55 protein-coding genes (2 of these 55 only partly in view) are annotated in these 54,842 nt (G+C 73.3%); 27 read left to right on the top strand and 28 right to left on the bottom strand.

The features are described 5' to 3' along the window. Positions 1–2 carry a 2-nt sliver of a DUF202 domain-containing protein gene (locus ACH5AO_RS21830; RefSeq protein ID WP_398927302.1) on the top strand. Its footprint begins 328 nt before the window's first position, so only 2 of the gene's 330 nt are visible here; its start codon lies off the left edge, out of view; only part of the stop codon is in view: it crosses the left edge, with 2 bases visible at positions 1–2. 126 nt (positions 3–128) lie between these two features. Here ACH5AO_RS21830 and ACH5AO_RS21825 read toward each other — a convergent pair whose 3' ends face one another. Continuing rightward, positions 129–1,058 (bottom strand): NADP-dependent oxidoreductase, encoded by a 930-nt coding sequence (locus ACH5AO_RS21825; protein ID WP_398927066.1) that lies wholly within the window; start codon positions 1,056–1,058, stop codon positions 129–131. Positions 1,059–1,255: 197 nt separating this feature from the next. Between ACH5AO_RS21825 and ACH5AO_RS21820 the strand changes: the two genes are divergently transcribed. Together ACH5AO_RS21820 and ACH5AO_RS21815 are read left to right on the top strand one after the other, a co-directional pair. Further along, a complete protein-coding gene (locus tag ACH5AO_RS21820; RefSeq protein WP_398927064.1) occupies positions 1,256–2,317 on the top strand; it encodes a phosphotransferase family protein in 1,062 nt (353 codons plus the stop codon). Positions 2,318–2,323: 6 nt separating this feature from the next. Continuing rightward, complete coding sequence (locus ACH5AO_RS21815; RefSeq protein WP_398927061.1) at positions 2,324–3,538, top strand: acyl-CoA dehydrogenase family protein; 1,215 nt, start codon at positions 2,324–2,326, stop codon at positions 3,536–3,538. A gap of 64 nt (positions 3,539–3,602) precedes the next feature. Here ACH5AO_RS21815 and ACH5AO_RS21810 read toward each other — a convergent pair whose 3' ends face one another. The 3 genes from ACH5AO_RS21810 to ACH5AO_RS21800 are packed head-to-tail and all read right to left on the bottom strand — an operon-like array spanning position 3,603 to position 6,659. Next, positions 3,603–4,196 carry a TetR/AcrR family transcriptional regulator gene (locus ACH5AO_RS21810; protein ID WP_398927059.1) on the bottom strand — a complete coding sequence of 198 codons (594 nt, stop codon included), beginning with the start codon at positions 4,194–4,196 and terminating at the stop codon, positions 3,603–3,605. 25 nt (positions 4,197–4,221) lie between these two features. Continuing rightward, a complete protein-coding gene (locus ACH5AO_RS21805; protein ID WP_398927057.1) occupies positions 4,222–5,889 on the bottom strand; it encodes a class I adenylate-forming enzyme family protein in 1,668 nt (555 codons plus the stop codon). Continuing rightward, entirely contained in the window at positions 5,886–6,659 is a 774-nt protein-coding gene (locus ACH5AO_RS21800) for an SDR family oxidoreductase (protein WP_398927055.1), read from the bottom strand. Before ACH5AO_RS21800 ends, ACH5AO_RS21805 begins: the two co-directional genes overlap by 4 nt. Positions 6,660–6,827: 168 nt before the next feature. Here ACH5AO_RS21800 and ACH5AO_RS21795 point away from each other — a divergent pair, with 168 nt between their 5' ends. Next, positions 6,828–8,078, top strand: coding sequence for an exo-beta-N-acetylmuramidase NamZ domain-containing protein (locus ACH5AO_RS21795; protein WP_398927053.1), 1,251 nt, complete (start codon positions 6,828–6,830; stop codon positions 8,076–8,078). A 358-nt stretch (positions 8,079–8,436) separates the two neighbouring features. Beyond that, positions 8,437–9,039: a hypothetical protein gene (locus tag ACH5AO_RS21790; RefSeq protein WP_398927051.1), complete on the top strand. Its 603-nt coding sequence runs from the start codon at positions 8,437–8,439 to the stop codon at positions 9,037–9,039. A 277-nt stretch (positions 9,040–9,316) separates the two neighbouring features. Here ACH5AO_RS21790 and soxR read toward each other — a convergent pair whose 3' ends face one another. Then, positions 9,317–9,781, bottom strand: a complete 465-nt coding sequence (gene soxR / locus ACH5AO_RS21785; protein WP_398927049.1) for a redox-sensitive transcriptional activator SoxR — start codon at positions 9,779–9,781, stop codon at positions 9,317–9,319. Positions 9,782–9,909: 128 nt separating this feature from the next. Here soxR and ACH5AO_RS21780 point away from each other — a divergent pair, with 128 nt between their 5' ends. Then, positions 9,910–10,371, top strand: a complete 462-nt coding sequence (locus tag ACH5AO_RS21780; RefSeq protein WP_398927047.1) for a MaoC family dehydratase — start codon at positions 9,910–9,912, stop codon at positions 10,369–10,371. Here ACH5AO_RS21780 and ACH5AO_RS21775 read toward each other — a convergent pair. The 3 genes from ACH5AO_RS21775 to ACH5AO_RS21765 all read right to left on the bottom strand — a co-directional run bounded on the left by ACH5AO_RS21775 (position 10,362) and on the right by ACH5AO_RS21765 (position 12,577). Continuing rightward, a complete protein-coding gene (locus ACH5AO_RS21775) occupies positions 10,362–11,006 on the bottom strand; it encodes a TetR/AcrR family transcriptional regulator (protein ID WP_398927045.1) in 645 nt (214 codons plus the stop codon). The genes ACH5AO_RS21780 and ACH5AO_RS21775 overlap by 10 nt on opposite strands. A gap of 71 nt (positions 11,007–11,077) precedes the next feature. Beyond that, complete coding sequence (locus tag ACH5AO_RS21770) at positions 11,078–11,365, bottom strand: YiaA/YiaB family inner membrane protein (protein WP_217130360.1); 288 nt, start codon at positions 11,363–11,365, stop codon at positions 11,078–11,080. Between the two features lie 60 nt (positions 11,366–11,425). After that, on the bottom strand, positions 11,426–12,577 hold the full coding sequence (locus tag ACH5AO_RS21765) for an acyl-CoA dehydrogenase family protein (RefSeq protein WP_398927043.1): 1,152 nt from the start codon (positions 12,575–12,577) through the stop codon (positions 11,426–11,428). A gap of 104 nt (positions 12,578–12,681) precedes the next feature. On the opposite strand from ACH5AO_RS21765, the gene ACH5AO_RS21760 reads away from it, so the two are divergent. The 3 genes from ACH5AO_RS21760 to ACH5AO_RS21750 all read left to right on the top strand — a co-directional run bounded on the left by ACH5AO_RS21760 (position 12,682) and on the right by ACH5AO_RS21750 (position 15,374). Further along, the gene (locus ACH5AO_RS21760; protein ID WP_398927041.1) at positions 12,682–13,323 is read left to right on the top strand and encodes a TetR/AcrR family transcriptional regulator; all 642 of its coding nucleotides are present in this window, start codon (positions 12,682–12,684) and stop codon (positions 13,321–13,323) included. A 366-nt stretch (positions 13,324–13,689) separates the two neighbouring features. Next, positions 13,690–14,577, top strand: coding sequence for a septum formation family protein (locus tag ACH5AO_RS21755; RefSeq protein WP_398927039.1), 888 nt, complete (start codon positions 13,690–13,692; stop codon positions 14,575–14,577). A gap of 86 nt (positions 14,578–14,663) precedes the next feature. After that, entirely contained in the window at positions 14,664–15,374 is a 711-nt protein-coding gene (locus ACH5AO_RS21750) for an ArsR/SmtB family transcription factor (protein WP_398927037.1), read from the top strand. 368 nt (positions 15,375–15,742) lie between these two features. Here the strand turns inward: ACH5AO_RS21750 and ACH5AO_RS21745 are convergent, their stop codons facing one another. The 9 genes from ACH5AO_RS21745 to ACH5AO_RS21705 all read right to left on the bottom strand — a co-directional run bounded on the left by ACH5AO_RS21745 (position 15,743) and on the right by ACH5AO_RS21705 (position 26,606). Next, on the bottom strand, positions 15,743–16,828 hold the full coding sequence (locus ACH5AO_RS21745) for a Zn-dependent alcohol dehydrogenase (protein ID WP_398927035.1): 1,086 nt from the start codon (positions 16,826–16,828) through the stop codon (positions 15,743–15,745). A gap of 16 nt (positions 16,829–16,844) precedes the next feature. Further along, complete coding sequence (locus ACH5AO_RS21740; RefSeq protein ID WP_398927033.1) at positions 16,845–18,233, bottom strand: aldehyde dehydrogenase family protein; 1,389 nt, start codon at positions 18,231–18,233, stop codon at positions 16,845–16,847. A 107-nt stretch (positions 18,234–18,340) separates the two neighbouring features. Next, complete coding sequence (locus ACH5AO_RS21735) at positions 18,341–19,678, bottom strand: ABC transporter ATP-binding protein (RefSeq protein WP_398927031.1); 1,338 nt, start codon at positions 19,676–19,678, stop codon at positions 18,341–18,343. Positions 19,679–19,894: 216 nt separating this feature from the next. Then, complete coding sequence (locus ACH5AO_RS21730; RefSeq protein ID WP_398927029.1) at positions 19,895–20,092, bottom strand: hypothetical protein; 198 nt, start codon at positions 20,090–20,092, stop codon at positions 19,895–19,897. Between the two features lie 112 nt (positions 20,093–20,204). Continuing rightward, a complete protein-coding gene (locus tag ACH5AO_RS21725; protein ID WP_398927027.1) occupies positions 20,205–21,434 on the bottom strand; it encodes an MFS transporter in 1,230 nt (409 codons plus the stop codon). 37 nt (positions 21,435–21,471) lie between these two features. Next, a complete protein-coding gene (locus ACH5AO_RS21720) occupies positions 21,472–22,881 on the bottom strand; it encodes a CitMHS family transporter (RefSeq protein WP_398927025.1) in 1,410 nt (469 codons plus the stop codon). A gap of 133 nt (positions 22,882–23,014) precedes the next feature. Continuing rightward, the gene (locus ACH5AO_RS21715) at positions 23,015–25,279 is read right to left on the bottom strand and encodes a molybdopterin oxidoreductase family protein (RefSeq protein ID WP_398927023.1); all 2,265 of its coding nucleotides are present in this window, start codon (positions 25,277–25,279) and stop codon (positions 23,015–23,017) included. 92 nt (positions 25,280–25,371) lie between these two features. Beyond that, positions 25,372–25,989 (bottom strand): TetR family transcriptional regulator, encoded by a 618-nt coding sequence (locus tag ACH5AO_RS21710; RefSeq protein ID WP_398927300.1) that lies wholly within the window; start codon positions 25,987–25,989, stop codon positions 25,372–25,374. Next, positions 25,989–26,606 (bottom strand): hypothetical protein, encoded by a 618-nt coding sequence (locus tag ACH5AO_RS21705; protein WP_398927021.1) that lies wholly within the window; start codon positions 26,604–26,606, stop codon positions 25,989–25,991. The genes ACH5AO_RS21710 and ACH5AO_RS21705 overlap by 1 nt, the downstream gene beginning before the upstream one ends. 164 nt (positions 26,607–26,770) lie before the next feature. Here ACH5AO_RS21705 and hmgA point away from each other — a divergent pair, with 164 nt between their 5' ends. Genes hmgA through ACH5AO_RS21690 form a run of 3 tightly spaced genes read left to right on the top strand, consistent with a single transcriptional unit; the run spans position 26,771 to position 30,109 of the window. Continuing rightward, complete coding sequence (gene hmgA / locus ACH5AO_RS21700; RefSeq protein WP_398927019.1) at positions 26,771–28,123, top strand: homogentisate 1,2-dioxygenase; 1,353 nt, start codon at positions 26,771–26,773, stop codon at positions 28,121–28,123. 27 nt (positions 28,124–28,150) lie between these two features. Beyond that, positions 28,151–28,900 carry a GntR family transcriptional regulator gene (locus ACH5AO_RS21695; protein WP_398927017.1) on the top strand — a complete coding sequence of 250 codons (750 nt, stop codon included), beginning with the start codon at positions 28,151–28,153 and terminating at the stop codon, positions 28,898–28,900. Between the two features lie 24 nt (positions 28,901–28,924). Further along, complete coding sequence (locus tag ACH5AO_RS21690; protein WP_398927015.1) at positions 28,925–30,109, top strand: type ISP restriction/modification enzyme; 1,185 nt, start codon at positions 28,925–28,927, stop codon at positions 30,107–30,109. 57 nt (positions 30,110–30,166) lie between these two features. Here the strand turns inward: ACH5AO_RS21690 and ACH5AO_RS21685 are convergent, their stop codons facing one another. Next, entirely contained in the window at positions 30,167–30,880 is a 714-nt protein-coding gene (locus tag ACH5AO_RS21685; RefSeq protein ID WP_398927013.1) for a TetR/AcrR family transcriptional regulator, read from the bottom strand. 63 nt (positions 30,881–30,943) lie between these two features. Between ACH5AO_RS21685 and ACH5AO_RS21680 the strand changes: the two genes are divergently transcribed. Continuing rightward, positions 30,944–31,915 (top strand): ATP-binding cassette domain-containing protein, encoded by a 972-nt coding sequence (locus ACH5AO_RS21680; protein WP_398927011.1) that lies wholly within the window; start codon positions 30,944–30,946, stop codon positions 31,913–31,915. Further along, positions 31,912–32,694 (top strand): ABC transporter permease, encoded by a 783-nt coding sequence (locus ACH5AO_RS21675; protein WP_398927009.1) that lies wholly within the window; start codon positions 31,912–31,914, stop codon positions 32,692–32,694. Before ACH5AO_RS21680 ends, ACH5AO_RS21675 begins: the two co-directional genes overlap by 4 nt. Before the next feature lie 200 nt (positions 32,695–32,894). On the opposite strand, the gene ACH5AO_RS21670 is transcribed toward ACH5AO_RS21675, so the two are convergent. From ACH5AO_RS21670 to ACH5AO_RS21660, 3 genes are all read right to left on the bottom strand, one after another. After that, on the bottom strand, positions 32,895–33,170 hold the full coding sequence (locus ACH5AO_RS21670) for a hypothetical protein (protein WP_398927007.1): 276 nt from the start codon (positions 33,168–33,170) through the stop codon (positions 32,895–32,897). Between the two features lie 126 nt (positions 33,171–33,296). Then, complete coding sequence (locus ACH5AO_RS21665; RefSeq protein ID WP_398927005.1) at positions 33,297–34,115, bottom strand: anti-sigma factor domain-containing protein; 819 nt, start codon at positions 34,113–34,115, stop codon at positions 33,297–33,299. Further along, complete coding sequence (locus ACH5AO_RS21660) at positions 34,112–34,654, bottom strand: sigma-70 family RNA polymerase sigma factor (RefSeq protein WP_398927003.1); 543 nt, start codon at positions 34,652–34,654, stop codon at positions 34,112–34,114. The genes ACH5AO_RS21665 and ACH5AO_RS21660 overlap by 4 nt, the downstream gene beginning before the upstream one ends. A gap of 242 nt (positions 34,655–34,896) precedes the next feature. On the opposite strand from ACH5AO_RS21660, the gene ACH5AO_RS21655 reads away from it, so the two are divergent. The 4 genes from ACH5AO_RS21655 to ACH5AO_RS21640 all read left to right on the top strand — a co-directional run bounded on the left by ACH5AO_RS21655 (position 34,897) and on the right by ACH5AO_RS21640 (position 41,579). Beyond that, on the top strand, positions 34,897–36,429 hold the full coding sequence (locus ACH5AO_RS21655; RefSeq protein ID WP_398927001.1) for a DUF4331 domain-containing protein: 1,533 nt from the start codon (positions 34,897–34,899) through the stop codon (positions 36,427–36,429). Positions 36,430–36,501: 72 nt separating this feature from the next. Then, positions 36,502–38,433, top strand: coding sequence for a tetratricopeptide repeat protein (locus ACH5AO_RS21650; protein ID WP_398926999.1), 1,932 nt, complete (start codon positions 36,502–36,504; stop codon positions 38,431–38,433). Beyond that, the gene (locus ACH5AO_RS21645) at positions 38,430–39,902 is read left to right on the top strand and encodes a sulfite exporter TauE/SafE family protein (RefSeq protein ID WP_398926997.1); all 1,473 of its coding nucleotides are present in this window, start codon (positions 38,430–38,432) and stop codon (positions 39,900–39,902) included. Before ACH5AO_RS21650 ends, ACH5AO_RS21645 begins: the two co-directional genes overlap by 4 nt. 78 nt (positions 39,903–39,980) lie before the next feature. Next, complete coding sequence (locus ACH5AO_RS21640; protein ID WP_398927298.1) at positions 39,981–41,579, top strand: serine/threonine-protein kinase; 1,599 nt, start codon at positions 39,981–39,983, stop codon at positions 41,577–41,579. A 13-nt stretch (positions 41,580–41,592) separates the two neighbouring features. Here ACH5AO_RS21640 and ACH5AO_RS21635 read toward each other — a convergent pair whose 3' ends face one another. After that, a complete protein-coding gene (locus tag ACH5AO_RS21635) occupies positions 41,593–42,399 on the bottom strand; it encodes an SGNH/GDSL hydrolase family protein (RefSeq protein WP_398926995.1) in 807 nt (268 codons plus the stop codon). Positions 42,400–43,000: 601 nt separating this feature from the next. On the opposite strand from ACH5AO_RS21635, the gene ACH5AO_RS21630 reads away from it, so the two are divergent. From ACH5AO_RS21630 to ACH5AO_RS21615, 4 genes are all read left to right on the top strand, one after another. Continuing rightward, positions 43,001–43,822 carry a glycosyltransferase family 2 protein gene (locus ACH5AO_RS21630; protein WP_398926993.1) on the top strand — a complete coding sequence of 274 codons (822 nt, stop codon included), beginning with the start codon at positions 43,001–43,003 and terminating at the stop codon, positions 43,820–43,822. Beyond that, entirely contained in the window at positions 43,819–44,817 is a 999-nt protein-coding gene (locus ACH5AO_RS21625) for a glycosyltransferase family 2 protein (protein ID WP_398926990.1), read from the top strand. The genes ACH5AO_RS21630 and ACH5AO_RS21625 overlap by 4 nt, the downstream gene beginning before the upstream one ends. Then, positions 44,810–45,610 carry a polysaccharide deacetylase family protein gene (locus ACH5AO_RS21620; RefSeq protein ID WP_398926988.1) on the top strand — a complete coding sequence of 267 codons (801 nt, stop codon included), beginning with the start codon at positions 44,810–44,812 and terminating at the stop codon, positions 45,608–45,610. Before ACH5AO_RS21625 ends, ACH5AO_RS21620 begins: the two co-directional genes overlap by 8 nt. 71 nt (positions 45,611–45,681) lie before the next feature. Next, positions 45,682–46,776: a DUF5925 domain-containing protein gene (locus tag ACH5AO_RS21615; protein WP_398926986.1), complete on the top strand. Its 1,095-nt coding sequence runs from the start codon at positions 45,682–45,684 to the stop codon at positions 46,774–46,776. Between the two features lie 135 nt (positions 46,777–46,911). On the opposite strand, the gene ACH5AO_RS21610 is transcribed toward ACH5AO_RS21615, so the two are convergent. Further along, the gene (locus ACH5AO_RS21610) at positions 46,912–47,280 is read right to left on the bottom strand and encodes a GntR family transcriptional regulator (protein WP_398926984.1); all 369 of its coding nucleotides are present in this window, start codon (positions 47,278–47,280) and stop codon (positions 46,912–46,914) included. 71 nt (positions 47,281–47,351) lie between these two features. On the opposite strand from ACH5AO_RS21610, the gene ACH5AO_RS21605 reads away from it, so the two are divergent. Further along, positions 47,352–48,281 (top strand): GNAT family N-acetyltransferase, encoded by a 930-nt coding sequence (locus ACH5AO_RS21605; protein ID WP_398926982.1) that lies wholly within the window; start codon positions 47,352–47,354, stop codon positions 48,279–48,281. Further along, entirely contained in the window at positions 48,262–48,762 is a 501-nt protein-coding gene (locus ACH5AO_RS21600; RefSeq protein WP_398926980.1) for a DUF402 domain-containing protein, read from the top strand. Before ACH5AO_RS21605 ends, ACH5AO_RS21600 begins: the two co-directional genes overlap by 20 nt. Positions 48,763–48,772: 10 nt before the next feature. Here the strand turns inward: ACH5AO_RS21600 and ACH5AO_RS21595 are convergent, their stop codons facing one another. Then, positions 48,773–49,393 carry a class I SAM-dependent methyltransferase gene (locus ACH5AO_RS21595; RefSeq protein WP_398926978.1) on the bottom strand — a complete coding sequence of 207 codons (621 nt, stop codon included), beginning with the start codon at positions 49,391–49,393 and terminating at the stop codon, positions 48,773–48,775. Between the two features lie 138 nt (positions 49,394–49,531). Here ACH5AO_RS21595 and ACH5AO_RS21590 point away from each other — a divergent pair, with 138 nt between their 5' ends. Together ACH5AO_RS21590 and ACH5AO_RS21585 are read left to right on the top strand one after the other, a co-directional pair. Further along, on the top strand, positions 49,532–49,666 hold the full coding sequence (locus ACH5AO_RS21590; protein WP_398926976.1) for a hypothetical protein: 135 nt from the start codon (positions 49,532–49,534) through the stop codon (positions 49,664–49,666). Between the two features lie 231 nt (positions 49,667–49,897). Further along, positions 49,898–50,953, top strand: a complete 1,056-nt coding sequence (locus tag ACH5AO_RS21585; protein ID WP_398926974.1) for a lytic polysaccharide monooxygenase — start codon at positions 49,898–49,900, stop codon at positions 50,951–50,953. Positions 50,954–51,126: 173 nt separating this feature from the next. Here the strand turns inward: ACH5AO_RS21585 and ACH5AO_RS21580 are convergent, their stop codons facing one another. Continuing rightward, positions 51,127–51,573, bottom strand: coding sequence for a MarR family winged helix-turn-helix transcriptional regulator (locus tag ACH5AO_RS21580; RefSeq protein ID WP_398926972.1), 447 nt, complete (start codon positions 51,571–51,573; stop codon positions 51,127–51,129). A gap of 81 nt (positions 51,574–51,654) precedes the next feature. On the opposite strand from ACH5AO_RS21580, the gene ACH5AO_RS21575 reads away from it, so the two are divergent. Continuing rightward, positions 51,655–52,029, top strand: a complete 375-nt coding sequence (locus ACH5AO_RS21575; RefSeq protein WP_398926971.1) for a cupin domain-containing protein — start codon at positions 51,655–51,657, stop codon at positions 52,027–52,029. 52 nt (positions 52,030–52,081) lie between these two features. Here the strand turns inward: ACH5AO_RS21575 and ACH5AO_RS21570 are convergent, their stop codons facing one another. From ACH5AO_RS21570 to ACH5AO_RS21560, 3 genes are all read right to left on the bottom strand, one after another. Next, on the bottom strand, positions 52,082–53,128 hold the full coding sequence (locus tag ACH5AO_RS21570; RefSeq protein WP_398927296.1) for a S1 family peptidase: 1,047 nt from the start codon (positions 53,126–53,128) through the stop codon (positions 52,082–52,084). 511 nt (positions 53,129–53,639) lie between these two features. Further along, positions 53,640–54,545 carry a S1 family peptidase gene (locus tag ACH5AO_RS21565; protein ID WP_398926969.1) on the bottom strand — a complete coding sequence of 302 codons (906 nt, stop codon included), beginning with the start codon at positions 54,543–54,545 and terminating at the stop codon, positions 53,640–53,642. 296 nt (positions 54,546–54,841) lie between these two features. Next, position 54,842, bottom strand: partial view of a DUF5685 family protein gene (locus tag ACH5AO_RS21560; protein WP_398926967.1) — a 1-nt sliver only. Its footprint extends 1,157 nt past the window's final position; only 1 of the gene's 1,158 nt is visible here; its start codon lies beyond the right edge, outside the window — the gene reads right to left on this strand; the stop codon is cut by the window's right edge — 1 of its three bases falls inside, at position 54,842.

Here is a 54,842-nt window from a genome sequence, read left to right as displayed (position 1 = left end):
GAGGTGGGGGATCGGTGGTTTTTCGCCCCCGCCGCCCCTTCCCGTCCCGTCCCCGGGGGCTGTGCCCCCGGACCCCCCTTCGGCCCTGGACGGGCCTCGTCCTCAAACGCCGGACGGGCTGTTCGGTGCTATGCGCTCACCGTCACCACGATCTTGCCTCTGGTGCGGCCCTCCTGGTTCAGGCGGTGGGCGTCCGCCGCTCGTTCCAGGGGGAAGGTCTCCGAGACGTGGACGGTGACCGTGCCCTGGTCCGCCAGGTCGGAGAGGTGCTGGAGGTCCTGGGGGTCGGGGCGGACGAACCAGTAGCGGCCGCCGTAGCTCACCACCTCGGGGTCGGTGATCGAGGCCAGGCGGCCCTCGGGGGCCAGCAGGTTCGCGGAGGCCTTGAGGGCGTCGCCGCCCACCGAGTCGAACACCGCGTCCACGCCCTCGGGCGCCAGCCCCCGTACCCGTTCGGCCAGGCCCTCGCCGTAGGTCACCGGCTCCCCGTCCAGTCCGCGCACGAAGTCGTGGTTGCGCTCGCTCGCCGTACCGATGACCCGGGCGCCGAGGTGGGTGGCGAGCTGGACGGCGACGGAGCCGACGCCGCCGGCCGCGGCGTGCACCAGGAGGGTCTCGCCGCGCTTGACCTCCAGGACGCGGTGCAGCACCTGGTACGCGGTGAGCCCCGCGAGCGGGAGGCCGGCCGCCTCCTCGAAGGACAGCGTGCGCGGCTTGCGCGCGAGGGCACGCACCGGGGCGGCCACGTACTCGGCGAAGGTGCCGCGGGAGAGGACGTCCTCGCGCACGTAACCGATGACCTCGTCGCCGACGGCGAACTCCGGTACGGCGGGACCGGGCTGGACGACCACGCCCGAGACGTCCCAGCCGGGGATCACCGGGAAGACCGGCTGGAGGACCGGGTCGAGATGGCCCTCGCGGCACTTCCAGTCGACCGGGTTGACGGCCGCCGCCCGCACCCGCACCAGGACCGAGTCGGGTCCGACCCCGGGGTCGTCGGCCTCTCCGAGTTCCAGCACTTCGGGGCCGCCGTACCGGGAGTAGCTGATCGCCTTCATGGGTCCGACCCTCCGGGCTCCGCGCGCACGGCGCAAGCGGAACGGTCCGATATACGCCGTTCGCGTGGTGGCTGGGCGAGGCACGGGGGGCACGAGCGCCTATCGTGGCCCCGATCACGTTCGACCGCCGCTCTGGACGGCATACCGACCGGTCGGCATCATGAGGCGGGTACTGTTTCCTGCCCGTAGGAGCGACGATGAGCACCGACCACCCGCCCGGACTCGATCTCGACCGGCTGCGCGGCCTGCTCGAACGGGAGCGGCCCGGCCTGGTGAACGGCCCGCTCACCGGCCGGCTGATCGAGGGCGGCAGGTCGAACCTCACGTACACGGTCTCCGACGGCACCTCGAAGTGGGTCGTACGGCGTCCCCCGCTCGGCCACGTCCTGGCCACCGCGCACGACATGAAGCGCGAGCACCGGGTGATCAGCGCGCTGCACCCGACCGCCGTGCCGGTGCCGCGCACCGTACTGCTGTGCGAGGACGAGGAGGTGCTCGGGGCGCCGTTCTACGTCATGGACTTCGTCGAGGGCACCCCGTACCGGACGGCCGGCCAGCTCGCCCCGCTCGGCGCCGAACGCACCCGGGACGCGGTGCTGAACCTGGTCGACACGCTGGTCGAGCTGCACGCCGTCGATCCCGGCGAGGTGGGCCTGTCGGACTTCGGCCGCCCCGAGGGCTTCCTGGACCGGCAGCTGCGCCGCTGGGGCAAGCAGCTGGACGCCTCCCGCAACCGGGAGCTGGCCGGGATCGACGAGCTGCACGCGGCGCTCGGCCGTGAGCTGCCCGTCTCTCCCGCGCCGGCCGTGGTGCACGGCGACTACCGCCTCGACAACGTGCTGATCGGCCCGGCGAGTGAGCCGGAGGAGCGCGCCGAGCCCGAGAAGGGCGCCGACGAGATCAAGGCCGTCCTCGACTGGGAGATGTCCACGCTCGGCGATCCGCTGACGGACCTGGGGCTGCTGGTGATGTACAGCATGCCGCTGGGCATGCCGGACTCCCCCGTCTCCACGACCGCCGAGGCGCCCGGGCACCCCACGCCGGCCGAGCTGATCGAGCGGTACGCCGCACGGTCGGGGCGCGACGTCTCCGCGGTCTCCTGGTACACGGCGTTCGCCTGGTTCAAGCTCGCCGTGATCCTGGAGGGCATCCACTACCGCTACACCCTGGGCCGGACGGTCGGGCGCGGCTTCGACCGCATCGGCGATCTGGTCCCGGTCTTCATCCGGCACGGACTGACCACTCTTCAGGAAGGCTGACCGACCATGGACTTCGCGTTCGACGCGCGCACCGAGGAGCTGCGCGCCAGGCTGCTCGCCTTCATGGACGAGTACGTGTACCCGGCCGAGGCGGTCGCCCACGAGCAGCGGGCCGGGCTGGACTCGCCGTGGGAGAACGTCCCCGTGGTGGAGGAGCTGAAGGCCGAAGCCCGCCGGCAGGGGCTGTGGAACCTGTTCCTGCCCGACTCCGAGCACGGCGCCGGACTCACCAATCTCCAGTACGCGCCGCTCGCCGAGATCATGGGCCGCTCCCCGCAGATCGCGCCGACCGTCACCAACTGCGCGGCGCCCGACACCGGGAACATGGAGGTGCTGGCGCAGTTCGGTGACGAGGCGCAGCAGAAGCAGTGGCTCCGGCCGCTGCTGGCCGGCGAGATCCGCTCGGCGTTCGCGATGACCGAGCCGGACGTCGCCTCCTCCGACGCCACCAACATCACCACGCACATCGAGCGGGACGGCGACGAGTACGTCATCACGGGCCGCAAGTGGTACATCTCCGGGGCGATGCACCCGGACTGCGCGATCTTCATCGTGATGGGCAAGACCGACCCGGACGGGGCGGACATCCGCCGCCAGCAGTCCATGGTGCTCGTCCCGCGCGACACGCCGGGCGTGACCGTCAAGCGCGCCATGCGGGTGTTCGGTTACGAGGACCACTACCACGGCGGGCACGCCGAGGTGGTCTTCGACCACGCGCGCGTGCCGGTGTCGAACCTGATCGGTGAGGAGGGCGGCGGCTTCGCCATCGCGCAGGCCCGGCTCGGTCCCGGCCGGATCCACCACTGCATGCGGCTGATCGGCATGGCCGAGCGGGCCGTCGAGCTGATGTGCCGCCGCGCGGTGTCGCGGGACGCGTTCGGCAAGGCGCTGGCGCGGCAGGGCGTGGTGCAGAACTGGATCGCCGACGCGCGCGTGGCCGTCGAGCAGCTGCGGCTGCTGGTGCTGAAGACGGCCTGGATGATGGACACCGTCGGCAACCGGGGCGCCCACACGGAGATCCAGGCCATCAAGATCGCCACCCCGCGCACGGTGGTCGGCATCCTCGACCGGGCGATCCAGCTGTACGGGGCGGGCGGGGTCAGCCAGGACTTCCCGCTGGCCGAGCTGTACGCCGGGGCCCGCACGCTGATGATCGCCGACGGCCCGGACGAGGTGCACCAGCGGTCGCTGGCGCGCCGGGAGCTGAAGAAGTACCTGTAGTTCCGGGGAACGGCTCGTGGCCCGCCGGTACCGCCGGCGGGCCACGAGCCGTGGGGGGGTGTTCTCAGGGGCGCAGGGCCCTCAGCAGCAGGTCCGCCAGGTGGTCGGCGACCTCCTGGGGGCTGAGCGGGCCGTCGGGGCGGTACCAGGTGGACAGGTGGTGCACGGAGCCGAAGTGGTAGTCGACCACCAGGTCGGCCGGGGTCGCCGTGGAGAAGACGCCCTCGCGCTGGCCCTCCTCGATCAGCGCGCGGAAGCGTTCGTGGTAGCGGCGGCGCTCGGCGCGCACCTGCTTGTTCTTCTCCGGGCCGAGGTGGTGCATGGAGCGGAAGAAGATCGACGCGTCGTCGAGGTTCTCGATCGTGGTGACGACGACGTCCGCCGCCGCGCCGCGCAGCCGCTTCTCGACCGGCTCGTCGGCGTCCGCGAACCGGTCGAGGCGTTCCTGCTGGAGGCGCAGCACGCGCGCGTACACCTCGTGCAGCAGGTCGTCCTTGGAGCCGAAGTAGTGGTAGAGCGCCCCCTTGGTGACGCCTGCCGCCTCGACGATCTCCTGCACCGAGGTGCGGTCGTAGCCCCGCTCGGCGAAGAGCCGGGTGGCGGCGGCCAGGAGCCGCTGCGGCACAGGAGTCCCATCACCGTCCGTCGTCCTGGGCACTGCCGCCACCCGCCTTTCCGTGTCACTACTGGTCGTCGTGGGTCAGGGAACGCAGTTCCCTCCGGAGGATCTTCCCACTGGCCGTCTTCGGCAGGTCCGGCAGGATCTCCACCTGGCGCGGGTACTTGTAGGCGGCCAGTCTCTCCTCGCAGTACGCGGCGAGCGCGGCCGGGTCCGTCTCGACGCCGGGGCGCAGGCTGATGAAGGCCTTGACGGTCTCCCCGCGGTAGCCGTCGGGGACGCCGACGACGGCGGCCTCGCGCACCGCGGGGTGGGTGTAGAGGACGTCCTCGACCTCGCGCGGCCACACCTTGAAGCCGGACGCGTTGATCATGTCCTTCTTGCGGTCGACGACGTACAGCCAGCCCTCGGGGTCCATGAAGCCGATGTCGCCGGTGCGCAGCTCGCCGTCGGGGAAGGTCTCGGCGGTGGCGTCGGGCCGCTGCCAGTAGCCGGGCACGACCTGCGGTCCGCGTACGACGATCTCGCCCTGCTCGCCGAAGGGCAGCTCCTCGCCCCGGTCGTCGACGATCCGTACGACGGTGTCGGGGCCCGGTACGCCGACGGCGAGCGTGCCGGAGGCCTCGTCGACGGGCGCCTCCAGGTGCGGCGGGACGGAGGCGCAGGGGGCGGTGCACTCGGTGAGCCCGTAGCCGTTGCGGATGTACGGTCCGAAGCCGGCCCGGAACTTCTCCACCAGGGCGGGCGGCAGCGGGGCGCCGCCGGAGGAGATCACCCGGAAGGAGGAGAAGTGGTCACGGCTCACGTCGGGGTGGGCGGCCAGCGCCATGAAGGCGGTGGACGGGCCGACGGTGTAGTGCGGGCGGTGCTCGGCGAAGGCGTCGAGGACGACGCCGGCCTCGAAGCGGTAGGCCAGGACGAGGGTGCCCGCGCTGTCGAGGCAGGCGCCGAGCTGGCAGACCATCCCGGTGATGTGGAACAGGGGCGCGAGGGCGAAGTAGACGGGTGCCTCGGGCAGGCCGAGCCCGGTGCGCTGCCGTTCGGCGTTGTACATGATGTTGCGGTGGGTGTTGGTGGCGCCTTTGGGGGTGCCGCTGGTGCCGGAGGTGTAGCTGATCAGCGCGGTGTCGCCGGGGGCGGGGGCGCGGTCCTCCGGAGCCGGGTGTCCCTGGCGGGCGACGGTGGTGAGGTCGTCGGCGTCCGGGGGCTGCGGGAGCCGTTCGAAGGTGAGCACGCGCGTGTCGCCGCGGGTCTGGAAGTCCAGCTCGCAGCCGGTGAGCACGATCCGCACGGGCGAGTCGGCGGCCGTGTCGCGCAGGTACGACTCCCAGGCCCGGTCGGAGCAGATCAGCGCGGCCGCGCCGGCGTCCCGCAGGACGTGCGTCACCTCGCCGGACTTGTACATCGGGTTGACGGGCACGACGACCGCGCCCGCCTTCCAGGCGCCGAGCAGGGCGAGGACGAAGAGCGGGGAGTTCTGCAGCAGGATCGCCACCCGGTCGCCGCGCTCCAGTCCGCGCGCGGCGAGGTAGCCGGCGAGGGAGTCGCCGAGCTCGTCGGCCTCGCGGTAGGTGAGGCGGCCGTCGAAGTAGGCGAGGAAGGTGCGGTCGGGGGTCTCGGCGACCGCGCGGCGCAGGGCGTGCACCAGGGAGGCGGCGGGGTCGACGGGGGCGCGCTGGGTTTCGGTGAGGAGGGCCAGCCAGGGCTTGGCGGCGTAGCGGGAGGCGGTCACCGGGTGGCCTCCCACTGCTGCTGGAGGCGGTTCATGCCGGCCAGCCAGCGGTCCGGCTCGGCGGCGCGGGTGCGGTAGTACTCGGCGACCTCGGGGTGCGGCAGGATCAGGAAGCGGTCCTCCTCGATGCCCCGGAAGAGGGCGTCGGCCACGTCCTCCGGTTCGATCGCGGTCGGCTTGAGGACGAGGTCGCCCGCGCTGCCGCTGGCGTCGAGCATGTCGGTGCGCACGCCCTGCGGGCAGATCGCGTGGACCTTCACCCCGCGGTGGCGGTACGTCAGCGACAGCCACTCGGCGAAGGCGTAGGCGCCGTGCTTGGTGACGCTGTAGGGGGCGGTGCCGATCATGGTGAGGAGTCCGGCGGCGGAGACGGTGGAGACGAAGCGGCCGCTGCCGCGCTCCAGCCAGTCCGGGAGCAGCGCGTGCGCCGCGCGGACGTGCGCCATGACGTTGACGTCCCAGGAGAGCGCCCAGCCCTGCTCGTCGAGCGGTTCGCCGGGCTCCCCGCCGTCGCGGCCGACGCCCGCGTTGGCGCAGTACACGTCGACGGTGCCGCCGAGCGCGTCGCGGGCCTCGGCGACGGTCGAGGAGGCGTCGCCCGGGACGGCGAGACCCCCGATCTCCTCGGCGACGGCCTTCGCGCGGTCGGCGTCCAGGTCGTTGACGACGACCTTCGCCCCCTGAGCGGCGAAGCGGCGGGCGAGCGCCGCCCCGATGCCGCCCCCGGCTCCCGTGACGACCACCCTCGCACCCTGCACGGCTTGCACCATCGGTCTCCTTCGACGCGGCTCCCAGCGGCTACCGGCGTCAGACTAACCGGTCGGTATGCCCGGTGGAAGGGGTGTTCCGCGCGGGGCCGGTCCGGTTCGTTCCCCGGGACGGTCGGGCGCGCTAGCGTGCGTGCGCATGACACCCGCCACGATCACGGAGGTCACCGCATGAAGCTGTCCAGACGGAGCCTGCTGGCCACCACCACGGCCGTGGCCGCGGCCGGTGCCGCGCCGGCGGCCGCCGCTTCCGGGCCCGCGCACGGGGGTGGCCGGAGGCTGCGCACCGGGTTCGAACGGCTCGCCGCGGACGGCTACGGGCTGCTCGACGGGCGGCGCGTGGGCGTGGTCACCAACCCGACGGGCGTCACCCGGGACGCGCGGCACATCGTCGACGTCATGCACGCCGACGACCGGGTGGACCTGGCCGCCGTCTTCGGCCCCGAGCACGGCTTCCGGGGCACCGCCCAGGCAGGCGGCTCGGAGGGCCGCCACGACGACCCGGCGACCGGCCTGCCGGTCTACGACACGTACCTGAAGAGCGGACAGGCGCTCGCCGACGTCTTCACCGCGTCCGGCGTGGACACGGTCGTCTTCGACATCCAGGACGTGGGCGCGCGGTTCTACACGTACATCTGGACGCTGTTCGACTGCATGGAGGCCGCCGCGCTCGCGGGCAAGGGGTTCGTCGTCCTGGACCGGCCGAACCCGGTGACCGGGCGGGCCGCGCTGGGTCCGGTGCTGCACGAGGAGTTCGCGACGTTCGTCGGGCGGCAGCCGGTCTCGCAGGCGCACGGGATGACGGTGGCGGAGCTGGCGCTGCTGTTCAACGGGGAGTTCCTGACGGCGCCGGTGCCGCTGGAGACCGTGCGGATGTCGGGCTGGCGGCGGTCGGACTTCTACGACGCCTCCGGGCTGCCGTGGGTGCCGCCGAGCCCGAACATGCCGACGCCCGAGACGGCGCTGGTGTACGCGGGGACGTGCCTGTTCGAGGGGACGAACCTGTCGGAGGGGCGCGGGACCACCCGGCCGTTCGAGCTGCTGGGGGCGGAGGGGATCGACGGGCGCTGGGCGGAGGAGGCGAACGCGCTGGGGCTCGCGGGCGTGCGCTTCCGGGAGGCGTACTTCGCGCCGGCGTTCTCCAAGTTCCAGGGGAGGACCGTCGGGGGTGTCCAGGTGCACGTGCACGACCGGGAGGCGTTCGACCCGGTGCGGACGGGGATCGGGCTGCTGATCACCGCCAAGCGGTCGTGGAGCGGTTTCGCCTGGCGCCCGGACCACTGGATCGACAAGCTCACCGGCTCCGCGCGCGTGCGCACCATGATCGACGCGGGTGCGGACACGGACGAGGTGGTGGCCGGCTGGCAGGAGGAGCTGGCGGGGTTCCGGAGGATGCGGCGGGGGTACCTGCTGTACCGCTGAGAGCGGGCGGTACGGGACGGCGGCGGGCGGGCGGCCCGCCGCCGTTTCGCGTCGGGTGTGCATATCGGCGGGGTCTTCAGGAACCCGTGGAAGCCGCCGGGAGTTCTCAGGCTGACGAGGAGGGGTTCTTCCCCCGAGGGGAGGGCACGGAGCGGGTTACCGCCGGTATCCCCGTGTACGACCACAACTGAAGCAGGGATCACGGGAGTTGCCCCGTGAGTCCCCGCGGCCGGCTGATGGGGGCCATCGAAAAAAGGATGGAGCCGATTCGCGTGTCGATACGTCTATTCGGCGACGTCCGTTCGACGACGCCGAAGTGACCGGATTACAGGTGCAGGTGTGACGGAGGTGCAGGACGATGGCCGGTTTCCGAAGTCTGGCGAGACAGGTCCGAGATCCGCGGTGCGATCTCGCGCTGCGGCGCTATTCGCTGCGCAAGTGCCTTGAGCGGTTCGCTCCCTACGGGCACAGGGCGACCTGGGACCATCTGTGCTCGCGGGCCGGGTTCGATCCCGAGGACCGCTCCGTCGACCCGGCGCGGCTCGTGGCCGCGCTGGACGAGCTGGAGGAGGCCCGGGCGGTCTGGCTGGGCTACGAGGTGGAGTTCGCCGAGCGCCGCAGGAAGGAGAAGCACGACGGATTGCGCAGGCCGGGCAGCGTGGACGACTGGCACCGGCTGACCTGGGGCGGTTTCGGTGTGGCCTGGTGCGACGACCCGCGGGTGCACCCGCGCGAGCCGCTGGCCGAGGTGCTGCGGCGGCTGATAGCCGCGCTGGAGCGGGAGCCGGGCACGGCCTGCCCCGTGTGCCGGGGGGAACGGCTCGTGTGGCGCTTCGACCTGGACCACGAGCCGTCGACGGGCCCGGTCTGCACGGACTGCGGGATCCTGGTGCCGCGTCCCGTGCTCACCTCCGGAGCCCTGGCGGAGGCCCGTAGGGCGAGGCTGCTGGTGTCGGCCTGAGAGGCAGGGAGCGAACGGAGCGAGGGGGTGCGCAGGGGATGCCGCACCCCCTGACTTCGGGGACGCGGGTCGCGTGGTCCGCCGGCCGGCGCCCGCGGGGCACCTCCCCCGCTCCCGGCTTCTCCCCCGCCCTCGGCCGCGCGCGGGCGGGAGGTACCCCACGAGCGGGCCCCATCGCCACCCCCGGCCGCGCCCGAACGAGGCTTCCATCGCCCTGGAGCACCTCCCAGGCCCTCGAGGCACCGGAGGAGGCACGGCTGCCCGCGGAGGCGGGGGCTCACCGTCTGCTCTTCTCCGGCAGGAGACGGGACCCCGTCAGCCGGTCGCCGAAGACGTCGTCCGGGTTGGACAGAACGCAGCTGTCCAGCGAGAGGCAGCCGCAGCCGATGCAGTCCGTGAGGTGGTCGCGCAGGCGGTTGAGCTGCTTGATGCGTTCGTCCAGCTCGGAGCGCCACGCCTCGGAGAGGTGCGCCCAGTCGTCCCGGGTGGGCGTGCGTTCCTCGGGCAGTTCGGCGAGCGCCTCGCGGATCGTGGCGAGCGGGATGCCGACGCGCTGGGCGGCGCGGATGAAGGCGACCCGCCGCAGGGTGTCACGGCTGTAGCGGCGCTGGTTGCCCGCGGTGCGGCGGCTGCTGATCAGGCCCTTGGACTCGTAGAAGTGCAGGGCCGAGACGGCGGCGCCGCTGCGCGCGGAGAGCTGGCCGACCGTGAGCTCGTGGATCTTCTCGGGAAGCTGGGGCACTCCTCGAACCCTACCCACCCGTCCGGCGGGGCCGTCGTTGACAGGGACCGCCCGGCACACCATGCTAAGCAGTTGCTTAGCATGCGCGCACGGATGCGCTGCGACTTCCTGACGCGAGAGGCCGGGACATGGCAGAGCCGAGGATCTTCACGTCCGTCGACGACCTGAAGGCGGCGGTGGGCGAGCAGCTGGGACACACCGACTGGCTGGAGGTCGACCAGAAGCGGATCGACCTGTTCGCCGAGGCCACCGGGGACCACCAGTGGATCCACGTCGACCCGGAGAAGGCCGCGGCGGGGCCGTTCGGGACGACCATCGCGCACGGCTACCTGACGCTGTCGCTGCTGCCGCTGTTCGGCCCGCAGCTGATCTCCGTCGAGGGCGTGAAGATGGGCGTCAACTACGGCACCAACAAGGTGCGCTTCCCCGCCCCGGTCCCGGTCGGCTCGCGGGTGCGCGCGACCGCGACGATCACCGCCGTCGACGAGGTGCCGGGCGGTGTCCAGGTGGCCACGGCGTTCACCGTGGAGCGCGAGGGCCGCGACAAGCCGGTGTGCGTGGCCGAGTCGGTGGCCCGGTACTACCTCTGAGCGGGGCCGGTCCCCCCGGCCCCGACCATCCTGAGCACGAGGTCGGCGTAGAGCGCGCCGACCTCCTCGGGGGTGCGGGGACCGTCGACGTTGAACCAGCGGGCCACGTCGATGCAGAGGGAGAGCACGGCGAGCGTGGTGCCCTGGACGTCGATGACGTCGAACTCGCCGGAGCGCACGCCCTCCTCGATGATCCCGCGCACCTCGGCGTCGACCTGCCGGCGCAGCCCGAGGATCTCGGCGCGGGCCTCGGGACCGAGGGAGTCGAGTTCGTACTGCACGACTCTGGCGGTGGTGCGGCCCCCCGCGTGCCAGCGGACGAAGGAGCTGACCGCTTCGGCGAGCCGCTCGCCGGGGCCGCCCTCGGCGCGGGCCGCCGTGCGCAGGATCTCGACGGCCTTCTCGTGGCCGATCCTGCTGATGCGGTGGAGCAGCTCTTCCTTGGTCTTGTAGTGGATGTAGAGCGCGGCCGGGCTCATCCCGGCGCGGCTCGCGATGTCGCGGGTGGTCGTGGCGTGGTAGCCGCGTTCCGCGAACGCCTCCACGGCGGCGAGCAGCAACCGCCGGGCCGCGTCGGGCGTGACCTCACCCCACGGTTGCGCCTCGGCGCCGGCCGTCTCCTCCGCCGTACTCATCGCTCACCTCATTCACTGGCAGGAGTAACACCATACCGGCAAGGGTGAGCGCTCGCTTAGCGCGTCCGTCGTCACAGCTTCTGCAGCGGGTCGTGCTCGGCGAGCAGCTTCTCCAGGCGGGCCTGGTCGACCCGGTTGACGATCTGCCCGGCCTCCTGGCGGTCGCGGATGACCTTGGCCAGGGTGAAGGCGGAGGTGACGAGATACAGGACCGCGATACCCAGGAAGGCGCGGACCCAGGCGTCGGTGTCGAGGTTGAAGATGCCGACCGCGGTGGCTCCCATGGCCACTCCGAAGGACGCGACGGCCTGGCCGTAGAAGGCGGCCGTGCTCTGCTGCTTGACCGGTGTGTCGCTCATGGGGAAAAGGATCGGCGGATGTGGCCGCGGCCACATCCGCTCAGCTACTCAGGCATGTACTCAGAAGGCCGAGACCCCGGTCAGGGCGCGGCCGATGACCAGTTTCTGGATCTGGCTGGTGCCCTCGTAGAGGGTCATCACGCGGGCGTCGCGCAGGAGCTTTCCGGCCGGGTACTCGTCGATGTAGCCGTAGCCGCCGAAGACCTGCAGGGCGTTGTTGGCGGCGCGGACGGCCGCCTCCGAGGCGAAGAGCTTGGCCTTGGAGGACTCGACGGCGAAGGACCGGCCCCGGTCGATCAGGTCGGCCACCCGCCAGGTCAGCAGCCGGGCCGCGTCGACGTCCACGGCGATGTCGCTGATCAGCTCCTGGACGAGCTGGTGACGGGCGATGGGCTTGCCGAACTGCTCCCGCTCCCCCGCGTACCGCACGGCCGCGTCCAGGGCGGCCTGCGCTATGCCGACGCAGCCGGCCGCGACCGACATGCGGCCCTTGGCGAGGGCGGACATGGCGACCGAGAAGCCCTTGCCCTCCTCGCCCAGCATCGCGGAGGCGGGCACGCGCACGTCCTCGAGGACCAGTTCGGCGGTGGCCTGGCCGCGCAGGCCGAGCTTGCCGTGGACGGGGCGGCGGGTCAGGCCGGGGGTGTCGGTGGGGACGAGGAAGGCGGAGACGCCCTTGTGGCCGGGGGTGTCGGTGGAGCGGGCGAAGAGCAGGACGACGTCGGCCCAGGTGCCGTTGGTGATGAACATCTTGGTGCCGTTGACGACATAGTCGTCGCCGTCGCGGACCGCGCGGGTGGTGAGGTTGCCGGCGTCGGAGCCGGTGCCCGGCTCGGTGAGGCCGAAGCAGCCGACGTACTCCCCGGAGGTCAGGCCCGGCAGCCAGGCACGCTTCTGCTCCTCGCTCCCCCAGGCGGCGATCGTCTTGGCGACCAGACCGAGGGAGACGGAGACGATGCCGCGCACGGAGGAGTCGCCGCGGCCCAGTTCCTCGGTGACCAGGCAGTACGCGAGGTGGTCGCCGCCGCTGCCGCCGTACTCCTCGTCGATCGTCAGCCCCAGGAAGCCGACCTCGCCGAGCTTCTTCACGATGCCGCGGTCGACCTCCTCGGCGCGGTCCCAAGCGGTGGCGTGGGGCACGACCTCGCGCTCCACGAAGTCCCGGGCGAGCCGGCGGACGGCCTCCTGCTCCTCGCTGAGCTCCAGGTTCATACCGAGTCACCCCATGTGAGATCCGCTTGCCGCGCACGTCCGAAAGGCCGTGCGCATTTAAATTAGCACTGCTAGTTTCCTGTCGCGGTCCTACTATGTGCGCCATGGCCCGACCGCGCAAGCCCCTGCTCAGCACCGACCGGATCGTCGGCGCGGCCCGTGCGCTGGTGGACGCGGAGGGCCTCGCGGCCGTCTCCACGCGCCGGCTCGCCGCGGAACTGGGGGTGAGCGGACCCTCGCTCTACAACCACTTCCGCACCAAGGACGAGATCCTGGAGGCGGTGGCCGACTCGGTGAGCGCGCTGGTCGACCTGTCGATGTTCGAGGACGGCCGGGACTGGCGGACCGCGCTGCACGACTGGGCGGTCTCCTACCGGGCCGCGCTGCGCGACCACCCCAACATCGTCCCGGTCCTGGCCCGCGGTCCGGGCCGCCGCCCGGCGGCGCTGCGACTGGCCGACGCGGTCTACGGCGCGATGGTCGAGGCAGGCTGGCCGCCCGCGCAGGCCACCTCCATCGGCGCGCTGATGCGCTACTTCATCATGGGCTCCGCGCTCGGCTCCTTCGCGGGCGGCTTCGTGGACGACGCCGGCGCCTACGACCCCGCCGACTACCCGCACCTCGGGCAGGCCCATCTGCTCGCCGAGCAGCAGGAGAAGGTCGACGAGCGGGCCTTCGAGACGGGGCTCGCGGCACTGCTGGACGGGCTGACGCTGCAGTACGAGCGGGTGCGGGCCGACGCCTAGGAGGGCGTGCCCGGCCGGCCGGGCGACCGCCTCGCGTCCAGGTCCCGGCGCCATGGAGACGGGCGGGGCGGTCCGGCGGGCACGGAGCGGGAACCGCCGCGGGCGCGCTCCCGCCCGCCGGCGACGGGTGTCGCGGCCGACCGCCTGGTCATCACCGGCGGGCAGCCTGGTCGTCACCGGCGGGCGGCCTGGCCGTCACCGGCGGACGGCCCGGTCTTCATCGGCGGGCGGCCCCGTACAACCCTCACGGTCCGTCGCACGTCAGAGACATCACGACGAGGTGAGGGCCTCCGCGCAGCCGGACCACGGGAATGACATACGATGCGCGCGACTCTCATAAAGATCACATAAGAGGATGTACACGTCATGGCGATCCGCGCCCCTCACCGTTCCCTTCGCGGCATATCCGCCGTCGTCGCCCTGCTCGCGATCGGCGCGGTGGGCTGCTCGGAGGTCTCCGACGCCGTCGACAGCGCCAAGGACGGCGCGAAGAAGGTGGCTCGCCAGCGCTCGGTGTTCTCGCTGGACATCGGCGACTGCTACAACCCGAACGGCAAGGCCGAGGGGGAGGCGTACTCCGTCGAGATCGTGCCCTGCGACGAGGCGCACGAGGGTCAGGTCGTCGGTGAGTTCGCGATCGACGAGGGCACGGAGTACCCCGGCGACGACGAGATCTCGACGATCGCGGACGACCGCTGCCCGGTCGAGGCGCAGAAGTACGCCCCGGACACCTGGGCGCTCCCCAAGGGCGCCGCCCTCTTCTACTACACCCCGACCAAGGAAAGCTGGGCGACCGGCGACCGCGCGGTGAGCTGCACCTACACCGCGGAAGGGGGCAAGCTCAACGGCTCGCTGGACACCGCGAAGTCCCTCGAGCCCGAGCAGGTCACGTACCTCACGGGTTCGAACGCGGTCTACGAGGCCCTGTGGGCGAACCAGCCCGAGAAGGACACCGTCGAGGACGACCTGGCCGGCTACAAGGCGCAGGCCAAGGCCGTCGCGGCCGCCCTCGACACCCACGTCGAGGGCCTGGGCGACATCAAGGGCACCGAGGTCGGCAAGCTCCGCGCGGCCCTGACGAAGGCGGCCGGGAACTGGGAGAAGGCCGCGAACGCCGCCGACGCCGACGCGTTCTACCTCGCCTACGACCCGGCGTTCGACGGCATCGACCCGAACAAGTCGGTCGCCGCCCGCAAGGAACTGGGCCTGGCCACCACCGTCCCGGCCGACGAGGCCGAGGTCTGGGCGGGCTGACGCTCCGCGGACGCCGGCCGCCGCGCCCGGCGGGGGGTGCGGACGCTTCGGTGAGCGCCGAAGCGTCCGTGCCGCATGCTGGGGGCATGACCACCAAGGACCCCCGGGCGGCCGGTCTCGCGCGGCTCGCCGCGCTGGCCGCCGACGAGACGCGGGCCGCGTGTCTGCTGGCGCTGCTGGACGGGCGGGCCTGGACGGCGGGCGAGCTGGCCCGGCACGCCGGTGTCGCCGCGTCCACGCTGAGCGAGCACCTGGGCAAACTGGTCGCGGGCGGGCTGCTGGCCGAGGAACGGCAGGGGCGGCACCGGTACGTGCGGCTGGCCGACGCGCGGGCCGCGCAGCTGGTGGAGGACCTGGCCGCGCAGGTGGCTCCGGATGCCGCCGAACGCCCGCGCACGCTGCGGCAGGCGGGCGCCGGGTCGGCCATGGCCCGCGGGCGGACCTGCTACGACCATCTCGCCGGACGGCTCGGCATCGCCGTCACGGACGCCTTCACCGCGCGGGGGCTGCTGCTCCAGGACACCGGGTTCGCGCTCACGGACGCGGGGCTGCGCTGGTTCGGCACGGCGGGCATCGGCCTGGACCGCCGCGGACGGCGGCCACTGGCCCGCGCCTGCCTGGACTGGACGGAACGCCGCCCCCACCTCGCCGGGGTGGCGGGCGCGGCCCTGTGCCGGCACGCCCTGGAGACGGGGTGGTGCGTGCGCATCGGCTCCGGGCGGGCGGTGAAGGTGACGGAGGCGGGCGAACGCGCGCTGTCCGAGCTGCTGGGGATACCGGCGCGGGCCCTCCACTGACCGGCACCGGCAGGTCCCGCCGGAAGACCGCGGGCTTCCCGTCCCCGTGCCTCCCCCTGGCGCCGGGGCGTCGGCGGAGGGTTCCCGTGCCCCGCGGGCGTGCCGGCGTCCCGGTCGGTACGGCACGGCGGGGTACGGCGGCACGGCACGGCCAGCGGGACACCGGCACGGTCGAGGCCTCGGCTTCCAGGGGCGGTGCCGGTTCCGTACGCCGGACGGTCCGGGGCCGCGCGACGGGCGGCCCGGAGCCGTACGCCGGGCCGCCCGCAACCTCACGGCAAACGGCCCGGAGGCCGTGCGCCGGGCCGTGCCGCCGGTCCGGGAGAGTGACAGGTCCGCGGCACGGCCGGAAGCGCGGCGGGCGTGCTCTAGAAGACCACCAGGGCCCGTCCGCCCTTGCCGGCCTGCATGTTGTCGAAGGCGGCCGGGATGCCGTCCAGGGCGATGTGTTCGGTGACCAGGGCTGCGAGGTCGAGGCGGCCGGTCCGGATGTGCTCGGCGAGGACCGGCAGGTCGCGGGCCGGGTCGGAGTTGCCGTAGACGCAGCCGGAGAGGGTGCGGCCCCAGTGGAAGATCTCCAGGGCGTTGAAGGTGACCTGCTGGTCCTTGCCGCCGATGCCGACGACCGTGGTGCGTCCGCCGCGCCGGGTGGACTCCCAGGCCGTGCGGATGGTGACCGCACGGCCGACGCACTCCACCGCCACGTCCACGCCCTCCTTCCCGGTGAGGGCGCGGATCTGCCGGGGAGTGGTGTCGGAGGCGACGAGGTAGTCGGTGGCGCCCGCGGACCGCGCGAGCCCCTCCTTCTCCGGGGAGACGTCGACCGCGACGATCGTGGACGCGCCCGCGATCCGGGCCGCCTGGAGGGCGGCGAGGCCCACTCCCCCGACGCCGAACACCGCGACGGTCTCCCCCGGGCGCACCCGCGCGGAGTGGTGGACGGCGCCGTAGCCGGTGAGCACCGCGCAGCCCAGCAGGGCGGCGTCGGTGAGCGGGACCCCGTCCGGGGCGGGCAGCACGCAGGAGACGGGCACCACCGTCTCCTCGGCGAACGCGGCGACGTTCAGCCCCGGGTACAGGTCGGTGCCGTCGTCGGCGCGGCGGGCGTGCACCTCGGCGGCGCCGGCCAGGGCGTCCGCGCACAGCCAGACCTCGCCGCGCGCGCAGGCGGGGCAGGTGCCGCAGGAGGGCGCCCAGTTGAGGACCACGCCGTCACCGGGGGCGACCCGGGTGACGCCCTCGCCGACGGCGACGACCGTGCCGGCGCCCTCGTGGCCGAGGACGGCCGGGACGGGCAGGCGCATGGTGCCGTCGGACAGGGACAGGTCGGAGTGACAGACCCCGGCGGCGGCGAGCCGGACACGGACCCGGCCGGGGCCGGGTTCGGGCAGCTCGATCCCGGTGATCTCCAGCGGGGCACCGACGGCGGGCAGAACGGCGGCTCGTACGGCCATGGCGGATTCGACTCCCCTAGAACTGGAGGGACTTGGTCTGGAGGTACTCGGTCAGGCCGTGCGTGCCGAGTTCGCGGCCCACACCGGACTGCTTGTAACCGCCGAACGGGGCCAGCGGGTTGAAGCGGCCGCCGTTGATGTCGACCTGGCCGGTCTCCATGCGGCGGGCGAAGGCCACCGCCTCCGCCTCGTCACCGGCCCAGACCGCGCCGGCCAGGCCGTAGACGGTGCCGTTGGCGATGCGCAGGGCGTCGTCCTCGTCGTCGTAGCGCAGGATCGACAGGACGGGGCCGAAGATCTCCTCCTGGGCGATGGTCATCTCCGGGGTGACGTCGGCGAAGACCGTGGGGCTGACGTGGTAGCCCTTCTCGTGCGGGGAGTCGGGGCCGCCCGCGACCAGCCGGGCGCCCTCGGCGACACCCTTCTCGATGTACCCGCGTACGCGTTCCCGCTGCGCGGCGTTGACGAGCGGACCGATGCGGTCGCCGTACTTGGCGGCGGCAGCGGCGGCGAGTTCCACGGCCTCCTCGTACCGGTCGCGGTGGACCAGCATGCGGGTCCAGGCGCTGCACGTCTGGCCGGAGTTGGACATGACGTTGGCGACGCCGACGTTGACCGCGCGGGCCAGGTCGGCGCTGGGCAGGATGACGTTGGCGGACTTGCCGCCGAGTTCCAGGGCTACCTTCTTCACCATGCCCGAGGCGATCGCGCCGATGCGGCGGCCGACGGCGGTGGAGCCGGTGAAGGAGACCAGGTCGACGCCCGGGTGCTCGGCGAGGGCCTGCCCGGCCACCGGGCCGCGACCGGTGACGAGGTTGAACACGCCCGCCGGGATCCCGGCCTCGTGCACGGCCTCGGCGAACAGCCGGGCGACCAGCGGGGTGTCCTCGGCGGGCTTGACCACGATGGTGCAGCCGGCCGCGAGGGCGGGCGCGGTCTTGGCGACGATCTGGTGGAGCGGGTAGTTCCAGGGGGTGATCGCGCCGACCACGCCGACGGGCTCGTGGAGGACCGTCGAGTTGCCCGTCCTCTCCTCGAAGGGGTACGTCGCCGCCAGCTCGGCGTACGAGCCGGCCACGGCGATCGGCACACCCGCGTGGACCGCCTGCGAGAGCTTGAGGGGCGAGCCGAGTTCGGCGGTCACCGTCCGGGCGATCTCGTCCTGCCGAGCCACGAGCGCGTCCCGCAGCGCGGCCAGCCGGGCCGCGCGCCCGGCTGGCGGGGTGGCGGCCCAGGCGGGGAGGGCGGCGCGGGCGGCGCGCACGGCGGCGTCGACGTCCTCCGCGGTGCCCGCGGGGACGGTGGCGATCACCTGTTCGTCGGCCGGGTTCACCACCTCGATCACGTCCGGGCCGGCGGCGGGGCGCCAGGCGCCGTCGATGTACATGCCGTCGTGTGCCTTCATCGCGCTTCCTCCGGGGCGGGGCGTCGGTGTCCGACCGCTCAGTTCGTGCGAGGGTCCCAAACTAGCGATGTTAGTTTTACCGCGCCAGAGGTCTCCGTGTCCCCGTCTCATTCCTCCAGGTCGGGCAGCCGTGCCGGGTTCGGACAGATCCGCTCGCCCTGCTGGTCGAAGACGAAGAGGTGGGCGAGGTCGACCAGGAGCGGTACCTGCATGCCGTACCGGAGGCGGATGTCGGGGGTGGTGCGGACGATGAGGTCGCCGGGGACACGCGGCTCCGTGGACGTGGAATCGGAGGCCTGGTCCGGTGGGTCGAGCGTCGCCACCGGGCCGGCGCGCAGCGCCCCGGCCCGTTCCCGCAGCCGGTGCAGGACCGTGCCCTCACGGCGGCGGCGCCGGGCCGGGCGCTCGGGCCGCGGGCGCGGGGCCTCCAGGTCGGGGACGACGGCGGGGCGGGAGCCGGTGTCGAAGTGCACGAGGACCTCGTGGCCCTGGAACTCCAGGTGCTCCACCAGGCCGGTGAGCGCCACCTCGCCGGTCCGCGCGGCGGACGGCTTGGCGATCCGTACGGCCTCCGAGCGCAGGCCCACGATGACCTCGCGGCCCTGCTGCACCCGCAGCAACTGGTGGTCCAGGGAGAGCGGTTCGGGCAGCCGCAGGAACTGCTTGCCCAGGCTGATGGTCATCGCCCCGTCGAGCGGGGCGCGCACCAGACCGCGCAGCAGGTTGATGCGCGGGGTGCCGACGAACGCGGCGACGAAGACGTTGCTCGGCAGCGCGTACACGGTGCGCGGGGTGCCGACCTGCTGGAGGACGCCGCCGCGCAGCACGGCGACGCGGTCGCCGAGCGACATGGCCTCGGACTGGTCGTGGGTGACGTAGACGGTGGTGACGCCCAGCTCCCGGGTGAGCCGGTAGATCTCGGCGCGCAGCCGGTTGCGGAGCTTGGCGTCGAGGTTGGACAGCGGCTCGTCCATCAGGAAGGCGGAGGGGTGGCGGGCGATGGCCCGGCCCATGGCGACGCGCTGACGTTCCCCGCCGGAGAGCTGGGCGGGGAAGCGGTCGAGGAGGTCCTCGATGCCGAGCATGCGGGCGGTGGCGTCCACGCGCGGCGCCGGATCGGCGCCGGGGGACTCGATGCGCAGCGGGAAGCCGATGTTGTCGCGGCTGGTCATGCTCGGGTACAGGGCGAAGTTCTGGAACACCATCGCCATGTCCCGGTCGGAGGGCGGCAGTTCGTTGCCGTACTCGCCGTCGAGGAACAGCCGGCCCTCGTCGATCTCCTCCAGTCCGGCGATCATCCGGAGCACGGTGGACTTGCCGCAGCCGGAGGGGCCGAGCAGGACGAGGAACTCGCCGGGCGCGATGTCCAGCGACAGCCGGTCCACCACGCGGGCGTCTCGCGTGTATGCCTTGCTCACGTCGTGCAGGGAGATGGCGCGTGTCATGAAAGTGCCCCCGGGGGCGGATCAGGGCGCTGGCGCTCCGCGTTCGGAACGCCCCGCACGGGTCGCACGGGGCGTATGGGTCACGGAAGCTAACGGAAAGTAGCAGCCGGGGGAAGATGCCGGGCGGGATCGGGGCGCTCCGGTCCAGCAGGTGAGAAAGCGGACGTCCGGATTCAGCCGACGTCCTGGTCCCCTCGGGGTGGCCGGCGTTCCGCGTCAGTCGTCTCCGCCGCTCCCGTCGTCGCCGCTTCCCGAGCGGCCGCTCGAACGGCTCGACCGGAGCGGTTCGCCCGCCGCCAGGATCGCCCTCGCCACTCCGCGGACCCAGCGCGGACCGCCCCGGACCGCCCGGACGACGCAGACGCATCCTCCGACGACGAGTACGAGGACAACGGACAGGACGAGCAGAAACATGTGAACCCCCCTCTGTGTGTGCACGGCACATGTGCGCACGGGCCCGCCTCTCGGTGGGCGGCATGTGCGATCGCGCCATCCTGCCAGTGCGGACGCGCCCGCCGGGCACCGGCTAGCGAGCCGTACGGCGCCGGGGGCGGGCGCCGGTGACCTTCCGGGGGGACGGCGGGTCCTCCGCCGGCCGGGACGGGCTGCGCAGGGCGACGCCCGAAGCCAGGAACAGCAGGGCGCCGAGCATCACGAACGGTGCCGCCACGCCCGCGACCCCCGCGATCAGGCCCGCCGCCGCGGGGGCGGCGACCTGGCCCAGGCGGTTGCCGGTGAGGCGCAGGGCGAGGGCGGTGGAGCGGGCGTCGGCGGGGGCGGCCTGGACGACCGTCGTCATGGACAGCGGCTGCCCGACGCCCAGGCAGAAGCCGAGGACGGCCAGGACCAGGGCCAGCGCCCAGACCGGCAGCGGCAGCGCGAGGCCCGCGCACAGCAGTGCCGCCAGCAGGCAGGTCACCGTCAGCAGTACCGTGCGGCCGAGCAGGCGCAGCAGCGGGGTGAGGACCAGCCGGCAGGCGATGGTGGCCGCCGCGCGGAGGCTGAGCAGCAGGCCGATGACGGCCGGGTCGATGCCCCGGTGCTCGCCGACCACCGGGAGGTAGGCGGTGAGGATGTCGGTCGCGGACAGCACGGCCAGGCTGATGAGGATGCCCGCGGGGACGCCCCGGGCGCGCAGGATGCCCCCCACCGGCACCCGTGTGCCCTGTCCCGTACGGGGTTTCGGGGCCCCGGGCCGTTCTATGCGCCACAGCGAGGTGAGCGCGACGGCGCCGCCCGCGCCCGCCGCCAGCAGGGCGAGCGCGCTGGTCCGGGCCATGTCCGCGCCGATCAGCGCGCCCGCCGCGATGGGGCCGACCAGCTGGCCGAGCGAGGCGCCGATGGTGAAGTGGCCGAAGTTGCGGTCCTGTTCGTGCGGCGCGGACTGGCGGGCCACGAGGGACTGCGCGCCGATGACGAAGCAGAGGTGGCCGAGGCCCATCACCCCGCTCCACAGGGCCATCGTCCCCAGCGAGCCGGCGAGGCCGCTCAGCGCGCAGCCGCCGGAGATGAGCACCACGCCGGCCGGCAGCAGGGGCGCGCAGCGGCCGTGGTCGGTGCGCCGGCCGAGCGGTACGGCGGCGAACAGCGGCAGCAGCGCGTACACGCCCGCGATCACACCGACCGCCCGCTCGTCCGCGCCCAGCGCGAGCGCCCGGTAGGAGACGGCGGGCCGGGCCATCGACACCGCCCCCTGCGCGAAGCCGAAGGCGATGACGAGGCGGAGCAGCCAGCCGCGGTTCCCGCCGGGCGTCATGATCGGGTCCTTCCTGACGGTGGTCCGGGTGTCCGGCTCAGATGATGCCGAACAGGATTCCGGCCGCGAGGATCAGCAGGCAGATCAGGGCCGCCCACTTCACCACGAACCGGGTGTGGTCGCCGAACTCGACCTTGGCCATGCCGACCAGGACGTACACGGCGGGGACGAGCGGGCTGGACATGTGCAGCGGCTGGCCGACGAGGGAGGCGCGGGCCATCTCCAGCGGGGAGACGCCGTGCGCGGCGCCGGCTTCGGCGAGGACGGGCAGGACGCCGAAGTAGAAGCCGTCGTTGGACATGAAGTAGGTGAGGGGCAGGCTGAGCACACCGGTGACCAGGGCCATGTGCGGGCCCATGCCCTCGGGGATGACGTCCACCATCCACTCGGCCATGTGGTCGACCATGCCGGTGCCCTGGAGGACGCCGGTGAAGACGGCGGCGGCGAAGACCATGCCGGAGACGTTGAGGACGTTGTCGGCGTGGGCCGCGAGCCGGGCCTTCTGGTCGGGGATGTGCGGGAAGTTGACGGAGAGCGCGAGGGCGGCGCCGAGCAGGAACAGCACCGGGATCGGCAGCAGCTCCATGATCATGGAGGTGAGCAGGGCGACCGTGAGCAGCGCGTTGAACCAGTACAGCCTGGGGCGCAGGGTGGGGCGGTTCGGGTCGAGGCCCTGGAAGTCGTCGTCGTCCTCGTCGTCGGCGTCCGTACCGGCACCGGAGCCGCCGACCGGCCGGGCGTCCTTGCCGGAGCCGCCGGCGGAACCCGCGCCGACCAGCACGGTCTCCGTCTCCTCGGCGTTCTCCTTCACCAGCGCCTCGTCCAGCGTCAGCACGCCCAGCCGCCTGCGCTCGCGCAGACCGAGCACGTAGGCGAGGACGACGACGCCCAGCAGGCCGACCAGCAGGGCGGGGATCATCGGGACGAAGATGTCGCCGGCGTCGAGCTTGAGCGCGGTCGCCGCGCGGGCCGTGGGACCGCCCCAGGGAAGGGTGTTCATCACGCCGTTGGCCATGGCGGCGACGCCGGTCATCACGACCAGGCTCATCTTCAGGCGCTTGTACAGCGGATACATCGCCGAGACGGTGATCATGAAGGTGGTGGAGCCGTCGCCGTCCAGGGACACGATCGCGGCGAGCAGCGCGGTGCCGACGACGATCCGCATCGGGTCCGCCTTGCAGAAGCGGAGGATGCCGCGGACGATCGGGTCGAAGAGCCCGACGTCGATCATCACGCCGAAGTAGACGATCGCGAACATGAGCATCGCCGCGGTGGGCGCGAGGCTGGACACGCCGTCGATGACGTAGTCACCGAGGTGGGCGCCCTTGCCGACGAACACGCAGAACAGCGCGGGGATCAGCACGAGCGCCGCGATCGGCGACATCTTCTTCAGCATGATCAGGACCAGGAAGGTCGCGATCATGACGAAGCCGAGGATGGTCAGCATGAGTGGACACCTAACGTTCGCCCTTGAACTCCCACCAGGGCCGGCGGTGCGTCGACGTTAGGTTCCGTAAAGCGGCGTTAACAAGACGTTGACCTGCGAGCAATAAGCGCAAAACCCCAGGTCACAGCTTTGCTCAGGTCAGGGCATGGAACGTTTCGGTCACGGCGGCGTCCAGCGGGGCCACCTCGACGGGGATGCCGTTGAGGACGGCGTTGCCCGACAGCGGGTCGAGGAGGCTGCCGTCGAGGAGCTGGTTGACGTTGGCGCCGGGGTCGGTGGCGGCGTGCCGCGTGCGGGTGCCGGGCCGGTCGTGTCCCCAGCCGTGCGGCAGGCTCACCACCCCCTGGCGTACGGCGTCGGTGACCTCGGCGGGGGCGGTCACCTCTCCCCCGGCGCCCTTGATCCGCACCGGCTGTCCGTCCCGTACGCCGAGGCGTGCGGCGTCCTCGGGGTGGAGGTGCAGGGTGCAGCGGTTGGAGCCGCCGGTGAGGGCGGGCACGTTGTGCATCCAGCTGTTGTTGGAGCGCAGGTGGCGGCGGCCGACGAGGACGAGTCCGGCGGGGCGTTCGCCGAGGGCGGCGCGCAGCCGGGGGAGGTCGGCGGCGATCGGTTCCGGGAGCAGTTCCACCGTGCCGCTGCGGGTCTTCAGCGGCTGGGGCAGCCGCGGGCGCAGGGGGCCGAGGTCGATGCCGTGCGGGTGGGCGAGCAGCTTCTCCAGGGTGAGCCCGTCGGGGTCGGCGCCGAAGCCGTCGCCGTACGGGCCGAGGCGCAGCATCATGTCGAGGCGCCGTTCGGGGCCGTTCTCGCCGGTGAGCAGGGCGGCGAGCTCCTTCGGGTCGCGGCCGTGGACCGGGGAGTGCGGCTCCCGGACCGCCTTGGCGAGGGTCTGGTCGATCACCATGGCGTCGACGGCGCCGGGGTCGGCGCCGTGCGTGCCGGTCGCGGCGAGGATCAGCCGGGCCAGGATCTCGGTCTCGGCCATCCGGCCGGGCTCCAGGGGGACGGCGGGGCGGGTGTAGCGGACCTGGTTGCGCACGGCGAGGGTGTTGAAGGCGAAGTCGTGGTGCGGGCTCTGCGCGGGCGGGGGCGGGGGCAGGACGACATCGGCGTGGCGTGAGGTCTCGTTGAGGTACGGGTCGACGCTGACCATGAAGTCGAGCGAGCCGAGCGCCTTGTCGAGCCGGTCGCCGTCCGGGGCGGAGAGCACCGGGTTGGCGGCGACGGCGACGAGGGCGCGGACCGGCTCGCCGTCGTCGGTGAGGGTGTCGATCTCCTCGGCGAGGGCGGACAGCGGCAGTTCGCCCTTGGCCTCGGGGTGCCGGCTCACCCGGGAGTGCCAGCGTCCGAGGGCGAAGCCGCGGCCGGGTCCGGCGGGGCGCGGGGTCCTGTCGGTGGCGGCCTGCGGGAAGAGGGCGCCGCCGGGCCGGTCGAGGTTGCCGGTGAGGATGTTGAGGACGTCGACGAGCCAGCTGGCGAGGGTGCCGTGCGGGACGGTGCAGCTGCCGATGCGGGCGTAGACGGCGGCGGTGGGGGCGGCGGCGAGTTCCCGGGCGAGGGTGCGCAGGGTGGCGGCGTCGACGTCGCAGGCGGGGGCGACGGCTTCGGGGGTGAAGTCACGCAGTGCCGCTTCGAGTTCGTCGAGTCCCGTCAGGTGGGGTGCCAGTTCCCCCGGGTCGGCCAGGCCCTCGTCGAACAGGGTGTGCGCCAGCGCCGCGAGCAGCAGCGCGTCGGTGCCGGGGCGGACGGCGAGGTGCCGGTCGGCGAGGCGGGCGGTGCGGGTGCGGCGCGGGTCGACGACGGTGAGGGTGCCGCCGCGGGCCTTGAGCGCCTTGAGCCGGCCGGGGAAGTCGGGGGCGGTGCACAGGCTGCCGTTGGACTCCAGGGGGTTGGCGCCGATCAGCAGCAGGTGGCCGGTGCGGTCGAGGTCGGGTACGGGGATGGCGTTCGCGTCGCCGAAGAGCAGTCCGCAGGCGACGTGCTTGGGCATCTGGTCGACCGTGGAGGCGGTGAACAGGCTGCGGGTGCCGAGCCCGGCGATGAGCACGGGCGGGTAGAGGGCGCCGGCCACGGTGTGGACGTTGGGGTTGCCCAGGACGATGCCGACGGCGTGCGGTCCGTACCGTTCGACGACGGGCCGTATCCCGGCGGCCACGGCGTCGAACGCCTCCGCCCAGGTGGCCTCGCGCAGTTCCCCGTCGACGCGGACGAGCGGGGCGCGCAGCCGGTCGGGGTCGGAGTCGACGGCCCCGAAGGCGGCGCCCTTGGGGCAGATGAAGCCCTTGCTGAACACGTCGTCGCGGTCGCCGCGGGCGCCGGTGACGCGGCCGTCGTCGATGGTGAGCGTCAGGCCGCAGGTGGCCTCGCACAGGGGGCAGATACGAAGGGCGGTGCGGGACACGGGTCCTCCCGGGTGCGGCGGCTGCGGTGGCGCGCGGACACGCCGAGCATACCGACCGGTATGCACGGTGGGGAGGGGGGCGCCGGGGCGGCTCAGTCCAGCGTCCGGGCCAGGTACGCCCGCAGCATCTCGCGCAGTTCGCCGATGACCTTCCCGTCCCCCTCGGGCGCCATCCGGAACGCCAGGTGGACGAGGGTGTCGGCGGTCTCGACCGCGATGAGGAAGGTGCGGCGCAGGTCGCCGTCGGCCTCGCGGCCGAGGTGGCCGGAGAGCAGGTCGGTGAGGCGGTCGGCGACGCGGTGGTTGGGTTCGGCGCGGCGGGCGCCGACGGGTATCTGGTTGCCGAAGTCGACGAGGGAGAAGCCGGGGGCGGTGCGCTTCATGTCGAGGTACTCGTCGAGCACGACGTCCATGGCGTGCCGCCAGCCCCGGTCACCGGTGGTCCCGAGGCGTTCGGTGACCCGTTCCGTGAAGCGTTCCAGGTTGCGCTGGGCCAGCGCGTCGGCCATCTGGCGCTTGTTGCCGAAGAAGCGGTAGACGGAGCCGATGGGCACGCCGGCGCGCTCGGCGACGGCACGGGTGCTGAGGTCGTCGTAGCCGGCCTCGTCGAGGAGTGCGGCGCAGGCGTCGAGGATCCTGGTCAGCCGTTCGGCGCTGCGCCGCTGCACCGGCGCCCGGCGGAGCGTTGTCGCGTGGGGCACGGGGCTCATCATGCCCGCTCGTCCCCGTCCGGTGAACCTCGCCCTCCGCCACGGTTCCGCCCGTCCGTTCCGCGCCCCTGCCCCGGGGACGCCGTGGCGGCCGGCCCGGCGCTCGGGCCGGGACCCGGTTCCCGGTCCGAGACCGTGATGTCGGCCGTGCTCTCCACGGGCTCGCCGTCCACGGCCCACACCGAGCCGTCGTCGGCGTACAGGCGGGCGGTGACGTGGTGCGTGCCGCGCGGGACGGAGTCGCCGGGGAGGTGGTACCCGGGGGTGCGCAGCAGGGCGACGCGGCGGCCGTTCAGTTCGAGGTGCGCCAGACCGCGGCCGGCGACCGCGCGCCCGCGGGTGCCGTCCGGTGAGAAGCGGAAGTTGCGCACGGTCAGCCGTACGTCCCAGCCGCCGTCGGTGTCGGGGGTGACCTCGACGCCGACGGCGGGCGCGTCCTCCCCGTCCACCTCGCGGTAGGGGCGGCCCTCCTCGTCCCGCTCGTCCAGGAGTTCACCGGCCGGCGAGGACGGCTTCCCGTCCTGCCCCCGGGCACCGCTCGGACCGCAGCCCACGGGTCCGGCCAGGAGTGCGGCACAGACCGCGAGCGCGGTGATCAGGCTCCGCGTCCACGACATGCCCGGGAGCGTAGAACACGGGTGCGAGCCCGCGGATCCCCCCGAAGTCGGGTTCCGCGTCCTCCGTGGAGAGGAGGGGACGGAGACCGCGCGCCCCCCTTGCGTCACGGAAATCGCAATCCTACGGTGTCGCATAGGAATCCGACCGCAAGGGAGCACCGGGCATGAGCGATGGGGGTACCACCCGCGCGAGCGCGTTCGAGCGCGGGGAAGCGCGCAAGATCGCCGAAGGGCTGGAACACCTCTCCGGCTTCGGCAACGAGCACAGTTCCGAGGCGGTCCCGGGTGCCCTGCCCGAGGGCCGCAACGCGCCGCAGCGCGCACCGCTCGGGCTGTACGCGGAGCAGCTGAGCGGTACGGCGTTCACCGAGCCCCGCGCACAGAACCGCCGCTCCTGGCTGTACCGGATCCGCCCGTCGGCCGCCCACCCGGCGTTCACCCGCACGGGCAACGGATCACTGCGCACCGCGCCCTTCACCCAGACCGTGCCCGACCCCAACCGGCTGCGCTGGAACCCGCTGCCGGAGCCGGACGGGGACACCGACTTCCTCGCCGGGCTGTGGACCCTGGGCGGCAACGGCGACGTCACCCAGCGCACCGGCATGGCCGTGCACCTGTACCACGCCACCGCCTCGATGGACCGCGTCTTCAGCGACGCCGACGGTGAGCTGCTGATCGTCCCCGAGCGCGGCGGGCTGCTGCTGCGCACGGAGTTCGGACTACTGCATGTGGAGCCGGGACACATCGCGCTGATTCCCCGTGGGGTGCGGTTCCGTGTGGACCTCCTGGAGGACTCTGCCCGCGGTTATGTGTGCGAGAACTACGGGGCACCGTTCCGGCTCCCCGACCTCGGACCGATCGGCGCCAACGGGCTGGCCAACGCCCGGGACTTCCGGGCACCCGTCGCCGCGTACGAGGACGTCGAGGGGCCGGTGGAGGTGGTGAACAAGTTCTGCGGCAACCTCTGGGCGGCCACCTACGACCACTCCCCGCTGGATGTCGTCGCCTGGCACGGCAACCATGTGCCCTACGCCTATGACCTGCGCCGCTTCAATGTGATGGGCACCATCTCGTACGACCATCCGGACCCGTCGATCTTCACGGTGCTGACGTCCCCGAGCGACACCCCGGGACTGGCCGGGGTGGACTTCGTGGTCTTCGCGCCCCGCTGGCTGGTGGGCGAGGACACCTTCCGGCCGCCGTACTTCCACCGGAACGTGATGAGCGAGTACATGGGCCTGATCGAGGGCGCGTACGACGCGAAGGCGGAGGGCTTCGTGCCGGGCGGGGGCTCGCTGCACAACATGATGTCGGCGCACGGCCCGGACCGGGAGACGTTCGACCGGGCGAGCGCCGCGGAGCTGCGTCCGCAGAAGATCGACGACGGTCTGGCCTTCATGTTCGAGACCCGCTGGCCTGTGTCGCTGACCCCTCAGGCGGCACGGGCGGAGCACCTGCAACAGGGCTACGACACCGTGTGGCAGGGACTCGAGCGTCACTTCCAGCCGTTGCACTGAACGTTCCCCGACCGGTACGGATAGCCCGTGACCTCCTTCGCTCCGGATTCGATCGTCCTGAACCGCAAGTTGCCGCTCTGGTATCAGGTGTCGCAGTCGCTGCGCGCCTCGATCCTCGGCCGCTCGCCCCAGGACCCGCTGCGTCTGCCCACCGAGGAACAGCTCGCCGGGCACTACGGGGTGAGCGTGCTGACCATGCGGCAGGCGCTGAAGGAGCTGGAGGACGAGGGGCTGATCACCCGTCACCGCCGGCGCGGCACGTTCATCGAGCCCGGTGCCCGGCGGGGCGCCCCGGTGCGGCTGCTGGGCTCGGTGGACGCGATCGTGGCCCAGCAGTCCGGCATGACGACCGAGTTGCTGGAGCACGGTCCGGCGCCGGTGCCGGCGGAACTCGCCGAGTACTTCCCCGGCCTGTCCGAGGCGGCCGCGTACCACCGGCTGCGCGGCGACGAGAAGACGGGCGAACCGACCAACCACGCCCGCAACTGGGTCCGTCCCGAACTGGCCGCCCGCATCGACCCGGACGACCTGGTGCGGTGGCCGATGACCAAGGTGCTGCGGGACGTCGTCGGGGCGGGCATCAGCCGTATCACGGACACGGTGGAGGCACGGCTCGCGGACCCGGAGACGGCACGGCTGCTCCAAGTCCCGCTGCTCAGCCCGATCCTGCACTACACGGGCGTCACCTACGGCACCGACGGCCGGCCCCTGGACGTGGCCGTCATCCACTACCGGGGCGACCGCTTCTCCTTCACGGTGACGCTGGACGCCACCTGATCCGCCGCGCCCGCACGCCGTACGATGCCCTGCGTGACGCACGACGACGCTCCGCTGCTGGCGGACCTCATGCCGTGGTCCGTCGCACCGCCGCGGCTCGGCCGGGGGTGGCCGGCGGCTCCCGACGCGGCGTCCCTGAAGGCCCGTTGGGACGCCCTGCTGAAGGCCGAGGGGCCGGACCGCGAGGCGCTGTTCGGGCCGACGCGCTCCCGGACGCCGCACACGGCCGTCGGCCGGCTGCCGGGCCACGGCGGCGGCACGGAGAAGCTGGCCCGCGCGTCGGGCCCGTGCCCCGAGCCGGTACGGGTCCTGTACGCCCCGTTCGACGAGCAGTGGCTGATCCCCGACCAGCGGCTGATCGACGCGGCCCGGCCGGAGTTGTGGCGGGTGGCGGACGAGCGGCAGGTCTTCGTCGTGGAGGCGGGCACGGCCCGGGACCTCACGGGCCCTCCCCTGCTGGCCACGTCCCTGCTGCCGTTGCTGCGCACCGGCCGCGTCCGCCCGCTGTACCGCCGGCCGGGCGCCGCGGAACCGAACCTGGCTCCGGGCCTGACCGAACACCTCGCCGCCAGGCTCGGCCGGGACACCTCGCCGGTGGACGTCCTCGCCTGGGCGATGGCGGCGGCGCGCACCACGCCCGCCGGGCTCGCGGTGCCGCTCACCGGGGACGCCGGCGTATGGGACCGGGGCGTCGCGGTGGGCCGCCGGATGCTGTGGCTGTCGCGGCGCGACGGGGAGCGGCCCAGGCTTCCCGGCGGGCGCCGCCCGTACGTGCGCGCCCCGTTGCCCTCCCGGCCGGTGACCGTGGAGTACGACCGGGACGAGGAGGCCCTGTTGCTCGACGGGGGCCGCATCTCCCCGGTGCCGCCCGGGGCCTGGGACTTCGAGGCCGGCGGTGTGCGGGTGCTGGAGCAGTGGTTCGCGGCCCGCACGCGGCCGGTCGAGCCGGGTGCCCTGGCCGCGATCGGGCCGGCCGCCTGGCCCCAGGCCTGGACCTCGGAACTCCTGGAACTGATCACGGTCCTCGCCCTGCTGGCCGAGGTACGCCCGGAGCGGGAGGCGTTGACGGACTCCGCCCTTCCCGACCCGGTCACACCGGCCGAGCTGCGCGCGGCGGGCGTGCTCCCGGTGCCGCCCTCCGCCTGCCGCCCCGCCTCGGTGCTGGACGCCCGCGAGGAGGGGCCGGAGGGCCAGCTCGCGTTGATCTGAGGCCCGGCTCACGCCGACCTGAGACCCGGCCCGCGCCGGCCCGCGCCGGCCCAAGGGTCAGCCGCGGGGTTCGAAGCCGTCCAGCATCCGGCCGAGCGCCCGCTCGAACACCGCCTCCAGATCGATCGGCCCGGCGTCCTCCGCGAAGGCCGCCGCCATCCGCGGGTACTCACCACTGGCGATCCGGCCGCCCAGGTAGGCGATCCGGACCGCGTCCTCCTGCTCCTGCGACCAGGGCAGCGAGCGGGTGCGTTCGGCGGTGGCCAGCTCGTTGGTGACGTAGGTCGTCACGATGCCGTTCAGCATCGCGATCAGCTCCAGCTTGGTGCCGTAGGGCCCGGGGAGCGTGTCCAGACAGGCCAGGCAGTGCTCGAGGTAGCGCAGGGAGTTGGGGCTGAAGCCGTAGACCGGCGACATCAGCCGCGGCAGCCATGGGTGGCGGTGCATCAGCGCGCGGGTCTGGTGGGCCACCCGGAGCATGTCGGCGCGCCAGTCGCCGCTCGGCTCCCACAGCTCGTGCTCGCCGCCGACCGCGTCCACCATCAGCTCGTGGAGGTCCTCCTTGCGGGGGACGTAGTTGTACAGCGACATGGTGCCGCAGCCCAGTTCGGCGGCGACGCGGCGCATGGTGACCGCGTCCAGGCCCTCGGCGTCCGCGATCCGCACCGCCGCCGCCGCGATGTCGGCGCGTGTATACGCCGGTCGCGGTCCACGGCCGGTGCGCTCGGGGCGCGCCCAGATCACTTGGGGTTCGGCCGCTCGGCCCGCCATCGATCATCACCTCTCCCCCCATCATAATTACGTACGCCGTACGTAATGTGCTACGGTCCCCCCATGACTACTACGTACGGTGTACTTAGTAAGGGTCTGGAGAAGCGTTTCGGGGAGGTCCGTGCCCTGCGTGGGCTGGATCTGGCGGTGGCCGAGGGCACGGTGTGCGGGGTGCTCGGGCCCAACGGCGCGGGCAAGACGACGGCCGTCCGGCTGCTGGCCACGCTGCTGCGGCCCGACGCGGGATCCGCGCGGATCGCGGGCCACGACCTCGTACGGGAGGCCGCCGCGGTACGGCGCAGGATCGGCGTCACCGGGCAGGACACCTCGATCGACGGGGACCTCACGGGCCGCGAGAACCTGCGGCTGTTCGCCCGGCTGCACCGGGTGGACGGGGCGGCCGCACGGGCCGCCGAGCTGCTGGACCGCTTCGGGCTGGCGGAGGCGGCCGACCGGCCGGCGTCCGGCTGGTCGGGCGGCATGCGGCGCCGGCTGGACCTGGCGGCGAGCCTGATCCGCCGTCCCGAGGTGCTGTTCCTGGACGAGCCGACGACCGGGCTCGATCCGGTGAGCCGCACTCTCATCTGGGACGTGGTGCGGGAACTGACCGGTGAGGGCACGACCGTGCTGCTCACCACCCAGTACCTGGAGGAGGCCGACCGGCTCGCCGACGACATCGCCCTGGTGGACCGGGGCCGGGTCGCGCACACCGGCTCGCCGGCCGAGCTCAAGGCGTTGGTCGGCACGCACGCCGAGGTGGTCGTGGCGGACGCGGAGGCGCTGGTGGCGGCGGCCGGGGTGCTCGACCGGCTGACGGGCGCCCGGCCGTCCCTGGACCGGGAGCGCAACGCCGTCGGCGCGGTCACCAGGGACCCGACGCTCACCCTCCCGCACCTGGTGCGCACGCTGGACGCGGCGGGCGTGCCGCTGCTCGACGCGAGCCTGAGGCCGCCGACCCTCGACGACGTGTTCCTGCGGCTGACCGACGGCTTCGGCCACCACCACCCCTTCGACGACGAGGAGCGTGCCGCATGAGCACGTTGGCGTACGACGGCACCGCGATGCTCGGTCGGCAGCTGCGGCGGATGCGGAACAACCCGGGGCTGCTGATCCTCACCCAGACGATGCCGATCAGCATGCTGCTGTTCTTCGGCTACGTCTTCGGCAGCGCGCTCGCCGTGCCGGGCGCGGAGTACCGGTCCTTCCTGGTGCCGGGGCTGCTGGTGGCGACGGCGGCGGGCGGGATCATGACCGGCATGTTCCAGGCGGCGCAGGACGTCCACCGGGGGGTGACGGACCGGTTCCGCACGCTGCCGATGAGCCGGGCGGCCGTGCCGGTGGGCCAGGCGGTGGCGGACGTGCTGGTGACGGCGGCCGGGACGGTGCCGTTCCTGCTGGTGGGGCTCGCGGTGGGCTGGCGGGTGGAGGGCGGCGCGCTCGGGGCGGTGGGCGCCGTCGCCCTGTTGCTGCTGTTCCGGTTCGCGTGCGTGTGGATCGGGATGTTCCTCGGTCTGCTCACCCGGAACGAGGAGGCGGCCGGCCAGCTGGGCGGGGCGACCTTCCTGCTGCCGCTGCTGTCCAGTGCGTACATCCCGACGGCGGGGCTGCCGGACGGGCTGCGCACGGTCGCGGAGTGGAACCCGATCAGCGCGGTGGCGGCGGCGCTGCGGGACCTGTTCGGCAACGCGCCGGTGCCCGAGGGAGCGGCCTGGCCGGTGGCGCATCCCGTGGCGGGGTCACTGGGGTGGTGCGCGGTGCTGCTCGTGGTGTTCGTGCCCCTGGCGGTACGGCAGTACGGGCGCGGGAGGGAGTGAGGCTCCCGGGGTGGATGTCAGGTTCCTGCCAGGTCAGGGTCGGTCGGTGTGCCCCCGGAGCGCTGCCGGGTGGGAACGGGGGCGCCGGCCCGGGGAGGTGCCGGTGGCGGACCGGGCGCCGGACGCCACCGGTGCCGTGGGGATGACGGACGGGGCGGGGCGCCGCGCCGGGACGGTGGTGGGCCGCCCGGGCGCTGACGCTACCGGCTGCCGAACAGGGAGCGGCGCAGCCGACGCAGCGGGGCGAAGAGCGAGACGCGGCTCGTCCGGGCCCGCGCGCTCCTGGCGCCGCGGTCGTGCGCGGTGTCACGCGCGATGAGCTCGCGCATCAGCGACGTCGCCTCGGCCGTCTCCCGCTGTGGGACCGCGGGTCCTCCGAGGACCGAGAGATGGCGGTCGAGGCGCGAGCTGCTCGCGCTGCTGCCGCAGGTGATCGCAGGGACCCTGGCCCTGCTGCGCACTGTTATCTGTTCCATGTCACTCCCCACCCGTACGAGTCCACCCGGCCCGGGCAGGGTAACCCTATCGTCCCGTTCGGGCACTCGTGTATCGAGGCCACAGGATTCACCTTCCCTGTAAGGGGATTGACGAACACGCGTCGATCACTCTCCGAAACCGACCGTTTTCAGGGCCAGTTGAACGACGGGTCGCGAAGTGGGCTGCGGTGACCCGCCATCGGGCTCGACGGTCACGGCGAGTGACGTCGCGGCGGTGTCGAGGCCGGAGGCGACCAGGGGCGTGTCGCCCTCGAACAGCCCCAGGGAACGCGGTCGTGCGTCCGGGCCCATGAGCCAGAGCTGGCGCACACGTCCGTTCGGGGGGTTGTCGTATCCGCCGAGGGTGACGACCGCGCCGCGGGCCGATACGGAGGCGACCACTCCGATCGTGCGGCCGCGCGCGTCCCGGCCGCTGCTCGCGCGGGCGTCCGGGGCGGCGAGGACGTGGGCGATCTCACGTGACCGGTCGCGTTCGGCGGCCAGTCGGTCCTGGGTCCGGTCCGCCTGGACGGCGAAGAGCGCGGCGACGACGAGCGCCGCGGCGGCGGTGGCCGTCGCGAACGGCACGAACAGTGGCGCACGGCGCCGCTCGCGGGGGCGCGGCGGGGGCGCGGCGCCCCAGACGTGCGGCGGGAGCCGCGTGTCACGCGCGCGTGCCGGTTCCCCGGGCGCGGGTTCCTGCGGGGTGGTCCGTACGGCGGCCAGGACCCGGTCCCGCAGCGCGGCGGGCGCGGGGGCGGCCGTGGACCAGGCGAGGCGGACGGCGTCCTCGGCGAGGTCCCGCACCTCGGCGGTACAGCGGGCGCAGGACTCCAGGTGCTTCTCGAAGCGGACGCGTTCGGCGGGTTCCAGGGCGTCGAGGGCGTAGGGGGCGGCGAGGGAGTGCGGGTCCCCGCGGCGGGCCAGTCGGTCGAACAGGCTCATGCCGCGCCTCCCAGGCAGTCGCGCAGGCGGGTCAGTCCGTCGCGCATACGGGTCTTGACCGTGCCCAGCGGCAGCGACAGCCGCTCCGCCACCTCGCGGTAGGTGTAGCCGTCGTAGTAGGCGAGGGTGACCGACTGTCTCTGGAGCGCGGTGAGGCGGTCCAGGCAGCGGCGCACCCACTCGCGTTCGAGTCCGGCCTCGACCTCCTCGGCGACCTGGTCGAAGGCGGGTTCGTGGCCGCGCCGGGCCTCGCGCCGCTCGCGTTCGCCGGCCGCGCGGGCGCTGCGCACCCGGTCGACGGCGCGGCGGTGGGCGAGGGTGAGGACCCAGGACAGCGCGCTGCCCCGGCCGGGGTCGAACCGCGCGGCGGAGCGCCAGAGTTCGAGCAGCACCTCCTGGGCCACCTCCTCGGACTGGGCGGGATCGCGCACCACGCGCCGTACCAGCCCGTACACCGGCCCGGAGACCAGTGCGTACAGGTCCTCGAACGCCTTCTGGTCGCCTCCGGCCACCAGCACCAGCAGCTCGTCCGCCTCCAACGCGCGTCCTCCCCTCCAGGCCCCTGCGGGCCGCCCGGTCACACGAGGCGTGCGCGGCGAGCGAGCCTCCGGACGGTAAGTACGGATCGACGGACCGAAAACGCGGGCCGGCAGCGAGAAATGCTACGGGCGTACGGGTCCGGCGGGAGGGGCCGGAAGAAATTCCGAACTCCACCAATCCGGCCCGTCGTCCGCTCCGAAACCCAGTGCGTCAAGGCAAGTCGGCACTGAGGACGGACGGCATGACAACTGACTCCAGGACCGGTGCGGGACGCGGGAGTCTCGCGACCCTGATCTGCGGGGCGCTGGCCGCCGGGGGGCTCGCGGCGGCCGGCGCGACCGCGCTGGAACCCGAGGCGGCCTCCGCCTCCAGCCACCGGGAGGCCCCGCTGATCTCGGGCACCCCGCAGTACGACAACACGGACCTGTACGCGTTCGTCAGTCCCGACAGGCCGGACACGACGACGATCATCGCGAACTGGATCCCCTTCGAGGAGCCGGCCGGCGGACCGAACTTCTTCACGTTCGCCGAGGACGCGCAGTACGACATCCACATCGACAACGACGGGGACGCGCAGGGCGAGCTGCTCTTCCGCTACACGTTCAGGACGCACACGAAGAACGACAAGACGTTCCTGTACAACACCGGCCCGGTCACCAGCCTGGACGACCCGGACCTCAACATCACGCAGACCTACGACATCGAGCTGCTGAAGCTGAAGGACCAGCACGCGGTGTCCCGCACGAAGATCGCGGACGACGTGCCGGTCGCGCCGTCGAACGTCGGCAAGGCGTCCATGCCGGACTACGACACCCTGCGCGAGCAGGCGGTGCGCGAACTCGCGGGCGGGGCGACGACGTTCGCCGGGCAGGCCGACGACCCGTTCTTCCTGGACCTGCGGGTCTTCGACCTGCTGTACGGCGGGAACCTCTCCGAGGTCGGCAACGACACGCTCAAGGGCTACAACGTCAACTCCCTGGCGCTCCAGGTGCCGACCGACCTGATCACCGAGTCGGCGGACCAGCCGGTCGTGGGCATCTGGTCGACGACCCAGCGCAAGAACGCCGAGGGGCACTTCGTGCAGGTGTCGCGGCTGGGCAACCCGCTGGTGAACGAGGTCGTCAACCCGTTGAAGGACAAGGACACGTTCAACGCGTCCGCGCCGTGGGACGACGCGCGGTTCCTGAAGAACGTCACCGAGCCGGAGCTGCCGAAGCTCATCGAGGCGATCTACAAGATCCCCGCGCCGGACGAGCCGCGCAATGACCTCGTCGACGTGTTCCTGAAGGGCGTCGAGGGGCTCAACCGGCCACCGCACGTGAGGCCTTCGGAGATGCTGCGGCTGAACACGTCCATCGAGCCGGCCGCCGAGCCGAAGCGGCTGGGCGTCCTGGACGGGGACAACGCCGGCTTCCCCAACGGGCGGCGGCTGACGGACGACGTGATCGACGCCTCGCTGCAGGTCGTCGAGGGGGAACTGGTCGGCGCGGAGAACGACCTGGGGGACGCGGTCGACGCCAACGACAAGGAGTTCGGGGCGGCCTTCCCGTATCTGGCGAACCCGACGGAAGGGTCGCGCGGCCCGCTCGCCAAGGGCGTGGACGGCGGCAACGACGTGCGCAACCAGCTCGGTGACGCGCTGCGGCCGGCGGGTGCGGAGGGGGCCGACGACACGGCCTTGATCGCCGCGTCCGCCGGTGCGGGGGCCGGTGGGCTGCTGCTGATCGGCCTGGCGCTGGCGTGGTGGCGCCGGATGCGCGGCCGGGCGTACTGACCCCGACCCACCCCGACCGGTGCGGCCCGTCCCCACGGCACGGGCCGCGCCGCCGAACACCGAGGAGAGAGCATGGCTCCGCGTACGAACGACAGCGCCGGTGACGACGAACGGGCGGCCGCCCCGCCGGCAGCCGGCCACGGGGAGACACTGGACGCCCCACGACCGCCCACCGGGGGCGGGCCGCCGACCGGGGCACCGGAAGAGGGGCACGGGGCGAAGCCGCGTCGGGAACGGCCGGACGCGCCCGGAGCGGCGGGGGAACACGGGCCGAAGGCCGACCGCCGCGCGGAGGCGGAACACGGACACCGGACCGACCACCGCGTGGAAGCACACCACGAGCCCAGGGCCGCCCGCGACGCGGAACCCACCGGCCGCACGCGGGCGGAGCACGTGCCGGGTGCCGGCCGGCGGCCGGAGGCAGGACGTTCCCCGGAAGCCGGACATGGGACGGGGAACGGGCACGGGGCGGACACCGCCGACCGCGTACCGAACGAGGACGGAACGGAGGCCACCCGTCGCACGCGGGCGGAGCACGTGCCGGGTGCCGGCCGGCGGCCGGAGGCGGAGCACGGCCGCCGGGTACCGGGTGGGGATCCGGCGGCCTCCGCCGGTGCGGGGCGCGCCGGGGCGCGGGGCGCGGCCCCGCGGCGGTTCGCCGCTGCCGTCCGGCGTGGGCGGGGGCCGCGTGTCGTCTCGTGTGCCGTCCTGCTGGCCGTCGCGGTCACCGCAGGGAGCGTCGCGGTGGGAGGCGGGCGGGACGAGGGGCGGGCCGGGACGGCCGGTGCCGCGCCCGTGGCCGTCGCCGGGGTGCTCGCCGGAGGTGATCTCGGGGCCGGTATCCGGTCGTTGCAGGCTCATCTGCGGGCGCAGCCGAGGGACTTCGGCGGCTGGGCCACCCTCGGGACCGCCTATGTCGAGCAGGCGCGGACCCAGGGGGACCCCTCGCGCTATCCGCAGGCCGAGCGGGCGCTCGAGCGTTCCCTCGCGCTCGAACCCGGCAACGAGCAGGCCCTCGCCGGGCAGGCCGCCCTCGCCGCCGCGCGGCACGACTTCACCGGCGCCCTGGCCCACGCCGACCGGGCGCTGGAGCGGAACCCCTACAGCGAGCGCGCCCTGTGCTCCCGTATCGACGCGCTGGTCGAACTCGGCCGGTACGAGGAGGCCGCCGACGCCGCCGCCACCGCCGACCGCAGGCGGCCGGGGGTGCCCGTGTTCACGCGGTACGCGTACGTGCGGGAGCTGCGCGGCGACGCGCGCACCGCGCGGGAGGTGCTGCGACGGGCCCTGGACAGCGCGTCCTCGCCCTCGGACGTGGCGTACGTCGCGACCGCGCTGGGACAGCTCGCCTGGAACCAGGGCGAGTACGAAACGGCTCTCGCGCACTACGCGCGGGCGCTCGCCGCCGACGACGGCCACCTCCCCGCCCTGGAGGGCCGGGCCCGCGCGCAGGCCGCGAGCGGCGACCGCGCGGGTGCCGTCGAGACACTGGAGCAGGTGGTCGCCCGCTCCCCGCTGCCCGGCCCGCTGGTCGCACTCGGCGAGCTGTACGAGGACCGGGGCGCCGACGGCGACCGCGCGAGGGCACGCGACCAGTACGCCCTCGTCGACGCCTGGACCGCGCTGGCCCGGGCCGGCGGGGTCGAGGCCGACCTGGACACCGCGCTCGCCGCCGCCGACCACGGGGACGCCGGTGAGGCGTTGCGCGCGGCCCGCGCGGAGTGGGACCGGCGGCACAGCGTGCACACCGCGGACGCCCTCGCCTGGGCCCTGCACGTCAACGGCCGCGACGAGGAGGCCCTCCCGTACGCCCGCCGCGCCACGGCCACCGGCTACCGCAACGCCGCCTTCCTCCACCACCGGGGCATGATCGAGAAGGCCGCCGGGCACGACCGTGCCGCCCGCCGCTCCCTCACCGCCGCGCTGGAGCTGAACCCCGGTTTCTCCCCGCTCGACGCCCGCGCGGCCCGGGCCGCGCTGAAGGAACTGGAGGGAGCGCGTTGAACCTCCGCCGCCGCGTCGCCGCCGGTGCCGCCGTCCTGACCGCCGCCTGCGCGCTCGCGCTGGTCCCGGCCACGGCGGCGAGCGCGCACCCGCTCGGCAACTTCACCGTCAACCGCCACGACGGGCTGGTGGTCGCGCCCGATGAGCTGCGCGTCCACCACGTCGAGGACCTCGCCGAGATCCCGGCCGCCCAGGCGGGCCCGGACCTCGAACGGCTGGGCGGGGACGCCTGGGCCCGGCAGCGCTGTGCCGCGGCCGCGCGGGACAGCGAGGTGCGCGTCGACGGGCGGGCGGTCCCGCTCACCGCGGGCACCGCCCGTGTGCGTGTGCGGCCCGGTCAGGCCGGGCTCGACACCCTGCGCGTGGAGTGCGGGCTGACCGCGCCCCTCCCCGAGGGGGAGACGGTCGGCCTCCGCTTCCGCGGGGCGGGCGCGTCGTCCGGGCCGGGCTGGCGGGAGATCACCGCGCGGGGCGACCGTACGACGCTCACCGCCTCGGACGTGCCGACGGCCTCGCCGTCCGGCGAGCTGACCCGGTATCCGGAGGAACTGCTCTCCTCCCCGGCCGACACCAGGACCGCGGTCCTGCGCGTCCGTCCGGGCGGTCCGGCCCTGGCGGAGGCGGAGGCCGATGCTCCCGCCTCCGCCGTGCTCCCGCGCGGTGCCGACCGCTGGACCCGCGCGCTCGACGACCTCGTCGCCCGGCACGACCCGACCGTGGGTTTCGCCGCGCTCGCGCTGCTGGTCGCCGTCGGGCTCGGCGCGGCGCACGCGCTCGCCCCCGGTCACGGCAAGACGCTCATGGCCGCGACGGCGGCGGCGCGCGGAGGCGGGGCCCGGCTCAGGGACGTCCTGCCCATGGCCGCCTCGGTCACCGTCACCCACACGCTCGGCGTGGTCGCCCTGGGCCTGCTGGTCACGGCCGGTTCGGCCACCGCGCCCTCGGTGATCGCCTGGCTGGGCATCGCGAGCGGAGCACTCGTCACCCTGGCCGGCGCGAGCCTCGTGCGCCGGGCCCTGCGCCACCGGAACCACGCGCACCACCACGACCACAGGCACGGGCACCACCACGGGCACGGGCACACCCATACGCACGGCGGTCACACCCACACCCATCCCACCGCCCCCACCCTGCGCGGCACGGTCCTGCTCGGTTTCGCCGGCGGGCTGGTGCCCAGTCCGTCCGCCGTCGTGGTGCTGGTCGGCGCCGCCGCGCTCGGCCGGGCCTGGTTCGGGCTGCTGCTCGTCGTCGCGTACGGCGTCGGACTGGCCCTGACGCTCACCGCGGCCGGGTACGCGGTCGTGAAGGCGGGCAGCGGTGTGAGCAGGCTGCTGGCCCGGCGCCCCCGCTGGACGACGGCCCCGTGGGCGACGCTCGTGCGCCGGAGTGCGCCCCTGGGATCGGCGTTCGTCGTCGTGGCCCTGGGCGCCGGATTGGTGTTCAGGGGGGCGGCATCCGCACTCGGCTGAGCTACTTTCTTGGGGAAAGGGCGAGTTCGTCCGGACGCGAAGGGGGGCGCCGTGTCCGAGGAACCGGGTGGTGAGCGGGTGGTCGCGGGCCGGTACCGGCTGCTGTCGCCGCTGGGCGAGGGCGGCATGGGGACCGTGTGGCGGGCCCGTGACGAGGTGCTGCACCGCGAGGTCGCCGTCAAGGAGGTGCGCGCGCCGGCCGGGCTGCCGGCGTCCGCCGTGGAGCGGATGTACACCCGGCTGGAGCGGGAGGCGTGGGCGGCGGCCCGGATCGCCGACCGCAACGTGGTGACGGTGTACGACGTGGCGATGGAGGACGGCCGGCCGTGGATCGTCATGGAGCTGGTGCGCGGTCTGTCGCTGGCCGAGGTGCTGGACGCGGAGGGCCCGCTGTCCCCGCGGCGGGCCGCGCACATCGGCGCGGAGGTGCTCGCCGCGCTGCGGGCCGCGCACGCGGCGGGGGTGCTGCACCGGGACGTGAAGCCGGCCAACGTGCTGATCGCGAACGACGGGCGGATCGTGCTCACCGACTTCGGGATCGCCATGGTCGAGGGCAGCTCGGCGCTGACCATGACCGGGGAGGTCGTCGGTTCGCCCGAGTTCCTCGCGCCGGAGCGGGCGCTGGGGCGCACGCCGGGGCCCGAGTCGGACCTGTGGTCGCTCGGTGTGCTGCTGTACGCGGCGGTCGAGGGCCACTCGCCCTTCCGTCAGGACACCCCGCTCAGTACCCTGCGGGCGATCGTCGACGAGGAGCTGCCGCCGCCGCGCCGGGCCGGTCCGCTCGCCCCGGTGATCGAGGGGCTGTTGCGCAAGGATCCGGCCGAGCGGCTGTCGGCGGAGCGGGCGGAGCAGGACCTGCGGCTCGTCGGGGCGGGGGGTGATCCCCACGCGGACACGGCGCGTCCGGTGCCGTACACCCCGACAGTGGCCGCGCTGCCGCGGCCGTACCCGGTGGCGCACTCGCCCGCTCCCCCGGTGCCGGCCGCGGGAGCGCCGGCGGCGGCCACCGCGGTCACCCGGCCCGGGCGGGACCGGTGGGCCGCGGTCGCCCTGGTGACGGGTGTGGTGGTCCTGGCCCTGGCGCTGGCCGGGCTGACGTACGCGCTGCTGGACCGCGAGGACGGCGGGCCCGACGCCAAGAACACCGGCGGCCGCGCGAGTTCGCCCGCGCACACCGACGACGAGGACGACGGGGACGACGGCGGGGCGTCTGCGACGGACGGCCCGACGCCGTCCCCCACCGCGGGCGAGGAGGAGGAGAAGGAGGAGTCCACTCCCCCGCCGCAGACGGTGTCGGTGACGGTGACCGGCGCGCACACGGAGTACTCCGGGAGCTGTCCGCCGGCGCACGCGCTGGCGCCCGCGTTCACGGCGACGTTCACGGTGGGGCGGCTGCCGGCCGAGGTCTCCTACCGCTGGGTGGCCGAGGACGGCTCGGTGGACGATCCGGGCTGGCGGAAGCTGTCGTTCCCCGAGGGGGGCGGGCGTACGAAGCAGGACACGGTGGTCGTGACGACGCACTCGGAGACCGGGGTGTTCGAGAGCGAGATCGGCGTGGAGGTCCGGGAACCGGTGCGGACGACGTCCGAGACGGTGCCGTTCTCGGTGACGTGTGAGCCGGAGGCCCCGACGGGCGGGGCCTCCGCTTCTCCTTCCGGTACGGGCGACGGGTACTGACGGGTACTGACGGTCAGGCCGCGGAGTCGAGCACCGGCAGATAGCCGCCGGACTGTCCGGTCGCCGTCGGGTGGTACGAGTTGCCGATGTTCAGCCAGTCCACGCTGTGCAGCCAGGAGCTGCCGGAGCAGATCTCGTGGCCGGTGAAGGTGGTGCGTACGTCGCCGAAGGTGAAGCCGTGGGCGCCGGCGCGCCGGGCGATGGCGTTGTCGAGGTGGTCGGCGGCGTCGTTGATCGCCTTCCGCTTGGTTTCGGAGAGACCGATGCAGGAGGTGCCGAGCTTGTAGAAGCGGGGGTAGCCGAGCACCACGACACGGGCGTTGGGGGCCCGGTCGCGGATCGCCGAGTAGACGCTGTCGAGCCTGCCGGGCAGCGTCGAGTCGACGTACGCCTTCGCGGTGGCGATGCGCGAGAGGCAGGAGCTGTCGGACTGGAGCACACAGGTCGTCATGACGTCGGCGAAACCGGCGTCGTTGCCGCCGACGCTGATCGAGACCAGGCCGGTCGAGGTGGAGAGCGGGCCGAGCTGCCCGGAGAGGACATCACCCGTTCGGGCGCCCGAGCAGGCCGTGAAGTGGAAGGACGAGGGTGAGTTGGCGGCCGCCCAGAGGTAGGGATGGGCCTTCGTGCTGCGCTTGCAGTCGCCGCTTTCGGAGGTGTAGCCGCCGGCTCCGACGCCCGAGGCGTAGGAGTCGCCGAGCGCCACGTAGCCGCCGGCCGCTGCCTGTTGGGACGCCTGGGCCGTCGCGGCACCGGTGAGGGCGGTGGTGACGGCGAGAAGGAGTGAGCCGAGGACGAGGACAATTCGGGAACGTCTCATGGAACCTCCCTTTAGCAGGATCTCTGCCGCAACCGTGGTACCAACTACGCGTGTTGACCGGAAGTGTTCATGCCAAAACTGTTGCTGTTCGTTCCTGGACGAAATCCGGTCGGGCGGACTTTCCGCCCTTGACGCCCCCCACGACGTGCGCCACATTGAAGCCCGTCATCCGACGCTTCGGGGGGAAAAGTCGGTCATGTGGATACACACATCCCGGCAGGACACTTGCGTAACGGCCAAAACGACGAAAACGTGAACGGGCTTTCCAGGTCTTGCCATTCGGGCTCAATCGTCAATAACGTCATACATCTCACTCGCGGCGGTCCGTCAGCAAGCGGTTCCAGGGGAGGGCTCAGGACCGGGACGAACCGACGCGGGGCGCGGTAGGGGGGTGCCGTGCCCGGTGACCGCAGGCGGTGACCGGGCCGTGCCGCGCGGTCGGCCGGCTTTTCCGCGGCCGACCAGATTTGCCAGCTCACCCGGCGTGCACGTCGGTTCCGTCCGTCGTGCCGTGGGGTGAGAGCAACCCCCCTTTCGAACCGGACGAACAGCCGGGCCGCCCGAGGGGCGGGCGGTCCACCGGACGAGAGGGACCAGACTCATGAGTTCCGTTCTGCAGCCGGCGACCGAGGACCAGGATCCACCGGTCGCCCGCACCTACCGGCCCATCTCCTCTCACCTGGCCATAGCGCCGCCGGTGAGCGTGGTGATACCGGCCATGAACGAGGCGGAGAACCTGCCGTACGTCTTCAAGACGCTTCCCGACTGGATCCACGAAGTGGTCCTGGTCGACGGCAACTCCACCGACGGCACCGTCGAGGTGGCCCGCGAACTGTGGCCCGACGTCAAGGTCGTCGGGCAGCGCGGCAAGGGCAAGGGGGACGCGCTGCGCTCCGGGTTCGAGGCCTGCACCGGCGACATCATCGTGATGGTCGACGCGGACGGCTCGGCCGACGGCAACGAGATCGTCAGCTACGTCTCCGCGCTGGTCTCCGGCGCGGACTTCGCCAAGGGGTCCCGCTTCGCCAACGGCGGCGGCACCGACGACATGACGTTCATCCGCATGCTGGGCAACCGGGTGCTGTGCGCCGTCGTCAACCGCAAGTTCGGCGCGCGGTACACCGACCTCTGCTACGGCTACAACGCCTTCTGGCGGCACTGCCTCGACAAGATCGACCTCGACTGCACCGGCTTCGAGGTCGAGACTCTGATGAACATCCGGGTCGTCAAGGCCGGCCTCAAGGTGCAGGAGATCCCCAGCCACGAGTACCTGCGCATCCACGGCACGAGCAATCTGCGGGCCGTGCGCGACGGGCTGCGCGTGCTGAGAGTCATCCTCGGGGAGCGTTCCAACCGGCGTGCGCTGCGCCGGCGTCCGCACCCCTCGCCGCTGCTCGACACGGTGCGGGGGAAGGTGTCTTGAGCGATCCCGGCACCCCGGGCGTCTCGGTCGTGATCTGCGCCTACACCGAGGACCGCTGGGAGGACGTCCTCGCGGCGGTCGCCTCGGTACGGGCGCAGTCACGGCCGGCCCTGGAGACCCTGCTGGTCGTCGACCACAACCAGGACCTCCTGGACCGCCTGGGCAAGGAGTACGAGGAGAGCGACGACGTGCGGGTGCTCGCCAACGCGGGCCCCCGCGGCCTGTCCGCCGGCCGCAACACCGGGATCGCCGCCTCGCGCGGCGACGTCGTCGCCTTCCTCGACGACGACGCCGTGGCCGAACGCGACTGGCTGAAGCACTTCGCCGAGGCGTACGACGATCCGCGCGTGATGGCGGTCGGCGGGCGCACCGAACCCCTCTGGGCGTCGGGCCGGCGGCCCGACTGGTTCCCCGAGGAGTTCGACTGGGTGGTGGGCTGCACCTACCGGGGCCTGCCGCGCGGGCGGGTACGGGTGCGCAACGTGCTCGGCGGCAACGCCTCGTTCCGGCGCGAGGCCTTCGACACGGCGGGCGGCTTCGCCACCGGCATCGGACGCGACGGGAACAAGCGTCCGCTGGGCGGGGAGGAGACGGAGCTGTGCATCCGCCTCAGCCGCGCCCGGCCCGACGCGGTCCTGCTCATCGACGACCGCGCGGTGATCCACCACCGGGTGCCCGAGGTCAGGGAGCACTTCCGCTACTTCCGTACGCGCACCTACGCCGAGGGACTGTCCAAGGCACTGGTGGCCCGCAGCGTGGGCGCGGAGAAAGGGCTGGAGTCCGAACGCCGCTACACCACGCGCGTCCTGCCGGCCGGGGTGGTGCGGGGACTGCGCGACGCCCTGCTGGCCCGCCCGGGCGGCGCGGGGCGCGCGGGGGCGATCGTGGCCGGGGTGCTCACCGCGGCCGGCGGCTACCTGGTGGGGAGCGTGCGGGCCCGGCGGGACGGGATCACGTTCTCCGTGACGGCCGTCGAGGAGGCCCGCCGTGACTGACGTACGCGTACCGGTCCTCATGTACCACGCGGTCGCGGCCCGTCCCTGCGAGGCGACCTACGCCCTGTCCGTGTCCCCGGAGGCGTTCGCCGAACAGATGGCGGTGATCGCGGACCGGGGCCTCACCCCCGTCACCACGGCCGAACTGGCCGCGCACTGGCGCTCGGGCCGCCCGCTGCCCGAGCGGCCGGTCCTCGTCACGTTCGACGACGGCTACGAGGGCGTGCACCGGCACGCCCTGCCCGTGCTCGCCGAGCACGGGTTCCCGGCCACCCTGTTCGTCTCCACGGGCTGGCTGAGGGGCCCGTACGACACCGGCGGCGGCCTGGACACCATGCTCGACTGGGACCAGGTGCGTGAACTGGCCGCCGCGGGCGTCGAGATCGGCGGGCACAGCCACAGCCATCCGCAGCTCGACCAGCTCGACGAGGACCGGCTGCGCTCCGAGCTGATCCTGTGCAAGGAGATCCTCTCGGACCAACTGGGATCCGCGCCCGCCTCGTTCGCGTACCCCTACGGCTACTCCAGCCGCCGGGTGCGCCGGGCGGTGCGGGAGACCGGGTACGCCCAGGCCCTCGCCGTCGGCAACGACCTCGCCCGCCGCGCCCAGGGGCCGTACGCCCTGCGGCGGGTGACGGTGCGCAGGTCCACGTCCGCCGCCGAGTTCGAACGGCTGGTGGAAGGGCGGGCCGTCGCGCGGACCTTCGCCCGGGACCGCGCGCTGACCAAGGGGTACGCGGTGGTGCGCCGGGCACGGCGGGCACGGGGGCTGATCCGCCGGCCGTCGGACTGAGGCACGGGCGACCGTCCGTGCGCATCCGGAAACAGGGTGCGCACGGCGCCCGGGTGACCGATCATGGCGGCATGTCCGCGCAACCGCACGACACACTGCCGATCCGGCTCAACGTCGACGACAGCGACTCCCCGTCCGATGTCGTCGACGCGCTGTTCCTCGGCCGCTTCGCGACGGGCGAGCAGCCGTACTCGCACGCCGTCAACATCGACCGCGTACGCTCCGGCGCGACCCTGCTGCCCGCGGACGCGCGGGTGCTGCGGATCGCCAGGGACGACGACCGCAGTGCCACCCTGGCCGAGGGCGAGGGCTGGACCCTGCTGGTCTCCCGGTGGAACCGGGGCGCCGACGTCACCGTCACCGCGATCAGCGCCGAACTCGCCGCGAAGATCCTGGACGAGGCCACCGACGGCGCGGCCGACGAACCCGAACCGCAGCCGGAGAACGTCACCATGGGCTTCTGGTACGTCTCCCCGCGGCGCGGCCCGCACCGCACCACCCGGCAGATCTCGGCCGGCACCTGGGAGGAGATCCGGCCCAACTACACGGCGCCGGTGGCGGAGGCGATGGACCGCCTGATGAAGACCACCCCCGAGGACATCTCGGGCCGGCTGCTCCTGCTGCACGGCCCGCCGGGCACCGGCAAGACCTCCGCGCTGCGCACGCTGGCCCGGTCCTGGCGGGACTGGTGCCAGGTGGACTGCGTGCTGGACCCCGAGCGGCTGTTCGGTGACGTCGGCTACCTGATGGACATCGCGATCGGCGAGGAGGACGCGGCCGGCAAGGGCCGCTGGCGGCTGCTGCTCCTGGAGGACTGCGACGAGCTGATCCGGGGCGAGGCCAAGCACACCGCCGGGCAGGCGCTGTCCCGGCTGCTGAACCTGACGGACGGCCTGCTCGGTCAGGGCCGCAACGTCCTGGTGGGGGTCACCACCAACGAGGACCTGGAACGCCTGCACCCGGCCGTGGTCCGCCCCGGCCGCTGTCTGGCCCGCATCGAGGTGGGGCGGCTGACCCGCCCGGAGGCGGTGAGCTGGCTCGGCACCGAGGAGGGCGTCGGCCGCGAGGGCGCGACCCTGGCCGAGCTGTACGCCCTGCGCCGGGGCACCTCCCCGACGTCCCTCCCGGAACCCCGGGGCGACGCGGACGCGGGCCTGTACCTGTAGGCGCTCCGGAGGACCGGCACAGGGTGAGCTTGAGCTACACAGCCGGCGCTCACCCGCGCCCCTAGGGGCGCGGGGAACTGCGCGACCGGCCACAACGGCCCCGCAGCCGAAACGGAACCCCCACCGCGACGGCGCTCACGCCCCGTAAGCAGCACGCAGTGCGTCCCGCACGGCAGCCAGTGCCTCCTCCTCCGAGCAGCCGAGCCGCCGCGCCCTGGCGGCGAACTCCTGCGCCCCGGACGCCAACTCCCGCTCCGCCGCCGCCCCCGCGGCGGCGATCAGCGTCCCGTTGCGCCCCCGCGTCTCGATCACCCCGTCCGCCTCCAGCGCCCGGTACGCCTTGGCCACCGTGTTCGCGGCGAGCCCGAGCGTCTCGGCCAGCCCCCGTACCGTCGGCAGCCGGTACCCCACGGGCAGCGCCCCCGACCGTGCCTGCTCGGAGATCTGCGCCCGTACCTGCTCGTACGGGGGCGCGCCGTCGTCGATCCGGATCTTCAAGGTCACGGCCCGATTGTCGCGCACCCCGGCGGAAAAGAGGAGGCGCTCCGGGCGCGGCCCCCGTAGCGTGCGCCTCCATGACAGTGACCGTCCGCGATCTCCGCCCCGACGCCCGCGCCGACCTGGAGGGCTTCGCCCGCGTCCGGCACGCCGCGCTGCCGTTCATCCTGATCACCCCGGAGTCCCTGGCCCACGACCTCACCCGTCTCCACCCCGACGCCCACTACCGTCCGCTGGTCGCCGTGGCCGACGGCGAGGTGATCGGCACGGCGCAGGTGCACCTGACCCGCGAGAGCGCCGAGCCCGGCCAGGGCAACATCAACGTGTACGTGCACCCCGGGCACACCCGCCGGGGCGCCGGAACACTGCTGGTGCGCGCCGCCGAGGAGCACCTGGCCGCGCACGGGGCGACCCGGCTGTTCGCCTGGGTGGTGGACGAGCCGGGCAACCGCGCCTTCGCCGAGGCGCACGGCTACCGGGCGAGCCGCTCCGCCCACTTCCTCCGCCTGGACCTGGCGAACGGCGTCCTCCCCCCGCTCCAGGATCCGCCGCCGGGCGTGGAGCTGCGCCCGGGCTCGGACTTCGCTACTGACCCGCGCCCGCTGTTCGAGCTGGACGCGGAGACCATGGCGGACGAACCCAGCGATGTGGACACCGAGTTCACGGACTACGAGGCCTGGCTGGAGGAGACCTGGCGGCACCCGCTGTTCAGCCCCGAGCTGACCACGGTGGCGCTGGTCGACGGCCGTCCCGCCGCGTTCTCCGCGGTCCGCACGGACGGCGGCACCCGGTACGGCACAGTCATGACCGGCACCGCCCGCGCCCACCGGGGCCGGGGTCTGGCCAAGCTCGCCAAGAACGACTCCCTGCATCGCGCCCGCGCGGCCGGGTACACGGAGGCGTTCACGGGAAACGACACCGGGAACGGGCCGATGATCGCGATCAACCAGTGGTTCGGGTACGAGATCTGCGGGACGGAGGTGCGGTATGTCCGCGCACTGGGCTGACGGGCCGACGCGGGTGGAGGTGGTCCTCGTCAAGGCGGGACGCATGAAGATCCGCTATCCGGCCGAGCTGCTCGCCGACGACGGCACCCGCGTCACCGTGCGCGCCCCCTGGGCGGGGAACGGCGTGCGCGACTTCGGCTTCGTCCGCTTCGAGCCCGGTGACGTCTTCACGGAGCACTACTGGCGCGACCGGTGGTACTCGGTGAAGGAGGTCCGCGCCGTCGACGGCGCCCTCAAGGGCCACTACTGCGACATCACCCGGCCGGCCGAGCTCTCCGGCGGCCGGCTGGTCGTCGAGGACCTCGACCTGGACCTGTGGGTCTCCGCGGACGGCACGGACGTACGGCGGCTGGACGAGGACGAGTTCGCGGCGAGCGGTCTGCTCACCACGGATCCCGAGGCGGCGGCCGCCGCGGTGGCCGCCCTCGACGAACTGGACGCCCGGGCCCGCGAGGGCGGGTTCGGCGCGCTGCTCGTCTGAGGGCGCCGGGTCAGTCCGGGACCACGACCACCGCGTACCGCTCGTCGTCCACGTCCCGGCCCCACAGCGCCGTGTCCCCGGACAGCGGCTCCACGTCCACCCGCCCGCCGAGCGGCGCCAGGAGGGCGGTGAGCCGGCCGGCGGGTATGCCGACCGGGCTCACCGTCCCCCACACCCCCTCAACCAGCACCAGCCGTCCGCCCGGGCGCAGCAGGTCCCGCCAGTTCCGCAGCGCCAGGCCCGGTTCGGGCAGCGTCCACAGCACGTGCCGGACCAGGACGGCGTCATAGCGCTCCTCGCCGACCGGTGGTGCCGTCGCGTCGCCGACGAGGAACACGGCGTCACGTCCGGCGAGCTTCCGCCGGGCGAGCGCCACCATCGCCGGGGACCGGTCGACGCCGGTCACCCGGTGTCCCCGCTCGGCCGCGAGGAGGGACAGGCTGCCGGTGCCACAGCCGAGGTCGAGGACGTCGCCGGGCCGTCCCGGCAGCCAGGTTTCCAGCCGCGCCGCCCAGGCCGCGCGCACCCGGGGGTCGCGCAGTCCGTGGTCCGGCTCCTCGTCGAACGCGGCGGCCTCCGCGTCCCAATCGACACCGTGCGTACCCGCCCCGTCACCGTCGTGGATCGTCATGGCCCCAGAGTGACACCCCCCACTGACAATCGATTCGTGACGGCGGCCACAGACAGAACGGGACCGATGAGGAACTCTCCCCCGAAAGGTCTACCTCCGTGAGAACACGGAACCCGGTGGACCCTGAAGGAGGCAGCCATGCGCCGTGTCACCGTGCAGAAGCCCCCGAGGAAGACGGACACCCGCCGGGCCCGTGAGGAGGCCGACGAGCGCCCCGCGGGACGACCCGAGGTCCGCAAGGACATCGCCCGCACCTGGTGGCCCGACTGCTGACCGCCCGGACACCCGCCCGCTCCGGGCACCCGTCTGATTCCGGGCACCCACTTGATCCGGGCACCTACCTGATCCCAGCCTGAGCACTCCCTTAACGCGGCCATAAGGATCTCCCTCCGCGGCCTTCGACAGGCGATTCCGCTGGTTCGGGGGGCTAGTTTCTGAGCCATCCCCCCACGGGATCCACCCCCCACCCCGATCCAGTGATCGCTGTCGAGGAGTTGCTGCCCCATGCCCGCACGCCGCAAGGCCGCTGTCGCCACCGCCGTCGGTCTCGTTCCGCTCGCCCTGACCGGGCTGTCCGCCGCGCCGGCGTCCGCGCACGGCTCGATGGGCGACCCGGTCAGCCGTGTCTCGCAGTGCTACGCCGAGGGCCCGGAGAGCCCGAAGTCGGCGGCGTGCCAGGCGGCGGTCGCGGCCGGCGGCACCCAGGCGCTGTACGACTGGAACGGCGTCCGCATCGGCGACGCCGACGGGCGCCACCAGGAGCTCATCCCCGACGGCAAGCTGTGCAGCGCCGGCAACGAGGCGTTCAAGGGGCTCGACCTGGCCCGCGCCGACTGGCCGACGACGAGCGTGAGCAGCGGCTCGTACACCTTCAAGTACCGCGTGACCGCCCCGCACAAGGGGACCTTCAAGGTGTACATCACCAAGCCGGGCTACGACCCGTCGCAGCCGCTGGCCTGGGACGACCTGGACCTGGCGAACCCGGTGGCGACCTCCACCGACCCGGCCGCCTCGGGCGGCTTCTACACGTTCACCGGCACCCTCCCCGAGCGCTCCGGCGCACAGCTGCTGTACGCGGTCTGGCAGCGGTCGGACAGCCCGGAGGCGTTCTACTCCTGCTCGGACGTCACGTTCGGCGGCGGATCCCAGGCGGGCGGGAACGGAGCCGGCGACGGCGCGGCCGCCGACTCGGGCGACACCCCGGAGGAGGCCGCCGCCCCGGCGCCGGCCGCCTCCGCCCCGTCCGAGGAGCAGATCGAGGACGGTGCCGACAAGTCGACCGTCGAGAACCACGGGCACGGCGACGACGACCCCCACACCTCGGCCGAGCCGGCCGCCGCGACGGCGGACGACGACGACACCGCCCCGGAGGCCGCCGACGACGGCACCACCGGCAACCAGGTGAAGGCGGCGGGGGCGTCGCGGAACCTCGCGGAGACCGGCGGCGACGGCAACACCCCGTACCTGATGGTCGGCGGCGCCGCGGCACTGGCGCTCGGCTCGGCGGCGCTGTTCGCCTCCGCGCGGCGGCGCACGGCGACCGGGCGACACGGCCGCTGAACCCGCATCGGGGCCCTGTCCGGCGGCTCAGGCCGGGCAGGGCCCCGACGCGCGTGTCCGCGCGGACACGTGTCAGCCGAACACGGAGGCGCGGACGGCGGGCTCGGTGCGGGCCGGGCCGCGGGCGTCGGCGGCCCCGTCGCACGGTCGCCCCGGCCGCCGCCGACAGGACGTCACCACACGGGACGGATCGGTCCGTCGGGCGCGATGCGCAGCAGCTTCCGCGTCAGCTCGCGCACCTCCGCCTCCCCCAGCACCTCGCCCCAGGCCCGTACGGCCTCCGTCGCCGCCTCGTCGGCCGCCCGGGTGCAGGCCCGCCCCGCCTCGGTCAGCACGACGAGCCTGGCCCGCGCGTCCTCGGGGTGCGGTCGCCGCTCGACGTACCCCTTGCGCACCAGCTCGTCGACGAGCTGGCTCGCGGCCTGCTTGGTCACCCCGAGGTGGACCGCGAGGTCGGTGACCGTCGCGCCGTCCGGGGCGAGCCGGGTGAAGGCGAACCCGTACGCCGGCCGCACCCCCTCGAAGCCGCGGGCGACCACCCCGTCGTGGATGCGCCGGGTGAGCTCGCCGGCGGCGGCGAGCAGGGCGGCGGACAGGGTGACGGCCTCGGAGTTCTGCACAGGGAGATTCAAGCACCTTGACGAAGCGGTCAAGACGCTTGACCATATAGTCAACTTGCTTGACTACTGAAGGAGGCCGTCGTGCCCGTCGTCCGCCCGTCCGACGCCGTCGTCCACGAGATGCACGGAGCCCGTTTCGTCTCGTACGCCGCCCCCTCGACCGGCAGCGAGGAGCTGTGCGCCTGGCGGGGCGAGACTCCCGCCGGCACCCGGGCGCCCGCGCACACCGTCAACCGGGAGGAGATCTTCCATCTGCTCTCCGGCGAGCTGCTGATCACCCTCGACGGCACCGCCCACCGCGTCACCGCCGGCGACACGGTGATCATCAACCCCGGCGCGACCCTCGCCGTCGAGAACCCGACCGCCGAGGTGGCCGTCTCCTGGGTCACCACGTCCCGCGGCCTGGAGGCGACCCTGGCCGACGGCACGCGCGTGGTGCCGCCGTGGGCCAACTGAGACCGGCCCGTCCCTCCGCGCGGAGGGACGGGCCGTCACAAGGTGGCGGGGTTCAGCCGATCCGGGTGCCGGTCGCCGAGAGGGCCTCCGTCACCGGCTGGAAGAAGGTCGTGCCGCCCGAGGTGCAGTCGCCGCTGCCCCCGGAGGTGAGGCCGACCGCGCTGCTGCCCGAGAAGAGCGAGCCGCCGCTGTCGCCGGGCTCGGCGCACACGTCGGTCTGGATGAGACCGTTGACGATGTCGCCGTTGCCGTAGTTCACGGTGGCGTCCAGGCCGGTGACCGTGCCGGAGTGGACCTGGGTCGTGGAGCCGCTGCGGGTGACCCGCATGCCGACGGTGGCCTCGGCGGCGCCGGAGATCGCCTGCGTGGAGCCGTCGTAGAGGTTCACCTCGCTCGGGTGGGCCACGTCGGCGGTGTACTTGACCAGACCGTAGTCATCGCCCGGGAAGCTGGAGTCCGCGTTCTCGCCGATCACGGTGCCCGAGGAGTCCGACCAGGTGGAGATCCCCTCGGTGCAGTGCCCGGCGGTGAGGAAGTGCGGCTCGCCGCCCTTGGTCACGTTGAAGCCGAGCGAGCAGCGCCCGCCGTTGCCCGTGATGGCGTCACCACCGGCCACGAAGGGCTTGTACTCGCCCTTGGTGCGCTGGAGTTCGGCGGTGGCGCCGAGGGAGTCGACGACCTTCGTCAGCTCGGCCCACTCGGCCTCGGAGACGGTGCGGTCCGCGGTGACGACGACCTTGTTGGTGGTCGGGTCGGTCACCCAGGAGGTGCCGGGGATGGTGGCGTCCTGCTTCAGGGTGGTACGCGCACTCTTGAGTTCGGCGAGGGAGTTCGCCACGACTCTCGCCTCGGCGCCGGCCGACTCGACGGTCTCGGCGGCGGCCTCGTCGAGCACGTTCACCACGAGGGTCCTGCTCTTCGCGTCGTAGTACGTTCCCGCCGCGTCGGCGCCCAGGTCCCGGGCGAGCGTCGAAGCGAGCTTTCCGGCCGCTCCGATCGAGAGGGTCCGGGGCGTGGAGTCCGCCGGAACCTCGCTGGCGTTCGCAGTCTGGAAGGTGACCGCGCCGGCAGCCAGTGCGGCGATGCCCGCACCCGCCATGACCGCACGTCGCCTGGGTATGCGTCGGTGCTTCAACTCACGTCCTCCTGTGGGGGGGCGGCCCGGGAGATTGTGGGGACCTCACCGGACCGGAAGGTGTACGGCTACGGGGGCAGAACACAGAAGAAGCCACACCCGTGCCGGTCGAACGGCGCCCACTCTTCCGAACCCCGCAGGGAGCACACAAGGTCGACTTCAGGACGCGCGTACGGCAACGGCCGCGCGCCCCCTATGTCCTGACTGGTCATGGACACGCAGGGTGGTTCGCACTGCAAACGCTACGAGGGAGTAACCGGCGGTACGGTGCACGGGATTCCGCCTTGGCTTGAATTCGACCCTCACGCCTGCCCCGCGCCCCGTATCCATGCCCGTGCCCGCGTCCGCGCCTGCCCCCGTGCCCGCGGCAAGGGTGAGCCCCCGCACGGCGATCGCGTGCGGGGGCTCGAGGTGCTGCCGGCTGCGAGGGGGACTCACGGGACCGGTGGTGCCGGCCGGTCCCGGCGGGCCACTCCTAGTAGACGCTGACGCCGTAGGCGCTCAGGGCCTCCGTCACCGGCTGGAAGAAGGTCGTGCCGCCGGAGGAGCAGTTGCCGCTGCCGCCGGAGGTGAGACCGTACGCGGTGCCGTTGCTGCCGTAGAGCGCGCCGCCGGAGTCGCCGGGCTCGGCGCAGACCGTGGTCTGGATGAGACCGGAGACGACGTCGCCGCCACCGTAGTTGACGGTGGCGTTCAGGGCGGTGACGCGGCCGCTGTGGGTACCGGTGGTGGAGCCGTCGCGGATGACGGTGGTGCCCACGCTCGGGGTGGCCGCGCGGGTGATGTCCACGCCGTTGGCGGTGCCGGGTCGGCTGACGGACCCGGTGTACCGGACGATGCCGTAGTCGTTGCCCGGGAAGCTGGAGCCGGCCGTCGAGCCGATGGCCGTGGTGCGCGCGGAGTTGGAGTACCAGGTGCCCGCGCCGTCGGTGCAGTGACCGGCGGTCAGGAAGTACTGGGCGCCGCTGCTGTCCTGGACGTTGAAGCCGAGGGAGCAGCGCCAGCTGCTCGCGTAGATGGCGTCGCCGCCCTGGATGAGCTTGCTGATCTTGCCCGGGGTGCGCTTGACGGTGATCGCCGCGGCGTCGTCCCCGGCCTCCCGCTTGATCTTGTCGATCTCGGCCTGGGAGACGGTGCTGTCCACGGTCAGGAGCACCCGGTTGGTCTTGCTGTCGACGGCCCAGGCGGTGCCCGGGACGTCGGCCTCCAGCACCGAGCCGCTCACGCTCTTGAGTTCGGCGGAGCTGAAGGTGCTGGGGGTCTCGGCCGCGTTCGCGCTGGGGACCACGATCGCGGCAGCGGCCACGAAGCCGGTGGCTACGGCGATCAGCCGAGTCCGTCTCGAGATGCCGCTACGGGGGGTGGTGCGCTTGATCCTCACTTCTCGTTCCTCCACAAAGGAAGTAGGGGGCCCTCGTGGGGTTGTGGGCCCGGTGAGGCGCAGCCAGGGAGCCGGGTGCCCGGATTCCGAACACGCCGTGCCCCTGACAAGCGCTGTGGGCGAGTATTCGGCCGACCGACCGTTCGGCGCAAGGGTGCCTTTTGGACGTCGGCCTTTGAACCGTCTAGGAGATTTGGTCCGGATGCGGGACCGCGTTACCCGTGGTCACCTCTGCGGCACGACCGGTCGAACAGCCGCGCCGTGTCCGGAACTCGCCCCTCCGGATAGCCGGTCCGT

It is taken from the genome of Streptomyces sp. NPDC018964, from assembly GCF_044390325.1.
Lineage (GTDB): Bacteria > Actinomycetota > Actinomycetes > Streptomycetales > Streptomycetaceae > Streptomyces.
This window is presented reverse-complemented; position numbering and strand designations above follow the sequence as displayed.

Bases quoted from the DNA above. Each gene is read 5' to 3' on its own strand.
- ACH5AO_RS21725 (WP_398927027.1), bottom strand. From the start codon at position 21,434: ATGACGCCCGGCGGGAACCGCGGCTGGCTGCTCCGCCTCGTCATCGCC.
- ACH5AO_RS21775 (WP_398927045.1), bottom strand. From the start codon at position 11,006: ATGAGTACGGCGGAGGAGACGGCCGGCGCCGAGGCGCAACCGTGGGGT.
- ACH5AO_RS21630 (WP_398926993.1), top strand. From the start codon at position 43,001: ATGAGTTCCGTTCTGCAGCCGGCGACCGAGGACCAGGATCCACCGGTC.
- ACH5AO_RS21600 (WP_398926980.1), top strand. From the start codon at position 48,262: ATGTCCGCGCACTGGGCTGACGGGCCGACGCGGGTGGAGGTGGTCCTC.
- ACH5AO_RS21635 (WP_398926995.1), bottom strand. From the start codon at position 42,399: ATGAGACGTTCCCGAATTGTCCTCGTCCTCGGCTCACTCCTTCTCGCC.
- ACH5AO_RS21760 (WP_398927041.1), top strand. From the start codon at position 12,682: ATGGCCCGACCGCGCAAGCCCCTGCTCAGCACCGACCGGATCGTCGGC.
- ACH5AO_RS21825 (WP_398927066.1), bottom strand. From the start codon at position 1,058: ATGAAGGCGATCAGCTACTCCCGGTACGGCGGCCCCGAAGTGCTGGAA.
- ACH5AO_RS21590 (WP_398926976.1), top strand. From the start codon at position 49,532: ATGCGCCGTGTCACCGTGCAGAAGCCCCCGAGGAAGACGGACACCCGC.
- ACH5AO_RS21605 (WP_398926982.1), top strand. From the start codon at position 47,352: ATGACAGTGACCGTCCGCGATCTCCGCCCCGACGCCCGCGCCGACCTG.
- ACH5AO_RS21765 (WP_398927043.1), bottom strand. From the start codon at position 12,577: ATGAACCTGGAGCTCAGCGAGGAGCAGGAGGCCGTCCGCCGGCTCGCC.
- ACH5AO_RS21675 (WP_398927009.1), top strand. From the start codon at position 31,912: ATGAGCACGTTGGCGTACGACGGCACCGCGATGCTCGGTCGGCAGCTG.
- ACH5AO_RS21750 (WP_398927037.1), top strand. From the start codon at position 14,664: ATGACCACCAAGGACCCCCGGGCGGCCGGTCTCGCGCGGCTCGCCGCG.
- ACH5AO_RS21570 (WP_398927296.1), bottom strand. From the start codon at position 53,128: ATGGCGGGTGCGGGCATCGCCGCACTGGCTGCCGGCGCGGTCACCTTC.
- ACH5AO_RS21780 (WP_398927047.1), top strand. From the start codon at position 9,910: ATGGCAGAGCCGAGGATCTTCACGTCCGTCGACGACCTGAAGGCGGCG.
- ACH5AO_RS21730 (WP_398927029.1), bottom strand. From the start codon at position 20,092: ATGTTTCTGCTCGTCCTGTCCGTTGTCCTCGTACTCGTCGTCGGAGGA.
- ACH5AO_RS21795 (WP_398927053.1), top strand. From the start codon at position 6,828: ATGAAGCTGTCCAGACGGAGCCTGCTGGCCACCACCACGGCCGTGGCC.
- ACH5AO_RS21745 (WP_398927035.1), bottom strand. From the start codon at position 16,828: ATGGCCGTACGAGCCGCCGTTCTGCCCGCCGTCGGTGCCCCGCTGGAG.
- ACH5AO_RS21690 (WP_398927015.1), top strand. From the start codon at position 28,925: ATGCCCTGCGTGACGCACGACGACGCTCCGCTGCTGGCGGACCTCATG.
- ACH5AO_RS21770 (WP_217130360.1), bottom strand. From the start codon at position 11,365: ATGAGCGACACACCGGTCAAGCAGCAGAGCACGGCCGCCTTCTACGGC.
- ACH5AO_RS21790 (WP_398927051.1), top strand. From the start codon at position 8,437: ATGGCCGGTTTCCGAAGTCTGGCGAGACAGGTCCGAGATCCGCGGTGC.
- ACH5AO_RS21670 (WP_398927007.1), bottom strand. From the start codon at position 33,170: ATGGAACAGATAACAGTGCGCAGCAGGGCCAGGGTCCCTGCGATCACC.
- ACH5AO_RS21735 (WP_398927031.1), bottom strand. From the start codon at position 19,678: ATGACACGCGCCATCTCCCTGCACGACGTGAGCAAGGCATACACGCGA.
- ACH5AO_RS21705 (WP_398927021.1), bottom strand. From the start codon at position 26,606: ATGTCGTGGACGCGGAGCCTGATCACCGCGCTCGCGGTCTGTGCCGCA.
- ACH5AO_RS21595 (WP_398926978.1), bottom strand. From the start codon at position 49,393: ATGACGATCCACGACGGTGACGGGGCGGGTACGCACGGTGTCGATTGG.
- ACH5AO_RS21740 (WP_398927033.1), bottom strand. From the start codon at position 18,233: ATGAAGGCACACGACGGCATGTACATCGACGGCGCCTGGCGCCCCGCC.
- ACH5AO_RS21710 (WP_398927300.1), bottom strand. From the start codon at position 25,989: ATGAGCCCCGTGCCCCACGCGACAACGCTCCGCCGGGCGCCGGTGCAG.
- ACH5AO_RS21665 (WP_398927005.1), bottom strand. From the start codon at position 34,115: ATGAGCCTGTTCGACCGACTGGCCCGCCGCGGGGACCCGCACTCCCTC.
- ACH5AO_RS21615 (WP_398926986.1), top strand. From the start codon at position 45,682: ATGTCCGCGCAACCGCACGACACACTGCCGATCCGGCTCAACGTCGAC.
- ACH5AO_RS21650 (WP_398926999.1), top strand. From the start codon at position 36,502: ATGGCTCCGCGTACGAACGACAGCGCCGGTGACGACGAACGGGCGGCC.
- ACH5AO_RS21655 (WP_398927001.1), top strand. From the start codon at position 34,897: ATGACAACTGACTCCAGGACCGGTGCGGGACGCGGGAGTCTCGCGACC.
- ACH5AO_RS21755 (WP_398927039.1), top strand. From the start codon at position 13,690: ATGGCGATCCGCGCCCCTCACCGTTCCCTTCGCGGCATATCCGCCGTC.
- ACH5AO_RS21820 (WP_398927064.1), top strand. From the start codon at position 1,256: ATGAGCACCGACCACCCGCCCGGACTCGATCTCGACCGGCTGCGCGGC.
- hmgA (WP_398927019.1), top strand. From the start codon at position 26,771: ATGAGCGATGGGGGTACCACCCGCGCGAGCGCGTTCGAGCGCGGGGAA.
- ACH5AO_RS21815 (WP_398927061.1), top strand. From the start codon at position 2,324: ATGGACTTCGCGTTCGACGCGCGCACCGAGGAGCTGCGCGCCAGGCTG.
- ACH5AO_RS21585 (WP_398926974.1), top strand. From the start codon at position 49,898: ATGCCCGCACGCCGCAAGGCCGCTGTCGCCACCGCCGTCGGTCTCGTT.
- ACH5AO_RS21800 (WP_398927055.1), bottom strand. From the start codon at position 6,659: ATGGTGCAAGCCGTGCAGGGTGCGAGGGTGGTCGTCACGGGAGCCGGG.
- ACH5AO_RS21720 (WP_398927025.1), bottom strand. From the start codon at position 22,881: ATGCTGACCATCCTCGGCTTCGTCATGATCGCGACCTTCCTGGTCCTG.
- ACH5AO_RS21685 (WP_398927013.1), bottom strand. From the start codon at position 30,880: ATGGCGGGCCGAGCGGCCGAACCCCAAGTGATCTGGGCGCGCCCCGAG.
- ACH5AO_RS21680 (WP_398927011.1), top strand. From the start codon at position 30,944: ATGACTACTACGTACGGTGTACTTAGTAAGGGTCTGGAGAAGCGTTTC.